Here is a 57,671-nt window from a genome sequence, read left to right as displayed (position 1 = left end):
GGCGACCCGCAGCATCTCCATCAGAAGTACCCCTCGCGCTTGCGGTCTTCCATCGCGGCCTCGCTGGCCCGGTCGTCGGCGCGCGTCGCTCCCCGCTCGGTGACCCGGGTGGCGGCCACCTCCTCGACGATGTCCTCGACGGTGCGCGCCGCGGACGCCACGGCGCCGGTGCAGGTGACGTCCCCGACGGTGCGGTAGCGCACCGTCGCCTCGAAGACGTCCTCGCCCTCCGCCGGGGTGACGTGCTCGTTCGGCCACAGCAGCATGCCGTCGCGGAGGAACAGCTCGCGGCGGTGGGCGAAGTAGATCGACGGGAGCTCGATGCCCTCCCTGCCGATGTACTGCCAGATGTCGAGCTCGGTCCAGTTCGACAGCGGGAACACCCGGATGTGCTCACCGCGGTGGTGGCGGCCGTTGTAGAGCGACCACAGCTCCGGCCGCTGGTTCTTCGGGTCCCACTGCCCGAACTCGTCGCGGAAGGAGAACACCCTCTCCTTGGCGCGGGCCTTCTCCTCGTCGCGGCGGGCGCCGCCGAAGGCGGCGTCGAATCCGTGTCGCTCGATCGCGTCGAGCAGGGTCACCGTCTGCAGCGGGTTGCGGCTGGCCCGGGGGCCCTTCTGCTCCCGCACCCGACCGGCGTCGATCGACTCCTGCACCGAGGCGACGACGAGGTGGACGCCGGCCTCGGCGACCCGGCGGTCGCGGTACTCGATGACCTCGGGGAAGTTGTGCCCGGTGTCGACGTGCATCACCGGGAAGGGGATGCGGGCCGGCCAGAACGCCTTCTCGGCCAGGTGCAGCATGACGATCGAGTCCTTGCCGCCGGAGAACAGCAGCACGGGGCGCTCGAACTCGGCGGCGACCTCCCGGAGGACGTGCACCGCCTCGGCCTCGAGCGCGTCGAGGTGGCTCAGCTCGTAGCGCGTGGTCATGCCCGATCCCCCTCGTCGGTGCGGGCCGGGCCCAGGTCCGCCAGGGCGCCGAGCAGCCGCTCGGTGAGCTCCGGGCGGCAGACCACCAGGTCCGGCAGGTACGGGTCGGCCTGGTTGTAGACCAGCGGCGAGCCGTCGAGCCGGCTCGTGTGCGCACCGGCGGCGCGGGCGACGGCGACCGGTGCCGCGGAGTCCCACTCGTACTGGCCCCCGCCGTGCACGTAGGCGTCGGCCCGACCGCGCACCACCGCCATCGCCTTGACCCCGGCCGAGCCCCTGGGCACCAGCTCGGCCCCGAGCGCGGCCGCCAGCTCCTGCACGAGCGCCGGCGGGCGGCTGCGGCTGACGGCCAGTCGCACCGGCCCCTCGGCGCGCGCCGGCAGCGTCGCGGGCGCGACCGTGCCGAGCGTGACGCCCTCGGCCGGCAGGGCGACCGCGCCGGCCACCAGCTCGCCGCGCTCCCAGAGCGCCACGTGCACCGCCCAGTCGGCGCGGTCCAGCTCGGCGAACTCACGGGTGCCGTCCAGCGGGTCGACGATCCAGACCCGCTCGGCGCCCGCCCGCGCGGGGTCGTCCGCGCCCTCCTCGGAGAGCACCGCATCCCCCGGGCGCGTCGCCTGCAGCCGGGTCACCAGGTGCGCGTGGGCGGCGGCGTCGCCGGCGTCCTTGAGCGCCTCCGTGCCGGGGTAGGAGCCGGCCCGGACGCGGAGGAGCACCTCGCCGGCCGAGGTGGCCAGGGCGTGTGCGAGGGCGTGGTCGGATTCTGAGTGCATATCTCTTCCGTTCACCGGCGGTCTCCCGATACTGGGCGTTCGGCCGCCACGGGAGCACCTGCCCTCATCCCTCCGGGGCAGGCGCCGCCATGCCACAGGGCTGGGGTACCGTGTCTCCCGTTGCCCGGCGAGGGAGACGGTCCACCCGTACTCCGTGATCGACGTGCGTGTGCCCCGTGGGGTGTGCTGCGCCCGGTCGCCGGACCGCAGACCGATCCACCACCCGAGGAGCACACCACCGTGGCTGACTTCCGTCTCGAGGCCGAGACCCGCACCGAGTTCGGCAAGGGCAGCGCCCGCCGCACCCGGCGCGCCGGCCGCGTCCCCGCCGTCCTCTACGGGCACGGCCAGGACGTCGTCCACCTCTCGCTGCCGGCGCGCGAGTTCGCCGCGGCGCTGCGCAACGGCGGCGGCAACGTCCTGCTGACCATCGTGCTGGATGGCAAGGAGCAGCTGGCGCTGACCAAGGCCGTGCAGCGCGACCCGCTGACCCGCGTGCACGAGCACGTCGACCTGCTGCTGGTCCGCCGCGGTGAGAAGACCACCGTCGACGTGCCGATCGTCGTCGTCGGCACCCCGGCGCCGGACGCCATCCCGAACCACCAGCTGAACACCGTCCAGATCGAGGCCGACGCCACGAGGCTGCCCGACAGCATCGAGGTCGACGTCACCGGCCGCGACGCCGGGCAGAACATCACCGCCGGTGACCTCGCGCTGCCGGCGGGCTCCACGCTGATCACCGACCCCGAGGCCCTCGTCATCGGCTTCCTCGGCGCGCCCACGGCCGAGGCCCTGGAGGCCGAGCTCGCCGAGGCCGAGGCCGAGGCCGGCATCGAGCGCGAGGAGTCCGACGAGGCGGCCGAGGGCGCCGGCGAGGGCGACGTCGTCCCCGAGCCCCTCGACCAGGGCAGCGGCGAGTCGATGGACGCCGCCGAGAACAGCAAGAACGACTGAGGCATCCGCTGACCGAGAGCACGGACCGCAGGGGCGCCGGCACTGCCGGCGCCCCTGCGGCGTCCCCGCCTCCCGAGGGCCCCTACCTGGTCGTCGGTCTGGGCAACCCCGGTCCGACCTACGCCGGCAACCGGCACAACGTCGGCGCGATGGTCCTCGAGGAGCTGGCCCGCCGGGCCGGCATCCGGCTCGCGGCGGGCAAGGGCGCGCGCGCCCGCGCGCTCTCCGGGGAGGGCCGGCTGGCGGGGCGGCGGGTCGTGCTCGCCGTGCCGTCGACCTACATGAACGAGTCGGGCGGACCGGTGCGGGGCCTGCTGGACTACCACAAGCTGCCGCCCGAGCAGCTGGTCGTGATCCACGACGAGCTGGACATCGACTTCGGCGTCGTGCGGCTCAAGCGCGGCGGTGGGGAGGGCGGCCACAACGGGCTCCGCTCGGTCACCCGCTCGACCGGGACCAGGGACTACCTGCGGGTGCGGGTCGGCATCGGCCGCCCGCCGGGCCGGCAGGACCCCGCCGACTACGTGCTCAAGGACTTCTCGGCGACCGAGCGCAAGGAGCTCGACCTGGTGCTGGTCGAGGCCGCCGACGCCACCGAGCTCCTCCTCACCTCCGGCCTGGAGGCCGCGCAGAACCAGGTGCACCCCCGCACCTGACGGCGCCCCCGCACGGCCCTATCGGGTAAAGCGTGACGGTGCGTGTTGACGCCTCGGTCGGGGCGCTGTGCGCTGCCGGAGCGGTCGACGACGCGGGCGTGCAGGGGGCGGGCGCGCGGCTGGTAGACACGCCTGAGGGTGCCACCTGAGTTGGGGCCCGTTACTCAGTGTCAACCTCATGGTGGGATGCGTGCGGTGGAGGATGCCACCCCCCTGACGGGTGAGCGAGGTTGGTCGCGGCGTACCCCGGTGCCAGCCTGCCCGCGTGCGACCCTCCGCCCGGCAGCTCTCGGCTGCCTTCTGCCTTCTGCTCGCTGTGCTACTCCTCGGTGTCTTCCTGGAGCTGCTGCCGGCCGTGCTGCCCGACGTCGTCGCCTCCCTCGTCGCTCGGAACAGCGAGGGGGTGCTCCTGGCGCTCCTCCTCGTGCTGTGGGTCCAGTACGCCCGGCCGCGACTCGCCCGGCACCGGCGGCAGTGGCCTCTGACCGCGCTCGCGGCCGTCGTCGGCGTGGCGATCGGCCTGGCTCTGCTCGCCAGCGACCTGCCGAGCCGGATGCGCACGCTCAACGAGGCCTTACTCGCCGCGGCCCTGCTGGTGCCCTACCTGCAGTTGCGGCGGCCGTTGCCGGCCCGGCTCGCGGGGTGGCTCTCGGCCGGAGCCTTAGTGCTCGTCGTGGCGTTCAACCACACGGGCGTCGTGACCGATCTGGCGGAGGCGCTCTGGGTGTTCATCCTGGCCCTGTTGGCCTTCGACGTCATCGATCACCGCATCCTCGACCCGGCCGGGCGAACCTCGGCCGTCCGGCGCGCCGCGTGGTACGGCGCCCTGGTGGTGACCCAGGTCCTCCTGACGGTCCTGCAGCAGGTCGGACTACCGGGCGTCACGGGCGAGGCGGTCTTGTCGGTCTGGTCGGACAAGGGGTCCTCGGCGCGGCAGTTCACGGCCCCGCAGGGCGTGACGGAGCGCAGCAACCTCGCCGGCGGGGGCCGGGGCGACGTGGCCACGCTGGTGGCCGACAGCGGCGCTCCCGTGCCGGCGGGTTCGGTGGGCGGGGTCACCGCGACCGTGCCCACGTCGAGCAGTCGCGCCACCATGCTGACGCTCCTGCTGCAGCCCGCGTCCGGCACGGCGAACCAGGCGCCGGCCGCGGTCATCTCCTCCTCGTGCGCCGAGCTCACCTGCTCGTTCGACGCCGCGGAGTCGACCGACCCGGACGGTGGACCGCTCTCCTACGCGTGGGACTTCGGGGACGGTGCCACCAGCACCGAGGCGGCGCCGGTGCACACCTACGCGGCGGCCGGTGAGTACACGGTGGCCCTGACGGTCACCGACGCCCAGGGTGCAGCCGATGGCGAGACGGCGACGGTCACGGTGACGGCTGCTCCGGTGGGCACCGGCATCGGCCTGCGCGGCTCGGCCGGTGTGGCGGCACGGCCGGTGACGGCGGCGTCGGTGGACGTCCCGGACTCCGTGCGCGCCGGCGACGGCCTGGTGCTGGTCCTCTCCACCAACTCCGCGGCGACCGGGACCGCGCCGGAGGGCTGGACGCCGGCCGGTGGCCAGGCCGCCGGCACCGCCATGACCACGCAGGTCTTCACCCGCGTGGCCACGGCGAGCGACGCCGGCTCCACCGTCGAGGTCTCGGTCGGCACCTGGTCGGCGCTCACGCTGCAGCTGATGGCGTACTCGGGCACCGCCGCCTCGGGGCCGGTGGCCTCGGTCACGGGTGCGGCCGACGGGGCGGGCCTCACGGCGCACACCACGCCGGTGGCCGAGGCGGCGGCGGGCAGCTGGGTGCTGTCGATCTGGTCGGACAAGGGGCCGGAGGGGCGGCAGTTCACGCCACCGGCGGAGCTCAGCGAGCGCAGCAACATCGCCGGTGCCGGCAACGGCGACGTCGCCACGCTGGTGGCCGACAGCGGCGCTCCGGTGGGCGGTGGGCCGGTCGGGGGGCTGACGGCCACCGTGTCGGCGCCCAGCAGCCGCGCGGTGATGCTGACGGTGGTGCTGGCGGCGGACGAGGTGGCTCCGCCCGCCGAGCCGGTCGACCCGGCCGACCCCGGCGATCCGGCCGAGCCGGTCGGGTCCGCGCCGGAGGCGGTGCTCACCTCCACGTGTGCCGGCTTGACGTGCGAGTTCGACGGGTCGGCGTCGTCGGACGCGGACGGGCCGGTGACCTCGTGGGCGTGGGACCTGGGTGACGGGACCACGGCGACCGGCCCGGTGGTGGAGCACGCGTACGCCGCGGCCGGGGACTACCTGGTGTCCTTGACGGTGACCGACGCCTCCGGGGGCATCGGTACGGCGGAGGCGACCGTGACGGTGGCCCCCGCCCCGGTCGGCGCCGGCATCGGCTTGCGTGGTTCGGCCGGTGTCGCGGCACGTCCGGTGACGGAGGTCGCGGTGGAGGTGCCTGCGGCGGTGCGGCCCGGCGACGGGCTGGTCCTGGTGCTGTCGACGAACTCGGCGGTGACGGGGACCCCTCCGGCCGGCTGGGCCCTGAGCGGTCAGCAGGCCGACGCCACCGCGATGACCACCCAGGTCTTCTCCCGGGTGGCGGCGGCAGGTGATGCCGGGTCCGTGGTGACGGTGGACCTGGGGGGAACGTCGTCGGCGGTCACGCTCCAGCTGCTGGCCTACTCGGGGACGGCCGCCACGGGCCCGGTGGCGTCGGTGACGGGCGCCGCCGGCGGGTGGTCGCCGGGGACGGCCCACACGACGCCGGTGGCCGAGGCGGCGGCGGGTAGCTGGGTGCTGTCGATCTGGTCGGACAAGGGGCCGGAGGGGCGGCAGTTCACGCCACCGGCGGAGCTGAGCGAGCGCAGCAACATCGCCGGTGCCGGCAACGGTGACGTCGCCACGCTGGTGGCCGACAGCGGCGCTCCGGTGGGCGGTGGGCCGGTCGGCGGCCTGACCGCCACCGTGTCGGCACCCAGCAGCCGGGCGGTGATGCTGACCGTGGTGCTCGCCCCCGTGGTCTGACGGGGCGGCGCGGCGCTCGGGCGGCCGGCCGGTGGGAATCGATCCCGCCGGCCGGCCGTTCGGCGTCTCCAGGGGTCACCGGCCGCGGGCCGGGACACATCCCTCGGCGGATTAGCCTGGTCGGTGGCGGACCGCTGTGCTGCACGCGGCCGACCTCCGTGATCGAAGGACCCCCGGGAGAACAGACGTGACCTTGCGCGGCGTGCTCGACGTCGTCCTCGCCGACCCGGGCGTGGCCCGCGTCGTGGCCGCGGCCGGGAACGCCGAGCTGGCGGTCACCGCACCGCCGCCCGTGCAGCCGCTGGTGGCCGCCGCGCTCGCCGCGCGTGGCGGCGCGGGGGTGCCCGTCCTCCTGGTGACGGCGGGGGAGCGCGACGCCGACGCGGCGGCCGACCTGCTCCGCTGCTTCCTGCCCGACCGCCGGGTCGAGACCTTCCCCGCCTGGGAGACGCTGCCGCACGAGCGGCTCAGCCCGCGGGCGGACACCGTCGGCCGGCGCCTCGCGATCCTGCGCGACCTCACCCACCCCGGTCAGAACGGCACGATCGACGTGCTGGTCGCCCCGGTGCGGAGCGTGCTGCAGCCGCTGGCGCCGAGGCTCGGCGACCTGGTGCCCGTCGAGCTGAAGCCCGGTGACTCCGCCGGGCTGGACGACATCGCCCAGGCGCTCTCCGACGCCGCCTACACCCGCGTCGAGCTGGTCGAGAAGCGCGGCGAGTTCGCCGTCCGCGGCGGGCTGCTCGACGTCTTCCCGCCGACCGAGCCGCACCCGGTGCGCGTGGAGTTCTGGGGTGACGAGGTCGACGAGCTGCGCTACTTCTCCGCCGCCGACCAGCGCTCGCTGGACGAGCGGCCGGACCGGCTGTGGGCGCCGCCGTGCCGCGAGCTGCTGCTCACCGGGGAGGTGCGGGCCCGCGCCGCTGCACTCGCCGTCGAGCACCCCGGCCTGATCGAGGTCCTGGGCAAGCTGGCCGAGGGCATCGCCGTCGAGGGCATGGAGTCGCTGACCCCGGCCCTCATCGGCGACGCCGCCATGCAGCTGCTCACCGACCTGGTGCCCGCGGGCACCCACGTCCTGGTCTGCGACCCCGAGCGGGTGCGCAGCCGAGCCGCCGACCTGGTGCGCACCGCGGACGAGTTCCTCGCCGCCTCGTGGGCGACCGCCGCGGAGGCGGGGGAGGCCCCGCTCGACCTCGGGGCGTCGTCGTTCCGCGACCTCGCCGACGTGGAGACCGCCGCCCGCACCCGCGGGCTGCCGTGGTGGACCACCGGGGTCTTCGCGCTCGGGGGTGGCGTGGGGGACGAGGACACGGCCGACGAGCGGCAGGTGACCCTCGACGCGACGCCCGTCGAGCGGTTCCACGGCGACCAGGGCGCCGCCGTCGAGCGCATGCGCGGCTGGCACCGCGACGGGTGGCGGGTGGTCGTCACCTTCGCCGGCCCCGGCCCCGCCGAGCGCGCGGCCGACCAGCTCACCGAGGCCGAGCTCGGCGTCCGGCTCGTGCCCGACCTCGCCGCCGCTCCCGACGCCGGGCTCACCCACGTCACCCAGGGCAACCTCGAGGCGGGGTTCGCCTTCCCGGGCGTCGGGCTGGCGCTGGTCACCGAGCACGACCTGACCGGCCAGCGCGGCACGACGATGCGCGACGCGGTGAAGATGCCCGCCCGCCGGCGCAACGCCGTCGACCTGGTGCAGCTGCAGCCCGGCGACCTGGTGGTGCACGAGCAGCACGGCGTCGGCCGCTACATCGAGATGATCAGCCGAACCGTCAACGGCGGGCAGCGGGACTACCTGATCGTCGAGTACGCGCCGTCGCGGCGGAACCAGCCGCCGGACCGGCTGTTCGTGCCCACCGACGCCCTCGACCAGCTCACCCGGTACGTCGGCGGGGAGGCCCCGGCGCTGTCCAAGCTCGGCGGCGCCGACTGGCAGAAGACGAAGAGCTCGGCCCGCAAGGCGGTCAAGCAGATCGCCGGTGAGCTCATCCGCCTGTACTCGGCGCGCATGGCCACCCAGGGCCACGCCTTCGGCCCCGACACCGTCTGGCAGCGCGAGCTGGAGGATGCCTTCCCGTTCCAGGAGACGCCCGACCAGCTGGCCGCGATCGACGAGGTCAAGGCCGACATGCAGCAGACCGTGCCGATGGACCGGATCATCTGCGGCGACGTCGGCTACGGGAAGACCGAGATCGCCATCCGGGCCGCGTTCAAGGCGGTCCAGGACGGCAAGCAGGTCGCCGTCCTGGTGCCGACGACGCTGCTGGCCAACCAGCACTTCAAGACCTTCTCCGAGCGGGTCGCGCAGTTCCCGGTGACGGTGAAGGTGCTCTCCCGGTTCCAGTCCGACCGCGAGACCACCGAGATCCTCCGGCAGCTCGCCGCCGGCGAGATCGACATCCTGGTGGGCACCCACCGGCTGCTGCAGCCGACCACGCGGTGGAAGGACCTCGGCCTGGTCGTCGTCGACGAGGAGCAGCGCTTCGGCGTCGAGCACAAGGAGTACCTGAAGACGATGCGGACGGCGGTCGACGTCCTGTCGATGTCGGCAACCCCGATCCCGCGCACCCTGGAGATGAGCCTCACCGGCATCCGCGAGATGTCGACGATCCTCACCCCGCCCGAGGAGCGGCACCCGGTGCTGACCTACGTGGGTGCGTGGAGCGACAAGCAGATGGCCGCGGCGATCCGCCGCGAGCTGCTGCGCGACGGCCAGGTGTTCGTCATCCACAACCGGGTGCAGTCGATCGACAAGGCCGCGGCGAAGATCCGCCACCTGGTGCCCGAGGCCCGCATCGCCGTCGGGCACGGCCAGATGAAGGAGCACGAGCTCGAGCGGATCATGGTCGGCTTCTGGGAGAAGGAGTACGACGTCCTGGTGGCGACGACGATCGTCGAGTCGGGCCTGGACATCCCGAACGCCAACACGCTGATCGTCGACCGCGCCGACACCTTCGGGCTCTCCCAGCTGCACCAGATCCGCGGCCGGGTCGGGCGTGGGCGGGAGCGGGCCTACGCGTACTTCACGTACGACCCCACCCGCACGCTCACCGAGACCTCGGTGGACCGGCTCACCACCATCGCGAACAACACCGACCTCGGCGCCGGCATGGCGGTGGCGATGAAGGACCTGGAGATCCGCGGCTCGGGCAACCTGCTCGGCGGCGAGCAGTCCGGGCACATCGCCGGCGTCGGCTTCGACCTGTACGTGCGGCTGGTCGGGGAGGCGGTGGCCGACTACCGGGCGCAGGTGACCGGCGAGGAGGCGCCCGCCGAGCCGGTGGAGGTGCGGGTGGACCTGCCGGTGGACGCACACCTGCCGCACGACTACGTGCCGGGCGAGCGGCTGCGCATGGAGGCCTACCGCAAGGTCGCCGCCATCCAGGACGAGGATCAGGCGCAGGCCGTGCTCGACGAGCTCACCGACCGGTACGGCGCCCCGCCGGCACCCGTCCTGAACCTGCTCGCGGTCGCCCGGTTCCGGGTCGCGATGCGGGCGCTGGGCATCACCGAGGTCTCGCTGCAGGGCCGCACCGTCCGGGTGGGCCCGGTCGACCTGCCGGAGTCCAAGCAGATGCGGCTGGCCCGGCTGGCCGACGGCGCCTCGTACAAGGCGGCCGTGCGGATGATCTCGCTCAAGGTGCCGGTCGGCCCCGACCGCCGGACCCCGCTGCGGGACGTCGCCCTGCTGGAGAACCTGCACTCGGTCCTGCGGGCCGTGCTCGAACAGCCTGTCGCCGCGTAGCCGGGCCGGGGCGGCCTGCGGTCCAGGTCACATGCGGTGTGGCACTCTCGCCGCGTGATGCAGCACCGCACCGCTCGTGCCGGCACCGCCGCGCTCCTGGCCGTCCTCGCCCTGGCCGGGTGCCGGTCGGCGCCGGACGTCGCGGCCTACGTGGGCGACGAGCAGATCACCGTCGACGAGCTGCAGGCCCAGGTCGACGACCGCCTCGAGGACCCCGAGATCGCCGCCGCCGTCGCGGGGCGGGAGGACGACTTCACCGTCCAGGTGCTCGGCCTGCTCCTCGAGGGCGAGGTGCACGACGCCGCGGCGCAGCGGTTCGACGCGCAGATCACCGACGCCGAGCTGACCCGCCGGATCGAGGAGCTTTTCGGCGACCCCGAGGCCGTCTACGCCCGGCTCGCCCCGCAGGGCATCTCCCCGGCCGACGTCCGCGAGAGCGTGCGCCAGCAGCTGGTGCGCCAGGAGATCGCCATCGGCGAGGGTGCGGCGGAACCCGTGGACGAGGCCGCGCTGCGCGCCCGCTACGAGGAGGTCCGGGAGCAGGTGGGCCAGGTCGAGTACGGCATCATCACCGTGCCCGACCAGGCGACGGCCGACGCGGTCAGCGCCGAGCTGGCGGCCGACCCGGCGAGCTACCCCGCGGTGGCCGCCAGGTTCCCCGGCCAGTTCACGCTGCCGGAGCTCACCCGCTCGGCGCCGGGCGAGCTGCCCGGCCCGCTCGCCGAGCCGCTCGCCGGGGCGGCACCGGGGACGGCGGTCGCGGTGCCGGTGCCCCAGGCCGGCGGGGTCGTCGTCGCCTTCCGCGCCGGCACGGTCTACCCGTCGTTCGAGGAGCTCCGGCCGCAGCTGGTCCAGGCGGCCGGCGAGGAGGTGGAGGCGGCGGCCGCACCGCTCCTCGAGGAGGTGCGGGCCGACCTCGACATCACGGTCAACCCCCGCTACGCGGTCTACGAGGACGGGCGGCTGCTGCCGGGCGGCACGGGGGTCGTCGAGATCCTCGAGGACGGGACGACCCCCGTCGAGTAGCCCCGGCGTCCGGCTCCCGGAGACTGGGCGGGTGCCCGTCGCCCTCGTCGTCACCGTCGACCCCCGTCTCCCCGCGCTGCTGGGCGCGGACGGCTGGACGGCGGTGACCGGCCCCCGGCCCGTCGTCGCGCTGCCCGGCGCCGCCGCGGAGGCCGCGATGCTGCGGGCCGCCGGCGTCGCGGTCGAGGAGCTGCCCGGTGCCGACGCCGCCACCGCCCGCGAGGACGACGTCGTCTGCCTGGCGTCGCCGGACGAGGCGGCCGCGCTCCCCGGGGTCCCCGCGGTGGCCGGGGCGCCGGCGCCGCCCGGCGCGCGGCTGCTGGACGTCGTCGCCGTCATGGACCGGCTGCGCTCGCCCGGCGGGTGTCCGTGGGACGCCGAGCAGACCCACGCCTCGTTGCGCGGCTACCTGCTGGAGGAGGCGCACGAGGCCTACGACGCGATCGTCGACGACGACTACCCGGCCATGCGGGAGGAGCTCGGCGACGTGCTGCTCCAGGTCGTCTTCCACGCCCGGGTGGCGCAGGAGGACGACGGGCGCGGCTTCGACGTCGACGACGTCGCCGGCGACCTGGTCGACAAGCTGGTGCGCCGGCACCCGCACGTGTTCGGGGACGCCGGGCCGCGCGATGTCGCGCAGGTCGAGGCCGGCTGGGAGGAGATCAAGAAGGCGGAGAAGCAGCGCCGCTCGCCCACCGAGGGCGTCTCCCGCTCGCAGCCCGCCGCCTCGTGGGGCGCGGCCCTCGTGCGCCGGGCCGGGCGGGTGGGTCTGCCCACGCCGGAGCCGGCCGAGCTGCCGGACACGAGCCCGGAGGCGCTCGGCGAGCGGCTGCTGGGCGTCGTCGCCGCCGCCGAGGCCCGGGGGTGGGACGTGGAGGACGCCCTGCGGGAGGCGGTGCGCCGGTACGCCGGGGAGCTGGACGCCGCCGCCGCGGACCGACCCGATGCGGGGACGCCGGACTGACGGAGGGTCCCCGGCTGGCTAGCGTGGTGCACCTGCGCCGTTGCCTCGAGAGGAGCCGGTCCGCTGCCCGCCACGCTGTCCGCCCCCGCGACCGACCCCGTCGGCCCCGACGAGGCCGTCGAGGGCGTGTCCGGCCTGCTGCCGTCGGAGACCTGGCAGGTCCTGCTGGTCCTCGCCGGCGCCGCGCTGGTGGCCTGGCTGCTCGGCGTCCTCATCGGCGTGGTGGTCCGGCGCGTGGGCCGCGGCTCGCCGGTGACCGCCGACCTCTCCCGCCGGGGCCGCACCCCGCTGCGTGCGCTGCTGGTGCTCGGCGCGGTGACCGTCGTGCTGGAGGCGGCGAACGAGCTGGGCGACTGGTCGGAGGTCGTCGTCCACGTGCTGGTGCTCGCGGTGATCGCGACCATCGGCTGGCTGGTCGCGGTCGCCGTCTTCGTCGCGGCCGACGCCTGGCTGGCCCGGTACGACGTCGACGTCGCGGACAACCGGCACGCCCGGCGGGTGCGTACGCAGATCTCGCTGCTGCGCCGGCTGGCCGCCGTCCTCGTCGCCGTGCTCACCGTCGCGGCGATGCTGCTGACCTTCCCCGGCGCCCGCGCCGCCGGGGCCAGCATCCTGGCCAGCGCGGGCGTCATCTCCATCGTCGCCGGCCTGGCCGCCCAGACCTCGCTGGCCAACGTCTTCGCCGGCCTGCAGCTGGCCTTCACCGACGCGATCCGGGTCGACGACGTCGTCGTCGTGGAGGACGAGTGGGGGCGGATCGAGGAGATCACCCTGACCTACGTCGTCGTGCACATCTGGGACGACCGGCGCCTGGTGCTGCCCTCGACGTACTTCACCACCACGCCGTTCGAGAACTGGACCCGCAAGGAGTCCGCCGTCCTCGGCGCCGTCGAGCTCGACGTGGACTGGACGACGCCGTTCGACCGGATGCGCGAGGAGCTCGACCGGCTGGTCGCCGACGACGAGAACTGGGACCAGCGGGTCAAGGTCCTGCAGGTGACCGACGCCGTCGGCTCGCTGGTGCGGGTGCGGGTGCTGGTCAGCGCACAGGACGCGGGGACGCTGTTCGACCTGCGCTGCGCCGTCCGCGAGGGGCTCGTCGGCTGGCTGCAGCGGGAGGCGCCGCACGCCCTGCCGCGGGTCCGCAACGAGGGCGCCGCCGGGTACGAGGCGCCGGAGCGGCGCGGACCGCGGCCGGCGCCCGACCCCCGCACCGCACCGCGGCCGGCGAGGCCGGCGGACCGGGGGCCGACCACCAACGAGGGGCTGTTCACCGGCAGCCTGGAGGCCCGGAAGCGCTCGCAAGCGTTCAGCGGGCCGAGCGAGGAGGACCAGGCCGAGCGCGCCCGCCACGACCGGGCGGCCGCCGACGGCGGCACCGCGGAGCAGCGGCCGGTACCGCCGGCGCGCTGATCCGGGGGCAACGACCTGTGCCGGGCGGCCCGACTGATCGCTGCTCGGTTCTCCATCCCTCGCTCCGGCTTACCCAGGACGGCGATCTCCAACGGAAGTCGGGAGCACCATCCCCAACCGGGGTCGAGATGGCCCTTACCGGGTCGGGGCGGTAACCGGCATACCGAGCGCGGAGGAGAGCTGGGCCTGGCTGATGTAGCCCTCGCTGACCGCCAGGTCGCCGAGTCGCGTCCACTCCTGGTCCATGGTCGCCTGCAGGTCCAGCAGGTCGCGCAGTTGCGCGTTGCTCAGCAGACCTCGGGCGACGAGGGCCTCGCCGATCCGCCGGTGCGGGAGAACCGGGCGCATTCGCGCGAACCGGGCGGCTTCGGCCGCGCGGGTGATGTACACGTGCGCCAGTGGGAGGGAGCAGAGAAGCGCGGTGATGCTCGCCCAGACGTAGAGCGCAGGGTAGTCGTGGTCGAGCAGGGCACCGCCGACCATCGCGCCAACCGCCACGGCCAGCCAGGCCAGATGCGGCCGGAAGGTTCGCCAGGTGTCACCGGTTGCGGCGCTGCCCTTGGGGGTGACCACGTAGCTCAGGGGACGGCCGGTCAGTTGCGCGGCCGCTGCCGCTACGAAGACGGGGGCGGTGATGAGGTCCAGCAGCATACCTGATAGCCCCCAGGACCTCCGTTCGTGTTCCACCAGGTTGAAGCGGCGCATGCAGAAGGCGAAAAACAGCCCGACCAGGAGGTTGGCGCCGAACAGGAGCGACCACTCCAGGACCGGCAGGTGGGTCACCGTCACGCCGCCCACCAGGTACAGGATCGAGAGGCTGACACCGCCGACCCAGGCGATCGCCGTCGTCGGGTAGTGGGTCTGAAGCGCGAAAAAGGACAACCGCTGCTGTCGGGTGCGCATGAGCGGGAAGATGCGCGGGGAGTGCTGGCGGGCAATCTCCCATATGCCGTACGCCCAGCGCTTCTGCTGGCTAAAGAAGTCCGAGTAGGTGGCCGGTCCCTCTCCGACGGCCACGATGTCTGGGGTGTAGACGCCCTTCCAATTCCCGCCGGTTGCCTCGTTGACCGCGCTGTAGACCACCATCGAGGTCAGATGGTCCTCGATGATGCAGTCCTGGTAGCCGCCGATCTGAGCGAACGCGGCCGGCCGGTACAGGTGATTAGTCCCGATCAGCAGCGGTGCGTCGTGGCCGTTCCCACCCCGCTGGATGATGCCGTGGAATAGGTAGGCCAGCTCGGCCGATCCCCGAGCGACGAAGGACTCCTGCAGGTTGCCGTAGACCTGAGGTGCGACGACGAAGGCGACATCGGGGTCCGAGAAGTACCCCAGGGTGCGCTCCAAGAAGTTTGGGAACGGGACGTGATCCGGGTCCATCTGGGCCACGACGTCGTACCTGTGCTCGTGCTGGCTGCGCCATGCGTTGTGATTGCCGTGCTTGGTCCTCGCGCGGAACGGCCCGCTCGGCTGGTTCCACTCGGGTCGGCCCTTGCGACTGAAGTGGAGCACGCCCAGCTCCCTGCACCGGCGTCGGACCTCCGGGTCGTCGCCCTCGTCCAGCAGCCAGACGTCGAGATGGCCCTCGTGGCGGATCCGGGTCATGGCCCGCAGGGTGGCCATCACGAGCTCCACCGGCTCCTTGCCCGGAACGATGGTCGTGAGGACGGCGACGCGCGTTCCCGGTCGCGGGCGCATGGGGATCGGGTCGCGCGCCCGCCCCGCGTGGTACGTGATCGTCCAGGTGCGCAGCCCGGCGATCAGTTGCAGCACGACCATCGTTGCCAGCCCAGCCACGGTCACGGTGTCGGCCACGAGCCCCGCCCCAAGACGCGGAAGATTTTCCGGCACCAGGAGGTAGCAGACCAGCGCGGCGGCGAGGACGACGTGGAACCAGCCCAGCGCCAGCACGCTCCGGCGCTGCCGCGAGGTCAGCGCGTCGCGATAGCGCACGCGGTCCTCGTCGTCGTGCAACCCGCCGGTCACCTCTGTCGCGGTCCGGCCGTACAGCCGTCCGCTCTGGCGACGCTCAGGGGTTCCGGGCGGCGGCTGGTGAATTTGCTCGTTCACGAGATGGATGTCGACCGGCCGGGACCGCCCCGCGAGCGATGTGCCGACGGCCCTACCCGGAGGGGTGGGGTCGGCGCCGCCAACTCCGGCGGCGCGACCGGATCCCCAGGAGTTCGAGGCGTGGCCACCCGGCTGCCGCGGTCTGCCGTCTCGCGGTCCAACTGCACTTCAGTCGGCGGAGGTTGTGGACGATAGATGCAGAGTGCCCATCCCCCCCCCGACGTGCCGACGTGCCCACACACGTCCCATCGGATGGCGCTGGCGGCCGGTGGTCGCCGCCACGGCGGTGCTGACCGCGGTGGCTGGCTACGTCGCATGGGCATCGCCCAGGGCAGAACCGGCGGGACCGTCCGAGGCCCCGCGTGCAGCAGAATCGACGGCGGCGCCGTGCTGCGTCGAACTCCCGATCGCCACTGTTCCCGACCTCGAGGTGCCACCGCCGATGCCCGATGAGCCCGTGCAACGCCCGGTGCTGGGAATCTCCGCCGGGTCGGTCGCGGACCTCGATCGGTTCGCCGCCTCCACCGGCACGTGGCCGGAGGTGTTCGACGTCTTCGAACAGTGGTCTCGCGACCGCCCAATGGATCGGGCGCTGGCCGAGGCTGTCTTGGCCCGGGGGGCGCGCCTGTCCATCACCTGGGAACCGTGGAACCCCGACGCCCCCCGTGCCGATCAGCAGGCCTACAGCCTCGAATCGATCGCCAACGGCGAGCACGACCGGTACATCGACATGTTCGGGGACTCCATCCGGGACCTCCCGACCACCGTCACCATCCGTCTGATGCACGAGATGAACGGCAACTGGTATCCGTGGGGGGTCGGTGCGAACGGCAACGAGGTGGGCCAGTTCGTCCTCGCGTGGAGGCACGTCCACGATCGGTTCGCCGCGCTCGGCGTCGCCAACGTCGAGTGGCTTTGGGCGCCGAATGCGCTCTACACCGGGTCCGCACCCCTGGCCCCGCTCTACCCGGGGGACTCCTACGTCGACGCGGTGGGGATCAGCAACTACAACTGGGGGGAGCACAGCCACGACGGCTTCGGTACGAGCTGGCGGACGTTCGGTTCCCTGTTCGACGCCAGCATCGCCGCGCTGCGGTCCCTCACCGACCGGCCGTTGTGGATCACCGAGGTCGGCAGCTCGGACCGGGGCGGCAGCAAGGCGGACTGGTTAGCCGCGATGATGGGCGAAGTGGTTCGCCGGCCTGAGGTGGTCGGCGTGGTCTGGTTCGACCACGTGGATCAGGGGACCGGCGTCGACTGGCGCATTGAGCCCGATCCCGCCGCAGCCGCCGCCTGGCGTGCCGGGTTCCTGGCCCGACCGACCACCGGGTAGCGGTCCGGAAGTCCAGCCGGGCGGACGTCGCCAACCGCATAATTCTGCGCGGGTCAGCACGGCCCGGCTCCCGCCTGGCTAGGCTGCTCCCCGTGCCGAGCATCGATGCCGTAGGCGCGCGGGAGATCCTCGACTCGCGCGGAAACCCCACCGTGGAGGTCGAGGTCGCCCTCGACGACGGGACGATCGCCCGGGCCGCCGTGCCCAGCGGCGCCTCCACGGGCGCCTTCGAGGCGGTCGAGCTGCGGGACGGGGGTGACCGCTACGGCGGGAAGGGCGTCACCAAGGCCGTCGACGGCGTCCTCGACGTCATCGGCCCCGAGCTCGTCGGCTACGAGGCCACCGAGCAGCGGCTGGTCGACCAGCGCCTGCTCGACCTCGACGGCACGCCGGACAAGTCGCGCCTGGGCGCCAACGCGATCCTCGGCGTGAGCCTCGCCGTCGCGCGGGCCGCCGCCGACTCCACCGGCCTGTCGCTGTTCCGCTACGTCGGCGGGCCCTCGGCGCACCTGCTGCCGGTGCCGATGATGAACATCCTCAACGGCGGCGCGCACGCCGACAGCAACGTCGACGTGCAGGAGTTCATGATCGCCCCCATCGGGGCGGCCACCTTCGCCGAGGCGCTGGCGATGGGCACCGAGACCTACCACGCGCTCAAGGCGGTGCTGAAGGGCCGCGGCCTCTCCACCGGGCTGGGCGACGAGGGCGGCTTCGCGCCCGACCTGCCGAGCAACCGCGACGCCCTGGATCTCATCGCCGAGGCCGTCGACAAGGCCGGCTACACCGTCGGCACCGACATCGCCTTCGCGCTCGACGTCGCCGCGACCGAGTTCCACACCGAGGGCGGCTACGACTTCGAGGGCCAGACCCGCTCGGCCGAGTACCTGGTCGACTACTACCGCGGCCTGGTCGACGCCTACCCCATCGTCTCCATCGAGGACCCGCTCGACGAGGAGGACTGGGACGGCTGGATCGCGATGACCGCCGCCCTCGGGGACCGCGTGCAGATCGTCGGCGACGACCTCTTCGTCACCAACCCGACGCGGCTGGCCGACGGCATCGCCCGCGGCGCGGCCAACGCCCTGCTCGTCAAGGTGAACCAGATCGGCACGCTGACCGAGACGCTCGACGCGGTCAACCTGGCCCACCGCAACGGCTACCGCTGCATGATGAGCCACCGCTCGGGCGAGACCGAGGACACCACGATCGCCGACCTCGCCGTCGCCACCGACTGCGGGCAGATCAAGACCGGTGCCCCGGCCCGCAGCGAGCGCGTGGCCAAGTACAACCAGCTGCTCCGCATCGAGGAGGAGCTCGACGACGCCGCCCGCTATGCCGGTGCGTCGGCCTTCCCGCGGCTGAACGGCTGAGCGGAGGGCGATGAGCAGCGTCCGCGGCCGGCGGGGCGGGAGCGAGGGGCGGCGCGCGACGGGCCGGGTGCCCCGCGTGCACCACTCGCGGCCGGTCCGCACCGGGCTGCGGCCGGGGGCGTCCAGCCGTCCCGCGCAGCGGCGGCCCAACCGCCGTCCGGAGCGACGGCCGGCCGCCGCGGCCCGGCGGCGCCCGCTGTTCACCGGCCGTGCGGTGGTGCTCGTCGGGCTGGTGCTGCTGCTGGCCCTCACCCTCGCCGGGCCGATCCGGCAGTACCTGGCCGGACAGGCCGAGCTCACCCGGCTGGCCGCGGAGGGCCGGCAGCTCGACGAGCGGGTCACCGCCCTGCAGGGGCAGCTCGAGCTGCAGGCCGACCCCGTCTACGCCCAGCGGCAGGCGCGCGAGCGGCTGTCCTACGTGCTGCCGGGTGACCGGCTGGTGCTGGTCGTCGACGGCGAGGCCGTGGAGGGCGACGCCGGCACGCTGGCGGCGGCCGCCGCGGAGCCGGGGGAGCTGTCCTGGTACGAGGGGCTGATGCGCTCGCTGGCCGACGCCGACGGCGGCGACGGCCCGCAGCACGACGACGGGACGGCGGAGTGAGATGAACGACCCCGCTACCCAGCGCTCGCACGCTCCGCCCGGGCCCCTGCGGCGCGGCCGTTCCAGCCCGGTCACCGAGGAGGACCGGGAGGTCGTCGCCCGGCAGCTCGGCCGCCCGCCCCGGGCGCTGGTCGGCGTCGCGCACCGGTGCCCCTGCGGCCAGCCGGACGTCGTCGAGACCTCGCCGCGGCTGGAGGACGGCACCCCGTTCCCGACGCTGTACTACCTCACCTGCCCGCGCGCCTCGGCCGCCGCGAGCCGGCTGGAGTCCACCGGGCGCATGCGGGAGTGGCAGGACGAGCTCGCCACCGACCCCCAGCTCGCCGCCCGGTACCGCGCCGCGCACGAGGCCTACCTCGCCACGCGCGACGCCGAGGACGTGCTGCCCACGCGCGCGACCGCCGGCGGCATGCCCGACCGCGTGAAGTGCCTGCACGCGCTGGCCGGCCACGCGCTGGCCGCCGGGCCGGGCGTCAACCCGATCGGGGACCGCGCGGTCGCCGAGATGGGGGAGTGGTGGGCCAAGGGGCCGTGCGCCCGGCCCGAGGACGACGCGTGACGCGGGTGGCCGCCATCGACTGCGGCACCAACTCCATCCGCCTGCTCGTCGCCGACGTCCCGGTGCAGGGCGGCCACGCCGACCTGCTGCGGCGGATGGAGGTGGTGCGGCTCGGCCAGGGGGTCGACGCCACCGGCCGGCTCGCCCCGGAGGCGATCGAGCGCACCCGCGTGGTGCTGGCCGAGTACGCCGCGCAGGCCCGGGACCTGGGCGCCACCGACGTCCGGATGGTCGCCACCAGCGCCACCCGGGACGCCGCCAACCGCGCCGACTTCGAGGGCATGGTGCGGGCCACCCTCGGCCGGACGCCCGACGTCGTGACCGGCCGCGAGGAGGCGGAGCTGTCCTTCCTCGGGGCGACCGGGTCGATCGCGGCGGCGGCCGCCGCCCACGGGCTGGACCCGGCGCCCGCCCCCTGGCTCGTCGTCGACATCGGCGGCGGCTCCACCGAGTTCGTGCTCGGCGACGACGACGGCGTGCTCGCCGCCCGGTCGGTCGACATCGGCTGCGTGCGGCTCACCGAGCGGCACCTGCACGACGACCCGCCCACCGCCGAGCAGGTCGCGCGGACCGAGCGCGACATCCGCGCCGCGCTGGCCTCCGTCACCGCCGAGGTGCCGGTGGAGAAGGCGGCGAGCCTGGTCGGGCTGGCCGGGTCGGTCACCACCGTGGCCGCGCTCGCGATGGGGCTGCCCGCCTACGACTCGACGGCGATCCACGGGTCGCGCATCCCGGTGGCCGACGTCCGGCGGGTCTCGGCGGACCTGCTGGCCGCGACGCGGGCGCGTCGTGCCACCGAGCCGGTCATGCACCCGGGCCGGGTCGACGTCATCGGCGCCGGGGCGCTCATCCTGCGCGTGCTCATGGACGAGTTCGGGCTGGCCGAGGTCACCGTCAGCGAGCACGACATCCTCGACGGCATCGCCCTGCGCCTCGCCCGCTGAAGGACCCCGGTGCCCCCCACGACTCGCACGCCCGCCGCGGGCGCCTGCACCGGGGCCGTTCCATGACCTCACGCGACGCCGGCGGGTTCCCCGTCACGCGGACGCCGGCGGGCGTGGTGCGCAGCGCGCGGGCCGCCCGCGAGCTGCCCGTCCTCGACGACCGCATCTCCGGTTGCTACGCCTGCCCGCGGCTGGTGGCGTGGCGGGAGGAGGTGGCCCGGGTCAAGCGCGCCTCCTTCCGCGACGAGGAGTACTGGGGCCGGCCGGTGCCGGGGCTGGGTCCGGCCGACGCGCGGATCGCCGTCGTCGGGCTCGCCCCGGCCGCCCACGGGGGCAACCGCACCGGCCGGGTCTTCACCGGCGACCGGAGCGGCGACTGGATCTTCGCCGCGCTCTGGCGCGCCGGGCTGGCGAACCAACCGACGTCGACGCACATCGGCGACGGGCTCGAGCTCACCGACGTGCGGGTGGCCGCCGCGGTGCGCTGCGCCCCACCGGCGAATGCGCCCACGCCCGAGGAGCGGGACACCTGCTCGCCGTGGCTGGCCCGCGAGCTGGAGCTCCTGCCCCGGCTGCGGGTGGTCGTGGTGCTGGGCGGCTTCGGCTGGACCGCGCTGTGGCCGGTGCTCGCCGCCGCGGGGTACGTGCTGCCCCGCCCGAGGCCGGCGTTCGGGCACGGCGTCGAGGTCGCGCTGACCGGCGCCCGCGGCCCGCTGACCCTGCTGGGCAGCTACCACGTCAGCCAGCAGAACACCTTCACCGGCAAGCTGACCGAGCCGATGCTGGACGCCGTCCTCACCCGGGCGACCGAGCTCGCCGGGAGCTGATCAGGGCACCTCGCCGGTCGCCGGCGTTGCCGGCACCAGCACCGCGGGCGGGTCATCAGGCGATCCGGGCCGGGATCGGCGGCGTGCGGCGCGGGAGCGGCGTCGGCAACGGGAACTCCGGTCCAGGGGGTGGCGCGGACACCGTACGGGCACCCGACCGGAGCGGACCCGGCCCGCTACCGTGCCTTCCGCGCCCCCGTAGCCCAACTGGCAGAGGCAGGCCCCTTAAAAGGGTCCCAGTGTCGGTTCGAACCCGACCGGGGGCACGAGGCCGGCTTACGCGGCCCGGGCCGCGTACAGCGGGGCCGGGTGCGGCAGGTGAGCGGCCGGTGCCTCAGGCCGCGGCGAGAGTCGCCCCGATCTGCACGAGGATGCCGAGGGCGACGGCGAACACCAGGTAGGCGAACCAGCGGCGCAGCCGGACGGTGTCGAGGCGGCTGCCGAGCCGGCCGGCGGTCAGTGCGGTGACGACGGCCGCGGCGGTGAACGCGACGGTGACCGGCACGTCGAGGGGCGCCTCTCCGGCGTGCGCAGCGAAACCGGCGGCGGAGTTGGCCGCGATGACGACCAGCGACGTGCCGATCGCGGTGGTCATCGGCAGGCCGAGCACGATGACCAGCACGGGGATGATCAGGAATCCGCCGCCGACGCCGAGCAGGCCGGTGAGGAACCCGACGACCAGCCCGCCGGCCAGGGTGCGCGGCAGGCAGCGGCGCCAGTTGACCCGGCCGCCGTCGACGGCGCAGGCCGCGCCGGTTGCCGGCTTCTCGGCCAGCATCCGCACGCCGGCGCCGATCATGAGGGCGGCGAACAGGCCGAGGACGACGTCGGCGGGCAGCAGCCGGTTGACCGCGGCGCCGGCGAAGGCGGTGGCCGCGCCGGCCGTGCCGAACAGCAGGGCGATCCGCCAGGCGATCTGGCCGGCGCGTAGGCGGGGCAGTAGTGCGACCAGCGAGGTGATGCCGACGACCAGCAGGGACGTGGCGACTGCCTGGGGGAGGTCCTGGCCGGCGGCGTAGACGAGGGCGGGGACGGCCAGGATGGAGCCGCCGCCGCCGAGCAGACCGACGAGTGCGCCGACGACCAGCCCGGCGACGACGGCGACGATCACGGACGCAGCGCTTCCCGCGCGTCGTCGAGGGTGACCGGGCGACCGGCGCGGTTGTACGGCAGCTTCGCCAGCGCCGCACCCATGGCGCAGGTGTCGGTGAGCGCGGCGGCGGTCAGGCCTGCGCCGACGCCGCCGGCGAGGAACCGTGCCTTCGGTAAGCGGAGGCTGGCCAGGATGCTGATCGCGACCAGGCCGCCGGCCACCAGGCGTACCTGGCGTTCCAGTCCCCAGCGGGGGCGGCCGTGCCGGACCGGCTGCCCGGCGGCGGTGTGCGCGGCGATGCCGCCGTCGAGGACGGCCAGCTGATGTGCGCCGGCCGCTGTCAGCGCGGCGTGCGCGGTGCGGGCGCGGCCGCCGGCGTGGCAGACGAGCACGACAGACCCGTCCAGGTCGTCGGCCAGCTGGTCGGCGTGGGCCTGCACCAGCGGCAGGGGGATGTTGATCGAGCCGGGGATGTGCGCGGTCTCGTACTCGGCCGGGGTGCGGACGTCGACCAGGGTGGGCACGGTGTCGGCGGCGAGCCGATCGGTCAGCTCGGCCGGGGTGATCAGGTCGGTCGTGCCGGAGTTCACGGGGTGCGGTGTCCTCTGGATCGGGGGCTGAGGTGGTGCAGGCAGGGTGCAGCCGTCGGCCACCGGGGACGGGGTCTCCCGGTGGCCGACGGGGCGTGAGGTGGGCCGGTCAGACGGTGGCGGACTGGGCATGCAGGCCGGCGGCGGCCGCGCCGGTGTCGGGATCGCCGTAGCCGCCGTCGACCAGCACCGGTCGGCGGCCGGCGCGGGCGAGCATCGAGGCGGCGATCGAGGCGCGGTAGCCCGAGCCGCAGTAGACCCACACGTCGCCGTCGGGGACCTCGTCCATCCGGTCGGCCAGGTCGTGGATCGGGATGTGCAGCGAGCCTCGGACCCCGCCACCGGCGCGCTCGTCTTCGCGGCGGGCGTCGAGCACGACCAGCGTCGGGTCCTCGGCCTGCGCAGCGGCCAGGCCGGCGAAGTCGCTGACCGGGTGAGTGGCCAGTTCTCGGCCGTAGGCCAGCGCCTGGGGGCTGCCGATCGCAGCACCCGCGAGCCGGTCGATGCCGATGCGGACCAGCTCGCGGCGGGCGTCGGCGACCTGCTCCTCGGTCTCCCCGATCACGGTGATCGGTGCACCCCACGGGATGAGCCAGCCGACGTAGGTGACGAAGTTGGCGATCGCCAGCTCGAAGTTCAGCGCCCCCGGCAGGTGGCCGGCGGCGAACGCGGTGCGGCTGCGCAGGTCGATCACCCACTCGCCGGCCGCCAGCCGGTCGGCGAGCTCGGCCGGGTCGACCGGCCGCGGCATCGACAGGTCCACCGGCGCCGGTCCGGCGGCGTTGCCCGGCCCCATGTGGGCGTACCAGGCCGGGATGGCGGTGAGGCCGGCGACGAGCTGATCGACGAACGTCTGCTCGTCCTGGGTGAGCGCCGGGTTGACCCGGGCCTGCTCGCCCACGGTCGAGGACTCGCCGCTGGTCGGGGTGGCCGCGCAGAACGAGCCGAAGCCGTGGCTGGGGAACACCGGGGTGCCGGCGGGCAGCTCGTCGACCAGGCGGCGGACCGAGTGGTACTGGGCGTGGGTCAGCTCGTCGGTGTGCTCGGGGCCGACCAGGTCGGTGCGGCCGGTCGCGCCGAAGAGCATCGAGCCGCCGGTGAACACCGCCTGCACCGCGCCGTCGGCGTCCGCGAGCACGTAGCTGACGTGGTGGTGGGTGTGCCCGGGGGTGTGCAGCACCCGCAGCCGCATCGGGCCGGCGGTGAGCACGTCGCCGTCGGCGACCGAGGTCCGCTCGAAAGCCACGGTGTCCCCGGCCGGGACGGCGTAGTCGGCCCCGACTGTTCGCGCCAGCTCCAGCCCGCCACTCAGGTAGTCGTTGTGGAGATGACTCTCGGCCACGAGAGCGATGTCGACGTTCCGCTTCTCGGCCAGGGCGAGCACCCGGTCGATGTCGCGCTGCGGGTCGATGACCACGCCGACGCCGTCGGCGCTGACCAGGTAGCTGCGGTCGCCGAGGCCAGTGGTCTCGATGATGTCGATCTGCACGAATGGTCTCCTGGATACGGTACCGGGCAGGGGTATCTGAACGGGAAATGTGGGGCGTTTCAGCGGGTGCTGACGGGCCGGCCCTCGGCAGTCCAGGCGGTCATGCCGCCGGCGAGGTCCGCGACGTCGTAGCCCTGGGCGGCCAGGAACGCCGCGGCTTGCGAGCTGCGGCCGCCGCTGCGGCAGACGGTGATGACCGGTCGGCGTCGGTCGAGCTCGAAGACGCGGGCGGTCAGCTGGCCCAGTGGGATGCGGGTGCTGCCGGCGATGCGCCCCTCGGTGACCTCGTCGGCTTCGCGGACGTCGAGCAGGACGGCCTCGGTGCGGTCGGCGGCCTGGGCGGGTGTGAGCTGGGGGATCTGCGGGTTCACGGCGTGCTCCGGATGTCGGTGGGTCAGGCCAGGCTGAGGAAGAGTCGCTCGAGCTCGCGCAGGTCGACCTCGCGGGTCTCGCCGTCCTCGTTGATCGAGCAGTAGCGCATCCCGGTGGAGATGACCGCGAACCCCGCCTTGCTGAGCGCCTTCGAGGCGGCAGCCAGCTGCGTGACCACGGCCGAGCAGTCACGGCCGTCCTCGATCATCTTCACGATGCCGCCGATCTGCCCCTCGATCCGGCGGAGGCGCTTGACGACGTCGGCGAGCTCGCCCTGGGGGATGTCCATGCACCCATCATGCATACCCCCGGGGGTATAGGCAACCCGGTGGTCCGTGAGGGCCGGCACAGTCGCTGCCCGCGGGCCGTTCGCCCGGGCCTACCCCGTCCTGTTCGCGACGGCCCTGCCCATGCGCGTCAACGCCTCGGTCAGCACGGCGGGGGAGGTGGCGAAGTTGATGCGCACGTGCCCGGCGCCCCCGGTGCCGAAGACGTGGCCCGAGCTCAGCGCCACCCGGGCGTGGTCCAGGAAGAACCGGGCCGGCCCCTCGAGGTCGCTGACGACGGCGGGGCCGCGGCTGGGCGGCTCGGGCGGGAGGCCCAACGGTCGGCAGTCCAGCCAGGCCAGGTAGGTCCCCTCCGGAATGCGCAGCGTCGTCGTCGGCAGGTGCTCGGCCACCAGCTGCTGCAGCAGCCGCCGGTTCTCGTCCAGGGCGGCGAGCAGCGCGTCCAGCCATCCGCCCCCCTCGCGGAAGGCCGTGGTGTGCGCGATGACGCCGAGGTGGCTGGCCCCGTGGCCCACCTCCTCGGGCAGGCGGGCCAGATCCCCGGCCGCCTCCGGCCCGGCTATCACCACGGCCGCCTTGAGACCGGCGAGGTTCCACGCCTTGGATGCCGACACCAGGGCGAAGCCGTCGTCGGAGACGCTGAGGTAGGGCACGAAGCGGGCGCCGGGGAGGACCAGCGGTGCGTGGATCTCGTCGGAGACGACGCGCACGCCGTGCCGCCGGGCGAGTGCGGCGACCGCCTCCAGCTCGGTGCGGGTGTGCACGGCGCCGGTCGGGTTGTGCGGGTTGCTCAGCAGGAACGCCGGACGCGTGCAGCGGGCGCGGGCTCCCGCGAAGGCGGCCTCCAGGGTCTCGAGGTCCAGGCGGCCGTCCGCATCCAGCGGGGCTTCGGCGACCGCGCGGCCCGCGCTCTCGACGAAGGCGTAGAAGGGTGCGTACACCGGCGGGGTCACCACCACGACGTCGCCGGGGTCGGTGACCAGGCGGAGGACCTCGACGACGCCCATCATCACGTCCGGTACGACGGCCGTGCGTGCCGGATCGACGCCGGTCCAGCCCCACCGGTCGGCCGCGAAGGCGGCGATCGCCTCCGGGTACTCCTGGCCCGCGTGGTAGCCGGTGTCGCCGGTCTCGACCGCGCGGTGCAGCACCTCCCGGACGGGGGGTGCGAGCCGGACGTCCATCTCGGCCACCCACAGCGGCAGCACGTCGGCCGGGTGGGTGCGCCACTTGCTGCTCGTCCTGCGGCGCAGGTCCTCGAGGGTGACCTGCAGGAACGGGTTGGCCGGTTGCTCCTCGCCCGCGGGGCGGGATGCGTCGGCGGTCATGGGGGCTCCGATCGGTGCTGCCGGTGGGCCGGGGCCAGGACAGCATCGACCAGCCCCGGCGGAGCCCGCTCGGCGAGCGGATCCGGCACGCACCCGCGGGGGTGATCCGGATTGCCCGGAGCTGTGGAACGCTATGGGCGTGTCGGGCGTTGACCCGACCGAGTGGAGTGCGCGATCAGGCTCCACGACCGACGAGTCACCTCGAGGAGATGACGATGGCCAGTAGGAACCCGGCGTTCAGCCGTGGGTTCGGCAACGCGGGCCCCGGCCAGCAGTACGCCGGTTGGGGCAACCAGCCCCAGTACGGGGCCCCGCAGTACGGCGCCCCGGCGCCGCAGCAGGACCCGTACGCCGCGCCGTCCCCGTACGGGACGAGCGAGGCCACGCGCTACATGACGATGGACGACGTCGTCCAGAAGACCGGCCTGGCCTTCCTGGTCACCGTCGTCTCGGCGGCGGTCACCTGGGCGGTGCTGCCGCAGGGGCTGGCGTGGGGCCTGGCCATCCCGGCCGTGCTCGTCGCGCTGGTGCTCGGCCTGGTGATCGCCTTCAAGCAGATCGCCAACCCGGTCGCCACGCTCACCTACGGCGGTCTGTACGGCATCGCCCTGGGGGCGATCAGCGAGGCGTTCAACGACCTCTACCCCGGCATCGTGGTGCAGGCGCTGATCGGCACCTTCGGCGTCTTCGCCGGCATGCTGGTCATCTACAAGACCGGTGCCATCCGGGTCACCCCGAAGCTCACCCGCTGGATCGTCGGCGCCCTCATCGGTGTCCTGGTCCTGGTGGTCGTGAACCTGGTCGCCGGCTTCTTCATCGAGGGCGGCCTGGGCCTGCGTGACGGTGGCCCGCTGGCCATCATCTTCAGCCTCGTCGTGATCGGTGTGGCGGCGTTCTCGCTGCTGCTCGACTTCGACATGGCCGACGAGGCCATCCGCCGCGGCGCCCCGGCGAAGTTAGCCTGGTACGTCGCCTTCGGCCTGCTGATCACGGTCATCTGGCTGTACCTCGAGATCCTGCGCCTGCTCTCCTACTTCCAGGACGAGTGAGCCGGTGCCCCGCCGCCGCAGGGCGGCGGGGCGCACACACGACAGCGGCCCGGTCCCCGTGAGGGGGCCGGGCCGCTGTCGTGTGCGCTGCCTCCCGCCGCGATCATGGCGTCGGGACCAGGTTCCCGGGGGCCGGGGTGGTCACCGCGCCGTGATCGCGGCGGAGGGGGCTACCTCAGGAGAGGCGCTCGAGCACCATCGCCATGCCCATGCCGCCACCGACGCACATGGTCTCCAGCCCGAACGTCTTGTCCTTGGTCTGGAGCCCGTTGATCAGCGTCCCGGTGATGCGGGCGCCGGTGCTGCCGAACGGGTGCCCGACGGCGATGGCACCACCGTGCACGTTCAGCTTCTCGATCGGGATGTCCAGGTCGCGGTAGCTCGGGATGACCTGTGCGGCGAACGCCTCGTTGATCTCGACGAGGTCGATGTCGTCGATGGTCATGCCGGCCCGCTGCAGGGCCAGGCGCGAGGCGTCGACCGGGCCGTAGCCCATGATCTCCGGCGAGAGCCCGGTGACCGCGGTGGAGACCACGCGGGCCAGCGGGGTGAGGCCGAGCTCGCGGGCCTTGGTGTCGCTCATGACCACCACGGCCGAGGCGCCGTCGTTGAGCGGGCAGGCGTTGCCCGCGGTGACCCGGCCGTCGGGGCGGAACACCGGCTTGAGGCCGGAGATGCCCTCGAGGGTGGTGCCCGGCCGCGGGCCGTCGTCCTTGCTGACGACGGTGCCGTCGGGGAGCGTGATCGGGACGATCTCGCGCTCCCAGAAGCCGTTGTTGATCGACTCCTCGGCGAGGTTCTGGCTGCGGACGGCGAACTCGTCCATCTCCTGGCGGGTGACGCCCTTGAGCAGCGCCAGGTTCTCCGCCGTCTGCCCCATGGCGATGTAGACGTCCGGGACGTCGCCGTTCTCCCGCGGGTCGGTCCACGAGTCGGCGCCGCTCTCGGCCACCTTGGCCACCCGGGCCTCGGCGTCGGCGAACACCGGGTTCTTGGTGTCGGGGATCGCGTCGCTGTTGCCCTTCACGAACCGGGACACCGTCTCGACACCGGCCGAGATGAAGACGTCGCCCTCGCCGGCCTTGATGGCGTGCATGGCCATGCGGGTGGTCTGCAGCGAGGAGGAGCAGTAGCGGGTGATGGTGGTGCCGGGCAGGTGGTCCATGCCGAGCAGAACGCTCACGACGCGACCCATGTTGAAGCCCTGCTCGCCGCCGGGGAGGCCGCAGCCCAGCATCAGGTCGTCGATGTCGCGCGGGTCGAGGGCGGGCACCTTGTCGAGCGCGGCCCGGATGACCGCGGCGGCGAGGTCGTCGGGCCGCATGTCCTTGAGCGACCCCTTGAACGCGCGCCCGATCGGCGAGCGCGCGGTCGAGACGATGACGGCTTCTGGCATGGTTCCTCCACGGTGAGGGCGGTCCGGGCGCAGTTCGCCGGACGTCGGTCATCTCGGAAACTACCCCCGCGCCGCGGCCGGATGGACGGGCCGCAGGTCAGGAGGACGCGGGTGTGGCGGGGGTCACCCCGAGCGGCCGGCGAGCGGGCTGCCCGCGTCGTCCCCGGCGTGCTCGGCCTCCTCGGGCGTGGGCATCTCCGTCGGCCGGCGCCGGCGCAGCAGCGCCCACGGGCCCCACGGGCCGGTCTCCGAGCCGCCCACCTCGGCCGGCTGGACCTCGGTCCCGGGACGGTTGACGGCCCGGGCTGCCGCCCGGGCGACGGGACGCGCGGTGTCGCGGCGCAGCGTGCGCAGCCCGCGGTCGGCCCTGGCCGGCCAGACGCCGAGGGCGTCGGCCACCGAGGGGAGCAGCACCGCCGCCGCCGCGGCGTAGCCGGCGGCGCTGGGGTGGAACTCGTCGGCGCTGAACATGCCGGCGTCGGAGGCGAACGCCGGGCCCAGCAGCGAGCCGAGGGAGACCGTACGGCCCCCGGCCTCGACGACGGCGATCGTCTGCGCCGCGGCCATCTGCCGGCTCCACCGCCGGGCCAGCGTGCGCAGCGGCTGGGCGATCGGGCGGATGGTGCCCAGATCGGGGCAGGTGCCGACGACGACCTCGCAGCCGGCCGCGGTGAGCCGGCGGACCGCGTCGGTGAGGTGACCGACGGAGACCGACGTCGCCGTCCGCGCCGTCACGTCGTTGGCGCCGATCATGATGACCGCGACCGTGGGGTGCTCGGCCAGCGCGCGGTCGACCTGCTCGTCGAGGTCGGCGGCGCGGGCGCCGGAGCGGGCCAGGCGCACCAGCCGGACGGGGCGCTCGGCGAGCTCGGCCAACCCGGCGGCGACCAGCACGCCGGGGGTCTCCGCGGCGCGCTGCACACCCAGGCCGACGGCGCTGGAGTCGCCCAGGACCGTCAGCACGATCGGCGTGCCGCCGCCCCGGCCGTAGACGCCGTCCCCCGACGGCGGGTCCTGCTTGAGGTTGCGGGCCTCGACCTTGCGGCGGGCCGACCGCGCCTCCTCGCGGAGCAGGGCGACCAGGGCGGCTCCGGCCAGACCGACGCCGCCGCCGCCGTAGACGGCACTCGTGGCCAGCCGTCGGGCCGTGTCCGTCCGGGTCATGGTCCCTCCGTCCCTGCTCGGTGCCTGCGTCGTCGGGGCACCACCGACGTTATCGGCCCCCTACGGTGCAACCTGTGCCCCCATCCCTCCCTGGTGTGACCGCGTCCCCCGGCTCCGAGGAGCGGACGCGGCAGATCGTCGACGTCCTCGTCGAGGCCTTCGGCGACCTCATGGATGCCGACGCCGAGGCCTTCCGCACCAAGTTCCGCAAGATGGCCGCCGACCCGTTCGCCTTCTACCGGGGCAGTGCGCCCCTGTTCTACGCGGACATGGCGACGGCCGAGGACCGCTGGTGTGACGAGAAGACGGCCCGGGTGTGGATCCACGGTGACCTGCACGCCGAGAACTTCGGCACCTACATGGACGCCAACGGCCGCATCGTCTTCGACGTGAACGACTTCGACGAGGCCTACCTGGGGCACGTCAGCTGGGACCTGCGCCGCTTCGTCGCCAGCTTCGCCCTCATGGCGTGGCGGAAGGCGTTCTCCGACGAGGTGATCGGCGAGCTCCTCACCGTCTACCTGCACGCCTGGCTGGACCAGGTGGCGGCCTTCACCCGCTCGGACGCCGACCGGGAGTTCGCGCTGGTCGCCGGCAACACCGGCGGCGCGGTGCGGGACCTGATCCGCCGGACGGCGACCCGCACCCGGCTGGGCCTGCTGCAGCGGATGACCGTGGTCGAGGACCACGAGCGCCGCTTCGCCGAGTCCTCGCGCAACCGGCGCCTGGGCGACGCCGAGCGGGAGGAGGTGCTCGCGGCGCTGGAGCGGTACAAGGCGACGCTCCCACCCCGGCCGTGGCGACGGGAGGTCGCCTACGACGTCAAGGACCTCATCGGCACCGGCGGCTTCGGGATCGGCAGCGCGGGGCTGCCGGCCTACAACGTGCTGCTGGAGGGGTACGACCAGGCGCTGGAGAACGACGTCGTCCTGTCGGTGAAGCAGGGCAACGTGCCGGCCCCGAGCCGCGTCGTCGACGACCCGGAGATCCGCGGGTACTTCGAGCACGAGGGCCACCGGACGGCGGTGAGCCGCCGCGCGCTGCAGTCGCACGCCTCCCAGTTCCTGGGCTACACCGACATCCGCGGCACCGGGTTCGTCGTCGCGGAGCTCTCGCCCTACGAGCTGGACCTGGAGTGGGAGGACCTCACCGAGCCCGCCGACATCCGCCCGGTGCTGGAGCAGCTCGGGCGGGCGACGGCGAAGCTGCACTGCGTGGGCGACGCCGACAGCGACCACACCCTCGTCCCGTTCCAGACGGAGGAGGCCATCACCGCCATGCTCGGCGGCCGCCGCGAGGAGTTCGTGGCCGACCTGGTCGCGTTCGCGCACGACTACGCGCACCGGACGCAGGAGGACCACCGGCTGTTCGTCAACGCCTTCCGGGCCGGGCGCATCCCGGGGATCAGCTCCAGCGGCTGACGCCGATCCCCGGGGGCCTCAGCGGACGCGTCGTCCCCGCCGGGTGCGCAGGTAGTCGGCCACGACGTACTCGCCCAGCCGGTCCGCGTCCGGCTCGAACACCCGCCCCCCGGCCCGCTGGGTCAGGTCGTGCACGAAGTGGACCAGCCCCGGGTCGGGGTCGAGGGCGAAGACGTTCACCGTGGCCCCCGACCGGGCGACGCGCTCCACCTCGGCGACGGTGCGGGCGATCGTCTCGGGCATCGGCGGCCAGCAGAAGAACGGCGTCCCGTCGTCCTCCAGGTGGGCGGTCGGCTCGCCGTCGGTGACCACCAGGACCACCGGCTCGGCGTCCCGGTGCCGGGCGAGGAACCGCCGCGCCAGCATGAGCCCGTGCTGCAGGTTGGTGCCCTGCAGGGTGTCGACGGAGAGCTCCGCGAGCGTCTCGGGCCGCAGCACCTGCGCGGTGGAGGAGAAGCCGATGATCTCGATGGCGTCCTGCGGGAACCGGGTGGTCACCAGCGAGTGCAGCGCCATCGCCGTCGACTTCGCCGCACCCCACGTGCCGCGCAGCGCCATGGAGTAGGAGAGGTCGACCAGCAGGGCGACCGCGGCGCCGGTCCGCCGCTCGGTCTCCACCACCTCGAAGTCCTCGACGGCGATGCGGACCCGGCGCTCGCCGCCGGGGCGGGGGACGCCCGCCGTCCGCAGCACGGCGTTGCGGACCGTGCGGACGACGTCCAGCGGCTGCTCGTCGCCGAAGCGCCAGTCCCGCGAGGCGCCGGTGAGCTCCCCGGCCGCCCCGGCGTCGGCGACGTCGTGCTCCCCGCGGCCGGTGGCGTCGAGCTTCGCGAACACCCGGCGCAGCGCGGTGGCGCCCAGCCGGCGGACCGCCTTCGGCGAGAGCTCCAGCGTGCCGCCGGACCGGTTGAGGTAGCCCTGCCGCTCCAGCTCCCGCTCCAGCTGGCGCATCGCGGCCAGGTCGTCGGCCGCCGAGCGGCCCAGCGCGCGCTCCAGCAGCTCCTCGTCGACGTCGGCCAGCGACGCCCCGGCGTACCCCTGCGAGAGCTGGTTGGACAGCGCCTCCAGGTCCGCCAGCTCCGCGACGGCGGTGGTGGCGTCGCCCATCCCGAGCGACTGCTCGCCGTCGGGCACCTGGCCGCGCTGGCCCCATGGCAGGTCGGGGCGGGCCTGGCGCAGCGCGTCGGAGAGGTGGGCCATCTCGCTGGCCAGACCCATGTCCTCCATCGTCTGGGCCATGAGGCCGGCGAGCTCGGCCCGCTGCTCGGGGGAGAGGCCGGCCATCATCCGCTGCTGCGCGGCGGCCCGGCGGGCCAGCGAGTCGATCAGCTCCTCGACCGACTCCGGGTTCTCGGGGAAGAACTGGCCGTGCTTCTCCATGAAGTCGGCGAACTGCTGGTCGGTGTCCTCGCCGCGGTTGTGCGCGTCGACCAGCCGGGAGAGGTCGGCGACCATGTCCTTGACCGCCTGCATGTCCTGCTCGGTGGCGTTCTCCAGCGCCTGCTTCATCGACGCGAAGGAGCTGTCGAGCACCTCGCGGCGGAGCAGGTCCTGGATCTGCTCGTAGGCCTGCCGGCCCTCCTCCGAGCGCCAGTCGTAGTCCTTGAGCGCGCGGACGGCGCCGGCGGTGTCCTCGGGCAGCGCGTCGAGCTCGGCCTCCTTGAGCCGGGCCATGTCGTCCGGGTCGGGGAACAGCTCCCGCCGCTCGGCCTGCACGGCGCGGTCGAGCAGCTCCCGCACCTCCTGCAGCGTGCCGTCCATCCGGCCGGCCGTGCGGGCCTGCCGGAGCCGGTCGCGCACCTGCCGGCGCAGTTCGTCGAGGCCGCGCCGGCCCTGGGTGCCGCGGCGCAGCAGCTCCCGCAGCGCCTCCCGGACGCCGCTGCCGTCGAGCACCGAGTCGCCGATCTCGTCGACGGCGTCGCCGAGGTCGTAGGGCGGGGCCAGCGGGTCGGGGCCGCCCCGCCACTCGCCGTACCGGTAGCCGCGGGGGCGGCGCGTGCCCACCTCAGGCCCCGTACACGGTGCGGCCGCCGTCGGTGTCCTTCGCCAGCCGGCGGGTCAGGTGCAGCCCCTCCAGGGCGAACTCCACGGCGGCCGCGGCCTGCTCGGCGGACTGGTCGCCCTCGGGAACCCCCAGCCGGCCGAGCAGCTCGGCCAGGCGCGGCACGGTCCCCAGCTGCCCCAGCAGGGCCGGGGCCGGGACGAGGTCGCCGGACTCGACGGTCTCCCCGCCGGTGAAGTGCTGCTGCAGGCCGGTGAGGTCCAGGCCCGCGCACCGCGCGCGGAAGGTCTGCGCGGTGGCCTGGCGCAGCAGGTGCTCGAGGATCTCCAGCTCGCGGTCGTCGTCCGGGTCGCTGCCCGCGTCGGCGAACTCGACCTTGCCGCGGCTGGCCGGGACGACGCTCGGCAGGTCGACGACCCGCGCCACCGGCCGGGTCTCCCCGGCGACGGCGGCCCGGCGGACGGCGGAGGCCGCGACCGTCTCCAGCCCGGCGATGGCGAAGCGCGCGCTGACGCCGGAGCGCTGGTCGACGTGGCTGGACTCGCGGACCAGCCGGGTGAACCGCGCGACGATCTCGACCAGGTGCGCCGGGACGACGGGCCGGGCGAGGTGGTCCGCGCCGAACGCCGTCGGCCAGCTGACCTCGGCCTCCTGCTCGAGCAGCCGGATCTCGTCGGCGAGCTCGACCGGGTAGTGGGTGCGGACCTCGGCGCCGAAGCGGTCCTTCAGCGGGGTGATGATCCGGCCGCGGTTCGTGTAGTCCTCGGGGTTGGCGCTGGCGACGAGCAGCAGGTCCAGCGGCAGCCGGACGCGGTAGCCGCGGATCTGGATGTCGCGCTCCTCCAGCACGTTGAGCAGCGCGACCTGGATGCGCTCGGCGAGGTCGGGCAGCTCGTTGACGCTGAAGATGCCGCGGTTGGTGCGGGGGACGAGGCCGTAGTGCACGGTCTCGGGGTCTCCCAGCGTGCGGCCCTCGGCGACCTTGATCGGGTCGACGTCGCCGATGAGGTCGCCGACGCTGGTGTCCGGCGTCGCCAGCTTCTCGCCGAACCGCTCGCTGCGGTGCAGCCAGCCGACCGGGGTGGCGTCACCGTGCTCGGCGATCTGCCGGTGCGCCCACACGCTGATCGGGTGCAGCGGGTGCTCGTTCAGCTCGCTGCCGACCAGCACCGGGGTCCACTCGTCGAGCAGGCCCACGAGCGTGCGGATCAGCCGGGTCTTGCCCTGGCCTCGCTCACCCAGCAGGACGAGGTCGTGCCCGGCGATGAGGGCCCGCTCCACCTCGGGCAGGACGGTGTCCTCGAAGCCGACCATTCCGGGCAGGGAGGGCTCGCCGGCGGCCAGGCGGGCGAGCAGGTTGGCGCGGATCTCGGCCTTGACGGGACGGGCGGTGACGCCGGTCGCCCGGAGCTCGCCGAGGGTCGTGGGTGCGGGGGAGGGGGATGCCGGTGCGGGGGTGTCCGTCACCTCAGCCACGGTACGACGACTGCGCACCTTGTCGTCCTCCGGACGACACCGCGATCAATTTCCGTTCCCCTGCTGCGCTGAGCCGTTTCGTCGTGCCTGCGCGGACCCCTCCGGGGCCCACTCGGCGCGACACCGCGGCCAGTTGCCGTCCCGACTTTCGCGGAGCCGCTCCGTCGCACCTCCGCGGCCCACTCGCCGTGACCTCGCCGAGTCCTGGCACTGCGATGATCTCGCCCATGTCGGTTCCCCTGGTCACCGCTGCCGACGTCGCGGCGGCGGCGGAGTTGCTCGCCGGCGTCGTCCGCCGCACCCCGCTGGAGCACTCGCGCGGCCTGGCCGACCTGGTGGGCGGCCCCGTCTGGCTGAAGTGCGAGAACCTCCAGCGCACCGGCTCGTTCAAGATCCGGGGCGCCTACACCCGGATCGCTCGGCTCACCGACGAGGAGCGGGCCCGCGGCGTCGTCGCCGCCAGCGCGGGCAACCACGCCCAGGGGGTGGCGCTGGCCGCCCGGCTGCTCGGCGCGCGGGCGACGGTGTACATGCCCGAGAGCGCGCCGCTGCCCAAGGTGGCGGCCACCCGCGCCTACGGCGCCCACATCGAGATGCTCGGGCAGTCGCTGGCCGAGCCGCTGCTCGCCGCCGCCCAGCACGCCGAGCGCACCGGCGCGGTCTTCATCCACCCCTTCGACCACCCGGACGTGATCGCCGGGCAGGGCACCGTCGGGCTCGAGGTCCTCGAGGAGTGCCCCGAGGCCGCGACCGTGCTGGTCTGCGCCGGCGGCGGCGGGCTGGTCTCCGGCGTCGCGGCCGTGGTCAAGGAGCGCCGCCCCGACGTCCGGGTGGTGGCCGTGCAGGCCGAGGAGGCCGCCGCCTTCCCGGGCTCGCTGGCCGCCGGCCGGCCGGTCGCGCTGGAGAGCATGTCCACGATGGCCGACGGGATCGCCGTCCCCCGCCCCACCGACCTGACCTTCGCCCACGTCCAGGGCCTGGTCGACGAGGTCTGCACGGTCAGCGAGGAGGACCTGTCGCGGGCCCTGCTGTTCTGCCTGGAGCGCGCGAAGATGGTCGTCGAGCCGGCCGGGGTGGCCGCGGTGGCCGCGGTGCTGGCCGACCCGCGGGCCTTCGAGCCGCCGCTGGTCGCCGTCGTCTCCGGCGGCAACATCGACCCGGTGCTGCTGCTCAAGGTCGTGCAGCACGGCATGGCGGCGGCCGGCCGGTACCTCTCGCTGCGGCTGCGCGTCCCCGACCGCCCGGGTTCGCTGGCCGCCGTCCTGGCCGAGCTCGCGGCGGCCGGCGCCAACGTGCAGGAGGTCGAGCACGAGCGGACCTCGACGCGGCTGGGCATCGGCGAGGTGGAGGTCTTCGTCGTCGTCGAGACCCGCGGGCCGGTGCACGCCGGCGAGGTGATCGCGGCCCTGCGCGGGGCCGGGTACGCCGTCACGCCGGAGTAGTCGCGGACCGATGAGTCCGCCGGGCGCCTCCGGTCCTACTCCTGACCTCGCACCGCGCGGGGCGCGCGAGCGAGGAGGAGCACGGGTGTGCATGCCATCGGGAAAACCGGTCGAGATCTGTCGGTGGGCGGGCCTAGCGTCCGCGCCATGACCGACGCGATCGTCGTCGAGGGGCTGGTCAAGCGCTTCGGCGCCACCACCGCGCTCGACGGAGTGGACCTGACCGTCGCCGAGGGGTCGGTGCTCGGGCTGCTCGGCCCGAACGGCGCGGGGAAGACGACGGTGGTGCGCATCCTGACCACGCTCCTCACCGCCGACGCGGGGCGGGCGGAGGTGGTGGGGCTCGACGTCGCGAGCGAGGCGGACCGGGTGCGGGCGGCGATCGGGCTGACCGGCCAGTACGCGGCGGTCGACGAGTACCTCACCGGCTTCGAGAACCTGGAGATGGTCGGGCGGCTGTACCGGCTCGGCAAGGCCGAGGCGCGCAAGCGGGCCGGTGAGCTGCTGGAGCGCTTCGACCTCTCGGGCGCGGCCAACCGTCCGGCGAAGACCTACTCCGGCGGCATGCGCCGCCGGCTGGACATCGCGGCCTCCCTGATCAACCGCCCGCCGGTGCTGTTCCTCGACGAGCCGACCACCGGTCTCGACCCGCGCAGCCGGCTGGCCATGTGGGAGTTCATCGCCGAGCTCGCCGACGGCGGGACGACGATCCTGCTCACCACGCAATACCTCGAGGAGGCCGACCGGCTGGCCGACCGGATGGTGGTGATCGACCACGGCCGGGTCATCGCCCGCGGCACCGCCGACGAGCTCAAGGCGCAGGTCGGCGGCCAGCGGCTGGAGTTCACCGTGACCGACGCCGCCGTGCTGCCCGGCATGGTGGAGCGGCTGCGCCCCCTCGCCGTCGACGCCCCGGTCGTCGACGTGCAGGCCCGGCGGCTCTCGCTGCCGGTCAGCGGCGGCGCGGAGGTCCTCGCCGAGGCGCTGCGCCGGTTGGACGGCGGCACCGCCGAGATCTTCGACGTCGGCCTGCGCCGGCCCGACCTGGACGACGTCTTCCTGGCCCTGACCGGGCGGGTCGCCGACGACGGCGGCGAGTCCGGCGAGGAAGCAGGAGCGCCCGCGGACGCGATCGTGGGGAGTGACCGATGAGCTCGCTGTCCGTCGCCGTCGAGGACGGCCTGACGATCACCCGCCGCAACCTGGTCAAGGTCCGGCGGGTCCCGGAACTGATCGTCTTCGCCACGCTGTCGCCGATCATGTTCGTGCTGCTGTTCCGCTACGTGTTCGGCAGCGCCATCCCCATCGAGGGCATCAGCTACGCCGAGTTCCTGCTGCCCGGGATCTTCGCGCAGACCATCGTCTTCGGGAGCACGATCACCGGCGCAAGCCTGGCCGAGGACCTGCAGAAGGGGCTGATCGACCGGTTCCGGTCCCTGCCGATGGCGCCGTCCGCGGTGCTGGTCGGCCGCACCGTCGCCGACCTCGCGCTCAACGCGCTGTCCATCGTCGTCATGGGCGTCACGGGGCTGGTCGTGGGGTGGCGGATCCGGTCGTCGATCGGCGAGGCGCTGGCCGGGTTCGCGCTGCTGCTGCTGTTCGCCTACGCCATGAGCTGGCTGATGGCGACCGTCGGCTTGCTGGTTCGGACCCCGGAGGTGGTGCAGCAGGCCAGCTTCATCGTGATCTTCCCGCTCACCTTCATCGCCAACACCTTCGTCCCGACGAACAACTTCCCGACGGTGCTGAAGTGGATCGCCGACTGGAACCCGGTGTCGGCGGTCGTGCAGGCGGCACGGGAGCTGTTCGGCAACACGGCGCCGGTGCTGGAGGCATCCGGTGCCTGGTCGCTGCAGCACCCTGTGCTCTACACGCTCATCTGGTCGGCGGTCCTGCTCGCTGCGTTCATCCCGATATCGGTCAGCATCTACAAGCGGACCGCCAGCCGCTGAGGAACCGGGTCCGCGGCCACCCGACGGCGGCACGCACGCGGTCGCCCCGGCGGCGGGACGGGGCGGGGGTGGAGACTGGCGACCGATGAGCGCCGAGCCCACCCCCGCCCTGTCCACCGACAACCCGCTCGCCGCGCCGTCGGAGCTGCCGTTCCGGCTGCCGCCCTTCGCCGACCTGACCCTCGAGCACTGCCGGGAGGCGCTGCTGGCGGGGATGGCCGAGCAGCGCCGGGAGGTGGCGGCGCTGCTGGCCTCGGCCGAGGAGCCGACCTTCGAGAACACCGTCGTGACCCTGGAGCGCTCCGGGGCGCTGCTGGACCGCGCCTGGTCGGTGTTCGGCAACCTCTCCTCCTCGGTCGCGACGCCCCGGCTGCGGGAGATCGAGCGGGAGATCGCCCCGCTCGCCGCTGCCCACGACGACGCGCTCCGGCTGGATCCGGCGCTCTTCGCCCGCATCGACGCCGTGCACGGCGCGCGGGAGACCGCCGGCCTCGATGCGGAGTCGGTGCGGCTCGTGGAGCGGTACCACCTCGACTTCGTGCTCGCCGGTGCCCGCCTGGACGAGGCGGGCCGGGCGCGGCTCGGGGAGCTCAACCAGCAGCTCTCCGGGCTGTCGACGACGTTCGGGCAGAACCTGCAGCTGGCCACCGAGGCGGCGGCGGTGCGGGTGGCGGACGCCGCCGAGCTCGACGGGCTGAGCGAGGAGGAGGTCGCCGCCGCGGCGCGTGCGGCCACCGATCGCGGCCTCGACGGCTACCTGCTGACCCTCGTGCTGCCGACCGGGCAGCCGGTACTGGCCAAGCTGCGGAACCGGGAGCTGCGGCGCCGGGTGTTCGAGGCCTCGGTCGGCCGGGCGTCGGCGGGCGAGCACGACAACCGGCCGGTCGCCGAGCGCATCGCCCGGCTGCGCGCCGAGCGGGCCCGGCTGCTCGGCTTCGACACCCACGCCGACCTGGTGCTCGCCGACTCCACCGCGCGCACCACCGCGGCGGTCGACGGGATGCTCGCCTCCATGGTCCCGGCGTCGGTGGCCAACGCCGGGGCCGAGGCCGAGGTGCTGCGCGAGCTGGCCGGTCGTGACGGGGTCGAGCTCGCCGCCTGGGACTGGGCGTTCTACAGCGAGCGGGTGCGCGCCGAGCGGTACGCCGTCGACACCACCGCGCTGCGGCCGTGGTTCGAGCTGGACCGGGTGCTGGTCGACGGCGTCTTCCGGGCGGCCGAGCTGCTGTACGGGTACCGGTTCAGCCCGCGGCCGGACCTCGCCGGCTACCACCCCGACGTCCGCGTCTGGGAGGTCAGTGACGCCGACGGCGCCGAGGTGGGGCTCTACCTGGGTGACTTCTTCGCCCGCGAGGGCAAGCGCGGCGGGGCGTGGATGAGCTCCTTCGTGCGCCAGTCGGGGCTGCTGGGCACCCGCCCGGTCGTCGTCAACAACCTCAACGTCACCCGGGCGCCGGCCGGCCGCCCGACGCTGCTGACCCTGGACGAGGTCAACACGCTCTTCCACGAGTTCGGCCACGCCCTGCACGGGTTGAGCTCGGCCGTCACCTACCCGCGCTTCGCCGGCACCGCGGTGCCGCGGGACTTCGTCGAGTTCCCCAGCCAGGTCAACGAGATGTGGGCGCTCTGGCCCGAGGTGCTCGCCCACTACGCCAGGCACGTCGACACCGGCGAGCCGCTGCCGGCGTCCGTCGTCGAGGCGATCGACGCCGCCCGGCTGTGGGGCGAGGGCTTCGCGACCCTCGAGTACCTGGCCGCCACCCTCCTGGACCAGGCCTGGCACCGCCTCACCCCGGAGACCGAGGTGGGTGATCCGGTCGAGTTCGAGCAGGCTGCCCTGGCGGCGGCCGGCGTCGCATCAGAGCTCGTGCCCCCGCGCTACCGGACCACCTACTTCCAGCACGTCTTCGCCGGCGGCTACTCGGCCGGCTACTACTCCTACATCTGGTCGGAGGTCCTCGACGCCGACACGGTCGAGTGGTTCAAGGAGAACGGCGGCCTGCGCCGGGAGAACGGCGACGCCTTCCGGCAGCGGCTGCTCGCGGTCGGCGGCTCGGTGGACCCGCTGGACGCGTTCCGCGCCGTCCGGGGCCGGGACGCCGACCCGGCGCCACTGCTGCGCCGGCGCGGGCTGGCCCCGGTGGGCTGATCGCTGTGCGGGGGACGGCGGCGCGCCCGGCGCCGTCGTCCACGACGTCGTGCCGGGCCGTGGTCTGCGCCAGACTGCTGCCGCCGGGGCCCCGGCCCGTCCCTGGAGGTACCCGATGGAGCTCTTCCCGCCGATCCCCTACGCCGGGTGGTCGGACACCCTGGCGACGGTGCACCGGTTCGCCCAGGTGGTCGGCCGGGTCCGGCTGCTGGCGAGCCCGCGGCGCAACCACTGGTGGCACGTCCCTTTCCACCTCGCCGGCCGCGGGATCACGACGCGGCCGATGGGGCTCGACCCGACCTTCACCGTCGACCTCGACCTGCTCGACCACCGCGTCGACGTCACCACGGTCGAGGGGCGGCGGGCATCCTTCGGCATGGCCGGGCGCTCGGTGGCGTCCTTCCACCGGGAGCTGCAGGACGCCCTCGCCGCCGTCGGGGTGCGCGGCGTCGACATCGCCGAGGCCCGTCCGTTCGACCTGCCGGACTCCGACCGGCCCTTCGCCCAGGACACCGAGCACGCGAGCTACGACCCGGCCGCCGTGACCCGGTACTGGCAGGTCCTCGGCCAGGTGAACCTCGTCCTCGAGGAGTTCGCCGGCCGGTTCTCCGGCAAGACCAGCCCGGTGCACCACTTCTGGCACACGTTCGACATCGCCGTCACCCGGTTCTCCGACCGCGTCGTCACACCGGCCGACGGCACCGACCCGGTCACCCGGGAGGCGTACTCCCGCGAGGTGGTCAGCTCCGGGTTCTGGTTCGGCGACCCGACCTTCCCGGAGCCGGCGTTCTACTCCTACACCGCGCCCGAGCCCGCCGGGCTGGCCGAGGCCGAGCTGCCCGGGACCGCCTACTGGCTCGAGCGCAACGGCAGCCACCTGGCCGTGCTGCCCTACGCCGCCGCGCGCTCGGCCGACGACCCGAAGGCGGCGGTGCTGGCGTTCCTCGAGGCGGCGTACCGGGCCGGCGCGACCCGCGCGGGGTGGGACGTCGAGGGCCTCGCCTGCCGGAACGGGATCACCGACCCCCTCCTCGCCGGCTGAACGCTCACAGCCAGGGCAGCGAGAGGACCAGGTCCAGGTCGTCGGGGGCCGCGCCGTCGCGCACGAGCCGGTTGGGCTGGCGGTGGCCGCACGCCGTGCAGCGGTGCACCACCTGCCAGCCCTTGCCCGACTTCTCCACCAGCCCGATGGGCTCCATGGGCTGCCGGCACTCGCTCGCCCGGTCGCCGGGCAGGTCGTCGACGTGCAGCGACCACAGGCAGTACGGGCAGTGGTTGCGGTAGTGCCCGTCGGTGTTGGCCGGCACCGGCGCGCTGCAGTGCACGCACGGGAAGCCGGTGTTCTCCGCCCGCCGGGAGCGGGCGCGCGGCGTGCTCACCGGTCGGTCAGGGGACGAACGGCTCGACCGCGACGACCTCGACGGTGATGTCCTTGCCGTTCGGCGTCTGGTAGGTCACCGACGTGCCGGGGGCCGCGCCCATGATCGCCGAGCCCAGTGCCGACTCGGGGGAGTAGACGGTGAGCTCCGTGGTGCCGGCGATCTCCCGCGAGCCCAGCAGGAACTTCTCGGTGTCGTCGTCGCCGGCGAAGCGGATGGTGATGACCGTGCCCAGGGCGGCGTTCGTCGCCGTCTTCGGGGCGTCCCCGACGCGGGCCTTGCGCAGCAGGTCGGTGAGCTGGCGGATCCGGCCCTCCTGCTTGCCCTGCTCCTCCTTGGCGGCGTGGTAGCCGCCGTTCTCCTTGAGGTCGCCCTCCTCGCGGCGGGCGTTGATCTCGGCGGACATCGCCGGGCGGTTCGCCACCAGCTGGTCGAGCTCGGCCTTGAGCCGGTCGTGGGCCTCCTGGGTCAGCCAGATGCCCTGGTCCTGCTCGTCAGTGGGGGTGGACACGTGAGGTACTCCTGAAAAACTCGGGAGGCCGCCCCCGTGTGGGAGCGGCCGCTGGTCGAACGGCCAAGCTAACACCGCGGCGCAGGCCGGTGCACCGCTGCGGCGGTCGTGGCTGGTGCGGAACGGTAACCGACCGGGGCGTGACGGACGACACGTTCCGCGCGGACGGGTGGCTGACCTGCGAGTCGTCGGCCACACCCGGGTGGGCGTCCGCCACCACCGCCGCCGGGCGAGGGACACTGTGCGCGTGACCGAACCCGACCAGTTGCGGCTGCTCGCCGTGCACGCCCACCCGGACGACGAGTCGAGCAAGGGCGCCGCCACGATGGCGAAGTACGTCGCCGAGGGCGTCCGCGTGATGGTGGCGACGGCCACCGGTGGCGAACGCGGCTCGGTGCTCAACCCGGCGATGGACCGGCCCGAGGTGTGGGAGCGGCTCCCGCAGATCCGGGTCGAGGAGATGGCGCGGGCCCGCGAGATCCTCGGGATCGAGCAGGAGTTCCTGGGCTTCGTCGACTCCGGGCTGCCCGAGGGCGACCCGCTGCCCCCGCTGCCCGAGGGCTGCTTCGCCCTCGTGCCGGTGGAGGAGGCCGCGGCCCCGCTGGTCGCGCTCATCCGGCGGTTCAAGCCGCAGGTGATGACCACCTACGACGAGCGCGGCGGCTACCCGCACCCCGACCACATCAAGACCCACGAGATCTCGGTGCACGCCTTCGAGGCCGCCGGTGACCCCGACCGCTACCCCGAGCTGGGCGAGCCCTGGCAGGTGAGCAAGCTCTACTACCACATGAGCTTCACCCTGCCGCGCACGAAGGCGTTGCACGAGGCCATCGTGGCGACCGGCTCGGAGTCGCCGTACGCCGAGTGGCTGGCGAAGTGGGACCCGGCACACGACATCTCCCACCGGGTCACCACCCGCGTCCCGTGCGGTGAGTACTTCCCGGTGCGCGACGCGGCGCTGATCGCGCACGCCACCCAGATCGACCCGCTGGGGCGCTGGTTCGCGTGCCCGGTGGAGACCCAGCAGCAGGTGTGGCCCACCGAGGACTACGAACTGGCCCGCTCGCTGGTCGACACGCCCACCCCGGAGGACGATCTGTTCGCCGGTATCCGCAGCGAGGTGACCGCCCGATGACCGCGATGACCCTGAGCGTGCTCGCCGCCGCCCAGCAGCAGGCTCCCCAGGACGTCGGCAAGGCCGGCCCGTTCGGTCTGCTGCTGCTGGTGCTGCTGCTGATCGCGTCGGCCCTGCTGGTGAAGTCGATGACCGGCCACCTCAAGCGCCTGCCGCGCAGCTTCGACGAGGCCGACCGCGTCGTCGTCCCCGACTCGCCCGCCGGGCTGGACGAGGACCGCGAGCCGGGGCAGGAGCTCCTGGACACGCTGCGCCGCGCGCCGCTGGCGATCGAGCCGCCCCGGCGCGAGGACGGCGACCGGCGCTGACCCGTCGGCCCGTCCGGGGTGGTGGAACGTGCACCCCGGACGGGCCGTTGACGCAGGATGTGACCCCCGCCCTGCGCCGGCTGCTCCTGGCGCCCCTCGCCGTCCTCGTCCTGGCCGGCTGCGCCGCTCCGGCGTCCCCCGGCACCGAGGTGCGCGCGGCGGAGGAGGTGTTCGTCGAGGCGCCGGTCGTGGTTCCCGACCCGTCCGGCACGTCGGCGACCCTGGAGGTGTCGACGACGCTCGACATGGCCTGCGCGGTGGTGTTCGGGCGTGACGAGTCGCTCGGCGACGGGATCGCCACGGACACCGACATGGGCGGTGGCGCCCACGCCGACCACCGGGCGGTCATGCGCGGCCTCGAGCCCGGCACCGAGTACTTCTACCGGGTCCAGGGCTCCGGCGCCGACGGCAACCTCTACCGCAGCGACCTGATGAGCTTCCGGACGCCGTCCGCGGAGGTCGCCGCCGCGCCCGGCGCGAACGCCGCGCTCGGCGCCGAGGTCGTCGACGTGAGCTCCGAGTTCTCCGAGGCCTTCGCCGCGGCCAACGCCGTCGACGGCGACCTCGCCACCGAGTGGTCCAGCGAGGGCGACGGCGACGACGCCTCCCTCACCCTGGACCTGGGACGGCCGGTCGACGTCGTGGGGCTGGCCCTGCGCAGTCGCTCGATGAGCGACGGCACCGCGGTCGTCGAGACGTTCACCGTCACCGTCGACGACGGGCGCACCTACGGGCCCTTCGAGGCCGGCACCGCCGTCGTCGTGAACGACACCGCCTTCACCGGGCAGGTCCTCCGGATCGACGCCGGGACGACCAGCGGGGGCAACACCGGTGCGGCGGAGATCGAGGTCTACGAGGCTCCCTGACCCGCACGCGCGGACGCCCCGGCCCCCGCGAGGGGGGCCGGGGCGTCCGGCGGGGCGGATCAGGCGTGCAGGTCGAAGCGGTCGAGCTCCATGACCTTCACCCACGCGGCGACGAAGTCCTGCACGAACTTCTCCTGCGCGTCGTCGGCCGAGTAGACCTCGACGATCCCGCGCAGGATCGAGTTCGAGTTGAATACCAGGTCGGCGGCGGTGGCGGTGCGCACCACGTTGCCGTCGGCGTCGAGACCTTCGTAGACGCCCTCGGTGTCGACCGACGTCCGCCACTGGATGCCCAGGTCGAGCAGGTTGCGGAAGAAGTCCTGCGACAGCACGCCCGGCCGGTCGGTGAAGACGCCGTGCCCGACGCCGCCGGTGGTGGCGCCGAGGACCCGGAGGCCACCGACGAGCAGGGTCATCTCCTTGGCGGTCAGCTCGAGCATGTACGCCCGGTCGACCAGGAGCGTCTCCGGCTGCAGCTTGCTGCCCGGTGCGATCCAGTTGCGGAAGCCGTCGGCCCGCGGCTCGAGCCAGCGGAAGTTGTCGACGTCCGTCTGCTCCTGCGAGGCGTCGGTGCGACCCGGGTGGAAGGGCACCGTCACCTGCACGCCGGCGTCCGCGGCGGCCTTCTCCACGGCGGCGCTGCCGCCGAGGACGATGAGGTCGGCGAGCGAGACCTTCCTGCCCGTCTGCTGCTCGAAGTCGGCCTTGACCTGCTCGAGCACCGGGAGGACGTCGCGGACGCCCTCGTTGACCGCCCAGCCGATCTGGGGCTCGAGCCGCAGCCGGGCGCCGTTGGCGCCGCCGCGCTTGTCCGTGCCCCGGTAGGAGGCGGCCGCGGACCAGGCGGTGTGCACCAGCTGCGACACGGTCAGCCCGGAGGAGAGCAGGCGCTGCTTGAGGTCGGCGATCTCGGCCTCACCCACCAGCTCGTGGTCGACCGCGGGCACCGGGTCCTGCCAGATGAGGTCCTCGGCGGGCACGTCAGGGCCGAGGTAGCGGGTCTTGGGGCCCAGGTCGCGGTGCAGCAGCTTGAACCAGGCGCGGGCGTACTGGTCGGCGAAGTACTCGGGGTCGCGGTAGAAGCGCTCCGAGATCTCGCGGAAGGCGGGGTCCTTGATGAGGGCGATGTCGGTGGTCGCCATCATCGGCGGGTTCTTCTTGCCCTCGATGTGCGCGTCGGGGACGAGCTCCTGCGCCTCGGGGTTCGACGGCTGCCACTGCTTGGCGCCCGCCGGGCTCTCGGTGAGCTCCCAGTCGTAGCTGAAGAGCATCTCGAAGTAGGTGTTGTCCCACGTGGTCGGCGTCGGGGTCCAGGCGCCCTCGAGACCGCTGGTGATGGTGTCGGCGCCCTTGCCGGTGCCGTGCTGGCTGATCCAGCCCAGGCCGTTGCCGTGCACCGGGCACCCCTCCGGCTCCGGGCCGATGAGCTCCGGGTTGCCGGCGCCGTGGGTCTTGCCGAACGTGTGGCCGCCGGCGATGAGCGCGACGGTCTCCTCGTCGGTCATGCCCATGCGGTTGAAGGTCACGCGGATGTCGTGCGCGGAGGCGACCGGGTCGGGCTGGCCCTTCGGCCCCTCCGGGTTGACGTAGATCAGCCCCATGGTGACGGCGGCGAGGTGGCCCTCGTCGAGGTCGAGGGGGGCGTTGTCGGCGTAGCGCTCGTCGCCCAGCCAGGTGTCCTCCGGGCCCCAGAAGACCTCCTGCGGCTGCCAGCTGTCCTCGCGGCCGAAGGCGAAGCCGAAGGTCTTCAGGCCCATGTCGTCGTGGGCCACGTTGCCGGCCAGGACCAGCAGGTCGGCCCAGGAGAGCTTTCGGCCGTACTTCTGCTTGATCGGCAGCAGCAGGCGGCGGGCCTTGTCCAAGTTGGCGTTGTCCGGCCAGCTGTTGAGCGGGGCGAACCGCTGCGCGCCCTGGCCGCCACCGCCGCGGCCGTCGGCGATGCGGTAGGTGCCGGCCGCGTGCCACGACATGCGGATGAACAGCGGCCCGTAGTGGCCCCAGTCCGCCGGCCACCAGTCCTGCGACGTGCGCATGACCTGGGCGACGTCGCGCTTGAGCTCCTCGACGTCGAGCGTGGCGAAGGCGGCCTGGTAGTCGAAGTCCTCGCCCAGCGGGTCGGAGTCCTTCGAGGGCTTGTTCAGCACCGACAGGTCGACCTGGTTGGGCCACCAGTCCCGGTTGCTCTGCGGACGGCGGTTGGTGACCTGCGTCGGCGAGGGGATCGCCGGGTTCTCGCTCTCGCTGGTGCTGTCGGTGACGACCTTGTTGGTCTCGTCCTTCACGGTGTGCCTTCCTGGGGGTGGGCGGAACGGGGAGCGGGTCGGGCGGTGGTGCAGGCGGGGCAGCGGCCCCAGAAGACGACCTCGGCCTCGTCGATGACGAAACCGGCGTCGTCGGACGGGGTCAGGCACGGGGCGGCGCCGACGGTGCAGTCGACGTCGACGATCGCGCCGCAGTCGCGGCAGACCAGGTGGTGGTGGTTGTCGCCCACGCGGGCCTCGTACCGGGCGAGCGACCCCTGCGGCTGGATCCGCCGCACGAGGCCGCTGTCGGTCAGGGCCCGCAGGACGTCGTAGACCGCCTGGTGCGAGACGGCCCCCAGCCGGGCGCGGGCCGCGGCGATCAGCGCGTCGGTGTCGAGGTGCGGGTGCGCGTGGACGGCGTCCAGGACCGCCAGCCGCGGACGGGTCACCCGCAGACCCACGGCCCGGAGGTCGTGCGCGAGTTCCACCGAGTCGGGCACCGGGTCATCCTGTCGGCTTTCCTTGATCCGATCCAGTCTTCCGGACGTGATCTCGGACGGGTGTCGACGGGGGCGCGCGGTGTCCGCTGACGGCGCAACGCGGGCCCTACCGGCGCACGACGACCCGACTTACCGTGTAACGGTGTAATCAACGCGCACCGGGAGGTCGCCATGCACGGACACCGTTTCGCCGACGCACCGCTGGGTCCCGGCTTCGGCCGTGGCCGGGGTCGCGGGCCCCGCGGGCGGGGCCAGGACGTCCCACCTCCGGTGGACCGGACGGAGGTCGCCGGCTGGTTCGCCGGACGGCTGCCCGACGACTGGTTCACCGGCCCCGTCGAGCTGACCGTGGACCGCGACGAGATCACCGTCGTCGGCACGCTGGAGGAGCCGGCGGCCGGGGAGGGTGACGCCGGCGCCGCCCGCGCAGGACGGATCGAGCGCTTCCGCGAGGAGACGCGGGGCCGCCGGATGGCGATCGCCGACGCCGCGCAGGAGCGCTACGGCCGCTCGGTCGCCTGGGGAGCGGTGTGCGGGGACACCCGGCAGCTGTTCACCCACGCGTCCGTGCCGGTCATGACCCGCCTCCGGCAGCCCGAGCGGCTGGTGCTCGACACGCTCGTCGACGCCGGGGTCGCCCGGTCGCGCTCGGAGGCGCTGGCGTGGGCGGTCCGCCTCGTGGGCCGGCACGCCGACGACTGGCTGACCGAGCTCCGCGACGCGATGGCCTCGGTCGAGGAGGTCCGCCGCCGGGGGCCCCAGTAGCTCGGGGACACTGGGCCCCGTGCCCGTCGACGCCCTGCCCGCAGCCACCGACGTCCTCGTGGTGGGAGCGGGCCCGGCCGGCTCCGCGGCCGCCGCCTGGGCGGCGCGGGCCGATCGTGACGTCGTCCTCGCGGACGCCGCCGTCTTCCCGCGGGACAAGACCTGCGGTGACGGGCTGACCCCGCGGGCGATCGCCGAGCTGGACCACCTGGGCCTGGGGATCTGGGCGCGGTCGAAGGCGCGCAACCGCGGCCTGCGGGCCGCCGGTTTCGGCCGGGAGTGGGAGCTGCCCTGGCCCGGGGGCGCGTTCCCCGACCACGGCAGCGCCGTGCCCCGCACCGAGCTGGACGCGCGCATCCGCCAGGTCGCGGTCGACGCCGGGGCCCTCCCGGTGGACGACGCCCGGGCCGTGGACGTCGAGCGCGACGGCGACCGGGTGCGCGCGGTGGTGCTCGAGGGCGCCGACGGCGAGACGCGGACGATCGGCTGCCGGCGGCTGGTCGTGGCCGACGGCGTCCGCTCGCCGCTGGGCCGGATGCTGGGCCGGGAGTGGCACCGCGACACCGCGTACGGGGTGGCGGCGCGCAGCTACGTGCGCTCCGGTCGCAGCGACGACGAGTGGATCAGCTCCCACCTGGAGCTGCGCGGCACCGAGGGGGAGCTGCTGTCGGGCTACGGGTGGGTCTTCCCCCTGGGCCGGGAGGCGGGCGAGGTCAACCTGGGCGTGGGCACGCTCGCGACCGCCCGCCGGCCCGCGGGGGTGCAGCTCAAGGCGCTGCTGGAGTTCTACGCGGAGTCGCGGCGCGCGGAGTGGCAGCTGGACGGGCCGGTCCGGGAGGTGACCTCCGCGCTGCTGCCCATGGGTGGTGCCGTGTCGGGTGTGGCCGGCCGGAACTGGGCGCTCGTGGGGGATGCGGCCGGCTGCGTGAACCCGCTCAACGGCGAGGGGATCGACTACGGGCTGGAGACCGGCCGGACGCTGGCGGGGCTGCTGGACGAGGACGACTGGGCATCGGCGTGGCCGGCGACCCTGCGCCGGCACTACGGCGAGGCGTTCTCCATCGCGCGGCGCCTGGCGGGGCTGCTCACCGTGCCGCGGTTCCTGCCCCTGGCGGGCCCGGTCGGCATGCGTTCGCGGCCGCTGATGACGGTGGCGCTGCGGGTCATGGGCAACCTCGTCACCGAGGATGACCGCGACATCGTCGCCCGCCTCTGGCGAACCGCAGGGAAGCTCTCCGTCCGCCTGGACGACCGCAAGCCCTTCTCCTGATCGCCCGGCCGAGCGGGGCCCGGAGGGCTCCCGAGGGCGGGTGAGGCTCGTCGGTCGTCAGGAGCGGGGGGCCGGAGGCTCCCCCCGAGTGGCGACGGGACGCGCTCAGTGCGACGGGGGAACGGCACGTGGTCGCGGTGCGGTCCGGAGGAGCGCGATGTCATGGCCGAACCGGATCTTGGCCGCGGTGTCTGACGGAGTCAGACAAAGGGACTCGAGTACACCGCGAAGTACACCGCGATGTAGTGGCAGAGCGCCGCGACGACGGTCATCGCGTGGAAGACCTCGTGGTAGCCGAACGTCTCCGGCCACGGGTTGGGCTTCTTGATGCCGTAGGCGATGCCACCCAGGGTGTAGAGCACGCCGCCGACGGCGAGCAGCACCATCGAGGCGACCCCGGCGATGTGCAGGATGTCGGTGAGCACGAACACCGCGACCCAGCCCAGGCCGATGTAGAGCGGCACGCCCACCCAGCGCGGCGCCGTCGGCCAGGTCATCTTGAGCGTGACACCGGCCAGCGCCCCGGCCCACACGAGGCCGAGCACCCAGAAGCCGGTGGGCTGGTCGACGGCCAGCAGCGCGAACGGCGTGTAGGTGCCGGCGATGAAGAGGAAGATCATCGAGTGGTCGAGCCGCTTCATGATCTTCCAGCCGCGCGGTGACCAGCGCCGGCGGTGGTAGAGCGCGCTGATGCCGAACAGCCCGCAGATGGTCAGGCAGTAGACCGCCACCGACCACCCCGCGCGGGCGCCCTGGGCGGAGGCCAGCGGGACGAGCACCGCGCCGGCCACGATGGCGCCGAAGAACGAGAACAGGTGGATCCAGCCGCGTGCGCGGGGACGGGTGTCGGGGTGCTCCCAGTCGGCGTCGGCGAAGTGGCTGGCGTCCCAGGTCTGCTCGACCTGTTCGCCCTCGGCGACGACGGTCGCGACCGCCTGCCCGGCGGGAGCCTCGAGCTCCGCACCGTCGGCCTCCACCCGTACAGCTCGTCGATCGGAGGGAGGGACAGTCATGCTCCGAGGCTACGGACGCGCGGCGGTGGCGGCATCCGCTGGGGCTGTGACGTGCACGTCCTCGTCCCGAGGCTCGCCGCGACCTGCGCGTGGCGAGCAGGACGCGCTCCGTTAACTAGGGTGACCGTCGTGGGGGTGCGCCGGCGGGTCCGTGACGCGCTCATCCAGGTGTACGAGCGGCGGCTGGCGCGGGCGTTGGTCGGCGCGGACGTGCCGCGGCACGTGGGCGTGATCATGGACGGCAACCGGCGGTGGGCGCGGGCCATCGGGCTCGAGGACGTCGCGCACGGGCACCGCCGGGGCGCCGACAAGATCGCCGACCTGCTCGGCTGGTGCGACGACGCCGGCGTCCAGGTGGTCACCCTGTTCATGCTCTCCACCGACAACCTGCGCCGGCCCGCGTCCGAGCTCGACGCGCTCCTGGCGATCATCGAGGACGTCGCCGTGGACCTGTCGCGGCCGGGCCGGCGTTGGCGGATCCGCAGCATGGGCGCGCGCGAGGTGCTGCCGGCGCGCACCGTCGCCGTCCTCGAGCAGGCCGAGCGCGACACCTGCCACCGCCCGGGGGCGACGGTCAACCTGGCCGTCGGCTACGGCGGGCGGCGGGAGATCGCCGACGCCGTCCGCTCGCTGCTGAGCGAGCACGCCACCCGCGGCACCTCGCTGGAGGAGCTGGTCGAGGTGCTGGACGTCGAGCACATCGCCGAGCACCTCTACACGCGCGGCCAGCCCGACCCCGACCTGGTGATCCGCACCAGCGGTGAGCAGCGCATGTCGGGCTTCCTGCTGTGGCAGACGGCGAACGCCGAGTTCCACTTCACCGACGTCTACTGGCCGGACTTCCGCCGGGTGGACTTCCTGCGCGCGCTGCGCGACTACTCGGCCCGGCACCGCCGCTTCGGCGGGTGACGGCGGCTGCGAGACTGGCCGCCATGACCGCGGGAGCCCTCGACGTCGCCCTGGAGTACGTGCGGCTCGGGCTGCGCTTCGACCGCCTGGAGGCCGGCTTCGTCGACGCCTACACCGGTGACCCGCGCATCCGGGCGCAGGTCCAGGACGAGCCGGCGCCGACCCCGCGGCAGCTGCGTGACCGCGCCCGGGAGCTGCTGCGCGAGCTCGACGCGGCCGCCCTCCCCGAGGAGCGCGCCGCCTTCCTGCGCGGCCAGCTGACCGGCCTGGAGTGCAGCGCGCGGAAGATGAGCGGCGAGCCGGTCGGCTTCGTCGAGGAGGTGCGCGCCTACTTCCAGGTCGACGTCGAGCTGGGTGACGAGGCCGCCTACGCCGCCGCCCACGCGGAGCTGGACCGCCTGCTGCCCGGCGACGGCACCCTGGCCGAGCGGTACGCCGCCCACCGCCGCCGCGAGGAGTGCCCGCCGGACCGGCTCGAGCGCGCGGTGCAGGCGCTGTCGAGCGCCCTCCGTGACCGGGTGCGCGGGCAGTACGGGCTCCCCGAGGTCGAGACCGTCCGGTACGAGGTGGTCACCGACAAGCCGTGGTCGGGCTTCAACTACTACGAGGGCGGCTACCGCTCCCGGGTCGCCATCAACGCCGACCTGCCGCACCGGCTCTCGCAGCTCGCCCACCTGGTCGCCCACGAGTCCTACCCGGGGCACCACACCGAGCACTGCCGCAAGGAGCAGGGGCTCGTCGAGCGGTCCGGTCACACCGAGCACACCGTGTTCCTGGTCAACACCCCCGAGTGCCTCATGGCCGAGGGGCTGGCCGACCTCGGCGTCCCGGCGGCGATCGGCGAGGGCTGGGGGGTGTGGTCGGAGGAGATCCTCGGGGACCTCGGCCTGCGGTTCGACGGTGCGCTGGCCGAGCGGATCGCTGTCGCCGCCGCGCCGCTCAACCGGGTCCGGCAGGACGCCGCGGTGCTCCTGCACGACCGGGGCGCCGATGCCGACGAGGTGGCGGCCTACCTGCAGCGCTGGGCGCTGGTGAGCCCGGAACGCGCCCGGCAGCAGATCCGCTTCCTCACCGATCCGCTGTGGCGGGCCTACATCTCCACCTACGTCGAGGGCTTCGACCTCCTCACGCGCTGGCTCGACGCCCGCCCGGCCGGGCAGCCGGTCGCCGACCGCTTCGTCCGCCTGCTCGACGAGCCGCTCACCCCGCAGCGGATCGCCGCCGAGATCCCGGCCGCCTGACCCGTGGCCGCCCGCTCGCCGTCGCAGGCCCGGTTCCTCGGGCTCTGGACCGCGGGCTGGCTCGCCCTGCTCCTGGTGCTGGGCATGGTGCGGTTCGGCGACCCCGCGGTGCAGTGGCCGGTGCTGGTCGTCCCGGTCCTCTGGGCGCTGGTGGCGCTGCGGCCCCGCCGCGGCGGGCGGGCCGGGCGGCGGGCGGCGGCCGAGTGGCCGGAGGAGGGGCGGGCCGACGACCGCTGGCCCGAGCACGACAGGTGGGCCGACGACCGCTGGTCCGGACAGGACGGGTGGCCCGAGGACGACGGCTGGGCGCAGGAGCGGCGGCGCCGGCAGGACCCGCGGCACCGGCCGCCGCCGGGGGAGCGGACCGACACCGTCGAGCGCCCGGCCCTGCGCCGGCGGCCCGAGGGCACCGACCACCGGTGGTGACCGGCCGGCGCTGACGCCCTCGGTGAAACCGGTGGAAGCCGTCGGTGGACCGGTGGATGCTGTCGCGCGTGATCCACGCCCGCGGCCTCGCCCGCACCTTCCGCAAGCGGAAGCAGGAGGTCCGCGCCGTCGTCGGTGTCGACCTCGACGTCGCCCCCGGTGAGATCGTCGGCTTCCTCGGTCCCAACGGCGCCGGCAAGACGACGACGCTGCGCATGCTCACCACGCTGCTCGAGCCCACGGCCGGGACGGCGACGGTGGCCGGCTGCGACCTGCGCACCGACCCGGTCGGGGTGCGCCGCCGCATCGGGTACGTCTCGCAGAGCGGCGCCACCGCCCCGGAGGCGCGGGCGGGCGAGGAGGTGGTCGACCACGCTCGGCTCTACGGCATGAGCACCGCCGAGGCCACCGAGCGCGGGCGCCGGCTCTTCGCCGAGCTCGACCTCGACGGCCTGTGGGAGCGGCAGCCCAAGTCGATGTCGGGGGGCCAGCGCCGCCGCCTCGACATCGCGGTGGGGCTCGTCCACGTACCGGAGCTGGTCTTCCTCGACGAGCCGACCACGGGGCTGGACCCGCAGGCGCGGGCCAACCTGTGGGAGCACATCCGGAGCCTGCGCGAGGACCGCGGGACGACCGTTTTCCTCACCACCCACTACCTCGACGAGGCCGACGCGCTGTGCGACCGGATCCTGGTCATCGACCACGGCGCGATCGTCGCCGAGGGCACCCCCGACCAGCTGAAGTCGCAGGTCGGCGGGGACGTGCTGACCGTGACGGCGGAGCGCCCGGACCAGCTGGCCCAGGTGGCCCGCCTGGTGGGCGCGCTCCCCGGCGCCGAGCCGCCGCAGCTGCTGCCCGACCGGGTCGTGGGCCGGGTGCCCAACGGGGGCTGCGCGCTGGTCGAGCTGGTGCGCGCGCTGGACGCCGCCGACGTCGTCGTCAGCGGGATCGAGAGCCGCCGGCCCAGCCTGGACGACGTCTTCCTCGGCCTGACCGGCCGGTCCCTGCGCGAGTCCGGCGGCGCACCGGCCGAGGTCCCGGCGGCGGCGCGATGAGGACCCTGCTGCGCGACACCGGCACCGTCTTCGTCCGCGCCATGCGCATGTCGCTGCGCAACCCGACCTGGCTGGTGATCAGCCTGATGCAGCCGATCCTCTACATCGTGCTGTTCGGGCCGCTGCTGGAGCCGCTGGCCGAGCAGCTCGGCCCGGGGAACGCCTACCAGATCTTCGTGCCCGGCATCCTGGTGCAGCTGGGCATGTTCGGGGCGCTGTTCGTCGGCTTCGGGCTGATCGCGGAGTGGCGGGCCGGGGTCATCGAGAGCCAGCGGGTCACCCCGGCCAGCCGCACGGCGCTGCTGCTGGGACGGGTGCTGCGCGACGTCGTCGTCCTGCTGACGCAGGGGGTGCTGCTCGTGCTGGTCGCGATCCCGCTCGGGCTGCGGGCACCGGTGGCCGGCGTCGCCCTGACCCTCGTGGTGGTGGCGCTGCTCGGCGCCGCGCTCGCCGCGGTGTCCTACGCCCTGGCCCTGACGCTCAAGAGCGAGGACGCGTTCGCGCCGCTCCTGAACGCGTGGTGTTCCCGGTCGTGCTGCTCTCGGGCATCCTGCTGCCGATGTCGCTGGCCCCGGGCTGGCTGCAGACCCTCAGCGACGTCAACCCGTTCAAGCACATCGTCGAGGCCGCCCGGGAGTTCTTCGTCGGCGGCTACGGCACGGCGACCGCCTGGTGGGGCGTCGTGCTCACCGTGGTGCTGGCGGTCCTCGGCTGGCTGTTCGGGGTGCGCCGGTTCCGCCGCGAGTCCAGCTGAACGTGCGCGCGGGACGGCTGGTGCCAGTGGTACTTCCGGGTGACATCGCCCCCTCCTCGTGGGGTGTACGTCACGCGGATGTCACTGGCCGGGCCTAGCGTCCGCAGTGGACGGCGAGCTGCCCTCGCCGTCCACGGGAGGCCCGGTTGGCGCGAGAGCGTTCGTCGTCCAGAGGGGCCGGTACCCGGCCTCTGCGCCGGGGCCCGGTCACCTTCGAGCCGGGGTGCGCCTGCCACCGCAGGTGGCGCCCCACGGGAGCCGACTCGTGAACAGTCGCCGCACGTTCGTCCTCGACACCTCGGTCCTGCTCTCCGACCCCGCTGCGCTGCTGCGTTTCGGGGACGCCGACGTGGTGCTGCCGCTCGTCGTCATCGGGGAGCTGGAGGACAAGCGCAACCACCCGGAGCTGGGCTGGTTCGCCCGCCAGACGCTGCGCATCCTGGACGACCTCAGGGTCACCCACGGCCGGCTCGACGCTCCCGTTCCCGTGGGGGAGCAGGGCGGCACGCTGCACGTCGAGCTGAACCACAGCGACCCGTCCGCCCTCCCGGCCGGCTTCCGCAACGACACCAACGACAGCCGCATCATGGTCGTCGCGCTGAACCTGCGGGCCGAGGGTCGGGACGTCTGCCTGGTCACCAAGGACGTCCCGCTGCGGGTCAAGGCCGCGGCGGTCGGGCTGGAGACCGACGAGTACCGCGTGCTCGACGCCGTGGACGCCGGCTGGACCGGCATGACCGAGCTCAGCCTCGACGACGCCGACCTCGACGAGCTCTACGAGACCGGCGAGGCGTTCCTGCCGGCGGCGGCCGAGCTCCCGACCCACACCGGCCTGGTGCTGCTGTCCTCCCGCGGGTCGGCTCTGGGCCGGGTGCTGCCCGACAAGAAGGTGCGGCTGGTGCGCGGCGACCGGGAGGCCTTCGGCCTGCACGGCCGCTCGGCCGAGCAGCGGGTCGCGCTGGACCTGCTGCTGGACCCGGAGATCGGCATCGTCTCCCTCGGCGGGCGCGCGGGCACCGGCAAGTCGGCGCTGGCGCTGTGCGCGGGGCTGGAGTCGGTGATGGAGCGGCGGGCGCACAAGAAGGTGGTCATCTTCCGGCCGCTGTACGCCGTGGGCGGGCAGGAGCTCGGGTACCTGCCGGGCAGCGAGGGCGAGAAGATGTCGCCCTGGGCGCAGGCGGTCTACGACACCCTCGGCGCGCTGGTGTCGAAGGAGGTGCTCGAGGAGATCGCCGCGCGCGACCTCATCGAGGTGCTGCCGCTGACCCACATCCGCGGGCGCTCGCTGCACGACTCCTTCGTGATCGTCGACGAGGCCCAGTCGCTGGAGCGAGGCGTGCTCCTGACCGTGCTCTCCCGGCTGGGCAGCAACTCGCGGGTGGTGCTCACCCATGACGTCGCCCAGCGCGACAACCTGCGCGTCGGCCGGCACGACGGCGTCACGGCGGTGATCGAGAAGCTCAAGGGGCACGTGCTGTTCGCGCACGTGACGCTCACCCGCTCCGAGCGCTCGCCGATCGCCGCGCTGGTGACCGAGATGCTGGAGGACCTGCCGCTCTGAACCCGGGGGCCGCTCCGGGGGCTTCGGCCCCCGGAGCGGTCAGCTCGCGTCGGCCGGCTCGTCCACCGGCTGCGGCCGGGCAGCGGGCCGGCGTCGTTCCTTGGGGGCGGGCTTGGGCGGGGCGGCGACGGCGCGTACGAGCACCACGACCACCCAGCCGGCGAGCAGGCACCACGGCAGCCGGCCGATCATCTCCTCGGTGGTGAAGTCACCGCGCAACCCGAGGGCCAGCACGGGGACGGCCAGCACGAACCCGACGAGCAGGACGTCCCAGCGGAACGGACTCATGCCTGCGGGCTGTCCAGGCGTTCGCAGAGCAACGAGGCCCAGCGGTGCGGGGTCGCCCGGACGCCGTCGAGGAGGGCCACGGGCACGGTCAGCCGCTGCAGAACCGCGGCGGGGTCGGCGCTGAGGTCGGTGTCCTGGACGACGAGGGCGTCGACGCGGGCGAGGCCGTCGAGCCAGAGCTCGAGATCCTCGGGCTTGCGGGTCGCCTCCACGACGGCCCACACAGCGACCGGCGACCAGATCGCCAGCATCTGCGACATCCAGTAGACGTCGCTGCGCAGCGGCGCGTCGACGGCGACGACGGTGAGCGTGCCGGCGTCGGCGGCCTCCTGCCGGCGGTCGACGGCGGCGTCGATGGTGGTCATGCGGCTGCCCTTCGGCGCGAGGCCGGCCAGGTCGCCGCGCGTCGCCCACTGCACGCGGTCGGGGTCCAGCCGCAGGGAGGCGGCCAGCGCGCGGGCGGCGCGGAGCGTCTCGACGCCCGGGCCGACCACGAAGAGCACCTCACCGGCGCCGGTGGGCAGCCGGGGCGCCTCGGGCAGCCGGGCGGCGAGCGCGTGGGTGAGCGCGGCGTAGGTGCCGTCGGCCTCGATCCGGTCGGCGATGTCCCCGCCGAGCAGCTCCACGGGCACGCCCAGCTCGGTCAGCCGGGCGACGACCTCGCGCGGGGTGCCGGGACGCCCGGTCCGGGGCGCGGGGGCGTCGGCGGCCGGCTCGGCGACGCGGTTCTCGAGCTCGGAGATCTCGGGGTGGTCGTCCCCGGCCATCAGCGGGCCGACCGGCAGCCGCGTGACCGTTGCGAGGGCGCGGCCGGCGGGGGTGGCCGGCGCAGCGCCCACCTCGGGAGCCGTGGGGGCGACGTCGTCGCGCGGGCCCGGGGCGCCCGTCCGCGACGGCGGGACCGCCGGGCGGCCCGACGACGACGGCGGCACGGGCGGCAGCCCGCGGCCCCGCGCGCCGGGCATCGGCGGCAGGAGGGAGATCCTGGGCATGACGGTGGTGGCGTCCAGCGACATGGCGAGCGGGGCGGGGTCGCTGGCGGTGCGGGCCAGCAGCGGAGCGGCCTCCGCCAGCAGGATGCCCGGCTCCTCGA

At 74.1% G+C, this 57,671-nt stretch carries 52 protein-coding genes, 1 tRNA gene and 1 pseudogene (2 of these 54 running past the window's edge); 33 read left to right on the top strand and 21 right to left on the bottom strand.

The window, feature by feature from the left end; all coding sequences use genetic code 11:
• The 3 genes in view from ACI79P_RS02115 to ACI79P_RS02105 are tightly spaced (each overlapping or abutting the next) and all read right to left on the bottom strand, a layout consistent with a single transcriptional unit that may run on beyond the window.
• Positions 1-21: the 5' portion of a sulfate adenylyltransferase subunit 1 gene (locus ACI79P_RS02115; RefSeq protein WP_456579390.1), read on the bottom strand. The gene continues 1,221 nt to the left of window position 1, outside the view; the window shows 21 of its 1,242 coding nt (coding positions 1-21); the start codon lies at positions 19-21; its stop codon lies off the left edge, out of view.
• Positions 21-932, bottom strand: coding sequence for a sulfate adenylyltransferase subunit CysD (gene cysD / locus ACI79P_RS02110; protein WP_456579389.1), 912 nt, complete (start codon positions 930-932; stop codon positions 21-23). The genes ACI79P_RS02115 and cysD overlap by 1 nt, the downstream gene beginning before the upstream one ends.
• Complete coding sequence (locus ACI79P_RS02105) at positions 929-1,705, bottom strand: 3'(2'),5'-bisphosphate nucleotidase CysQ (RefSeq protein ID WP_456579388.1); 777 nt, start codon at positions 1,703-1,705, stop codon at positions 929-931. The genes cysD and ACI79P_RS02105 overlap by 4 nt, the downstream gene beginning before the upstream one ends.
• Before the next feature lie 240 nt (positions 1,706-1,945).
• Here ACI79P_RS02105 and ACI79P_RS02100 point away from each other — a divergent pair, with 240 nt between their 5' ends.
• The 7 genes from ACI79P_RS02100 to ACI79P_RS02070 all read left to right on the top strand — a co-directional run bounded on the left by ACI79P_RS02100 (position 1,946) and on the right by ACI79P_RS02070 (position 13,443).
• A complete protein-coding gene (locus ACI79P_RS02100) occupies positions 1,946-2,659 on the top strand; it encodes a 50S ribosomal protein L25/general stress protein Ctc (protein ID WP_456579387.1) in 714 nt (237 codons plus the stop codon).
• An 86-nt stretch (positions 2,660-2,745) separates the two neighbouring features.
• The gene (gene pth / locus ACI79P_RS02095) at positions 2,746-3,315 is read left to right on the top strand and encodes an aminoacyl-tRNA hydrolase (RefSeq protein ID WP_456579565.1); all 570 of its coding nucleotides are present in this window, start codon (positions 2,746-2,748) and stop codon (positions 3,313-3,315) included.
• A gap of 265 nt (positions 3,316-3,580) precedes the next feature.
• Positions 3,581-6,298: a PKD domain-containing protein gene (locus ACI79P_RS02090; RefSeq protein ID WP_456579386.1), complete on the top strand. Its 2,718-nt coding sequence runs from the start codon at positions 3,581-3,583 to the stop codon at positions 6,296-6,298.
• Between the two features lie 187 nt (positions 6,299-6,485).
• The gene (gene mfd / locus ACI79P_RS02085) at positions 6,486-10,040 is read left to right on the top strand and encodes a transcription-repair coupling factor (RefSeq protein ID WP_456579385.1); all 3,555 of its coding nucleotides are present in this window, start codon (positions 6,486-6,488) and stop codon (positions 10,038-10,040) included.
• 57 nt (positions 10,041-10,097) lie between these two features.
• Positions 10,098-11,066 carry a peptidylprolyl isomerase gene (locus ACI79P_RS02080; RefSeq protein ID WP_456579564.1) on the top strand — a complete coding sequence of 323 codons (969 nt, stop codon included), beginning with the start codon at positions 10,098-10,100 and terminating at the stop codon, positions 11,064-11,066.
• Between the two features lie 31 nt (positions 11,067-11,097).
• A complete protein-coding gene (locus ACI79P_RS02075; protein ID WP_456579384.1) occupies positions 11,098-12,030 on the top strand; it encodes a MazG family protein in 933 nt (310 codons plus the stop codon).
• 126 nt (positions 12,031-12,156) lie between these two features.
• Complete coding sequence (locus ACI79P_RS02070) at positions 12,157-13,443, top strand: mechanosensitive ion channel family protein (RefSeq protein WP_456579383.1); 1,287 nt, start codon at positions 12,157-12,159, stop codon at positions 13,441-13,443.
• Positions 13,444-13,578: 135 nt separating this feature from the next.
• Here the strand turns inward: ACI79P_RS02070 and ACI79P_RS02065 are convergent, their stop codons facing one another.
• Positions 13,579-15,510 carry a glycosyltransferase family 2 protein gene (locus tag ACI79P_RS02065; protein ID WP_456579382.1) on the bottom strand — a complete coding sequence of 644 codons (1,932 nt, stop codon included), beginning with the start codon at positions 15,508-15,510 and terminating at the stop codon, positions 13,579-13,581.
• A 268-nt stretch (positions 15,511-15,778) separates the two neighbouring features.
• Here ACI79P_RS02065 and ACI79P_RS02060 point away from each other — a divergent pair, with 268 nt between their 5' ends.
• From ACI79P_RS02060 to ACI79P_RS02030, 7 genes are all read left to right on the top strand, one after another.
• Positions 15,779-16,843: a glycoside hydrolase family 26 protein gene (locus ACI79P_RS02060; RefSeq protein ID WP_456579381.1), complete on the top strand. Its 1,065-nt coding sequence runs from the start codon at positions 15,779-15,781 to the stop codon at positions 16,841-16,843.
• Between the two features lie 92 nt (positions 16,844-16,935).
• Positions 16,936-18,213, top strand: a complete 1,278-nt coding sequence (gene eno / locus ACI79P_RS02055; RefSeq protein WP_456579380.1) for a phosphopyruvate hydratase — start codon at positions 16,936-16,938, stop codon at positions 18,211-18,213.
• Between the two features lie 10 nt (positions 18,214-18,223).
• Complete coding sequence (locus ACI79P_RS02050; protein ID WP_456579379.1) at positions 18,224-18,814, top strand: septum formation initiator family protein; 591 nt, start codon at positions 18,224-18,226, stop codon at positions 18,812-18,814.
• Between the two features lies 1 nt (position 18,815).
• Positions 18,816-19,373, top strand: a complete 558-nt coding sequence (locus tag ACI79P_RS02045; protein ID WP_456579378.1) for a DUF501 domain-containing protein — start codon at positions 18,816-18,818, stop codon at positions 19,371-19,373.
• Positions 19,370-20,317, top strand: a complete 948-nt coding sequence (locus tag ACI79P_RS02040; protein WP_456579377.1) for a Ppx/GppA phosphatase family protein — start codon at positions 19,370-19,372, stop codon at positions 20,315-20,317. The genes ACI79P_RS02045 and ACI79P_RS02040 overlap by 4 nt, the downstream gene beginning before the upstream one ends.
• A gap of 62 nt (positions 20,318-20,379) precedes the next feature.
• Positions 20,380-21,144 (top strand): uracil-DNA glycosylase, encoded by a 765-nt coding sequence (locus tag ACI79P_RS02035; RefSeq protein ID WP_456579376.1) that lies wholly within the window; start codon positions 20,380-20,382, stop codon positions 21,142-21,144.
• Positions 21,145-21,336: 192 nt separating this feature from the next.
• Positions 21,337-21,410, top strand: a tRNA-Leu gene (locus ACI79P_RS02030).
• Positions 21,411-21,478: 68 nt separating this feature from the next.
• On the opposite strand, the gene ACI79P_RS02025 is transcribed toward ACI79P_RS02030, so the two are convergent.
• From ACI79P_RS02025 to ACI79P_RS02000, 6 genes are all read right to left on the bottom strand, one after another.
• Positions 21,479-22,255: a sulfite exporter TauE/SafE family protein gene (locus ACI79P_RS02025; RefSeq protein WP_456579375.1), complete on the bottom strand. Its 777-nt coding sequence runs from the start codon at positions 22,253-22,255 to the stop codon at positions 21,479-21,481.
• Positions 22,252-22,827: a rhodanese-like domain-containing protein gene (locus tag ACI79P_RS02020; protein ID WP_456579374.1), complete on the bottom strand. Its 576-nt coding sequence runs from the start codon at positions 22,825-22,827 to the stop codon at positions 22,252-22,254. The genes ACI79P_RS02025 and ACI79P_RS02020 overlap by 4 nt, the downstream gene beginning before the upstream one ends.
• Positions 22,828-22,936: 109 nt before the next feature.
• On the bottom strand, positions 22,937-24,316 hold the full coding sequence (locus ACI79P_RS02015) for an MBL fold metallo-hydrolase (protein WP_456579373.1): 1,380 nt from the start codon (positions 24,314-24,316) through the stop codon (positions 22,937-22,939).
• Positions 24,317-24,375: 59 nt separating this feature from the next.
• Complete coding sequence (locus tag ACI79P_RS02010) at positions 24,376-24,687, bottom strand: rhodanese-like domain-containing protein (RefSeq protein WP_456579372.1); 312 nt, start codon at positions 24,685-24,687, stop codon at positions 24,376-24,378.
• Positions 24,688-24,710: 23 nt separating this feature from the next.
• The gene (locus ACI79P_RS02005; protein WP_456579371.1) at positions 24,711-24,977 is read right to left on the bottom strand and encodes a metal-sensitive transcriptional regulator; all 267 of its coding nucleotides are present in this window, start codon (positions 24,975-24,977) and stop codon (positions 24,711-24,713) included.
• Positions 24,978-25,067: 90 nt separating this feature from the next.
• Complete coding sequence (locus tag ACI79P_RS02000) at positions 25,068-26,303, bottom strand: MalY/PatB family protein (protein ID WP_456579370.1); 1,236 nt, start codon at positions 26,301-26,303, stop codon at positions 25,068-25,070.
• 215 nt (positions 26,304-26,518) lie between these two features.
• Here ACI79P_RS02000 and ACI79P_RS01995 point away from each other — a divergent pair, with 215 nt between their 5' ends.
• The gene (locus tag ACI79P_RS01995) at positions 26,519-27,352 is read left to right on the top strand and encodes a Bax inhibitor-1/YccA family protein (RefSeq protein ID WP_456579369.1); all 834 of its coding nucleotides are present in this window, start codon (positions 26,519-26,521) and stop codon (positions 27,350-27,352) included.
• 175 nt (positions 27,353-27,527) lie between these two features.
• Here ACI79P_RS01995 and ACI79P_RS01990 read toward each other — a convergent pair whose 3' ends face one another.
• Entirely contained in the window at positions 27,528-28,748 is a 1,221-nt protein-coding gene (locus ACI79P_RS01990) for an acetyl-CoA C-acetyltransferase (RefSeq protein ID WP_456579368.1), read from the bottom strand.
• A 123-nt stretch (positions 28,749-28,871) separates the two neighbouring features.
• Complete coding sequence (locus ACI79P_RS01985) at positions 28,872-29,912, bottom strand: SGNH/GDSL hydrolase family protein (protein ID WP_456579367.1); 1,041 nt, start codon at positions 29,910-29,912, stop codon at positions 28,872-28,874.
• A gap of 20 nt (positions 29,913-29,932) precedes the next feature.
• Here ACI79P_RS01985 and ACI79P_RS01980 point away from each other — a divergent pair, with 20 nt between their 5' ends.
• Positions 29,933-31,333, top strand: a complete 1,401-nt coding sequence (locus ACI79P_RS01980) for a DUF2252 domain-containing protein (protein ID WP_456579366.1) — start codon at positions 29,933-29,935, stop codon at positions 31,331-31,333.
• Between the two features lie 18 nt (positions 31,334-31,351).
• Here ACI79P_RS01980 and ACI79P_RS01975 read toward each other — a convergent pair whose 3' ends face one another.
• Together ACI79P_RS01975 and ACI79P_RS01970 are read right to left on the bottom strand one after the other, a co-directional pair.
• Positions 31,352-33,337 carry a VWA domain-containing protein gene (locus ACI79P_RS01975; RefSeq protein WP_456579365.1) on the bottom strand — a complete coding sequence of 662 codons (1,986 nt, stop codon included), beginning with the start codon at positions 33,335-33,337 and terminating at the stop codon, positions 31,352-31,354.
• A 1-nt stretch (position 33,338) separates the two neighbouring features.
• Positions 33,339-34,802 (bottom strand): sigma 54-interacting transcriptional regulator, encoded by a 1,464-nt coding sequence (locus ACI79P_RS01970; RefSeq protein WP_456579364.1) that lies wholly within the window; start codon positions 34,800-34,802, stop codon positions 33,339-33,341.
• A 236-nt stretch (positions 34,803-35,038) separates the two neighbouring features.
• On the opposite strand from ACI79P_RS01970, the gene ilvA reads away from it, so the two are divergent.
• From ilvA to ACI79P_RS01945, 5 genes are all read left to right on the top strand, one after another.
• The gene (gene ilvA, locus ACI79P_RS01965; protein ID WP_456579363.1) at positions 35,039-36,253 is read left to right on the top strand and encodes a threonine ammonia-lyase; all 1,215 of its coding nucleotides are present in this window, start codon (positions 35,039-35,041) and stop codon (positions 36,251-36,253) included.
• A gap of 147 nt (positions 36,254-36,400) precedes the next feature.
• Positions 36,401-37,405, top strand: coding sequence for an ATP-binding cassette domain-containing protein (locus ACI79P_RS01960; RefSeq protein ID WP_456579362.1), 1,005 nt, complete (start codon positions 36,401-36,403; stop codon positions 37,403-37,405).
• On the top strand, positions 37,402-38,205 hold the full coding sequence (locus tag ACI79P_RS01955) for an ABC transporter permease (RefSeq protein ID WP_456579361.1): 804 nt from the start codon (positions 37,402-37,404) through the stop codon (positions 38,203-38,205). The genes ACI79P_RS01960 and ACI79P_RS01955 overlap by 4 nt, the downstream gene beginning before the upstream one ends.
• 85 nt (positions 38,206-38,290) lie before the next feature.
• A complete protein-coding gene (locus tag ACI79P_RS01950) occupies positions 38,291-40,354 on the top strand; it encodes a M3 family metallopeptidase (protein WP_456579360.1) in 2,064 nt (687 codons plus the stop codon).
• 115 nt (positions 40,355-40,469) lie between these two features.
• Positions 40,470-41,396 (top strand): DUF5996 family protein, encoded by a 927-nt coding sequence (locus ACI79P_RS01945; RefSeq protein WP_456579359.1) that lies wholly within the window; start codon positions 40,470-40,472, stop codon positions 41,394-41,396.
• A 4-nt stretch (positions 41,397-41,400) separates the two neighbouring features.
• Here the strand turns inward: ACI79P_RS01945 and ACI79P_RS01940 are convergent, their stop codons facing one another.
• Together ACI79P_RS01940 and greA are read right to left on the bottom strand one after the other, a co-directional pair.
• Entirely contained in the window at positions 41,401-41,733 is a 333-nt protein-coding gene (locus ACI79P_RS01940) for an RNHCP domain-containing protein (protein WP_456579358.1), read from the bottom strand.
• 7 nt (positions 41,734-41,740) lie between these two features.
• Positions 41,741-42,244: a transcription elongation factor GreA gene (greA, locus tag ACI79P_RS01935; protein WP_456579357.1), complete on the bottom strand. Its 504-nt coding sequence runs from the start codon at positions 42,242-42,244 to the stop codon at positions 41,741-41,743.
• A gap of 247 nt (positions 42,245-42,491) precedes the next feature.
• On the opposite strand from greA, the gene mca reads away from it, so the two are divergent.
• The 3 genes from mca to ACI79P_RS01920 are packed head-to-tail and all read left to right on the top strand — an operon-like array spanning position 42,492 to position 44,553.
• Positions 42,492-43,379: a mycothiol conjugate amidase Mca gene (gene mca / locus ACI79P_RS01930; RefSeq protein ID WP_456579356.1), complete on the top strand. Its 888-nt coding sequence runs from the start codon at positions 42,492-42,494 to the stop codon at positions 43,377-43,379.
• On the top strand, positions 43,376-43,687 hold the full coding sequence (locus tag ACI79P_RS01925; protein ID WP_456579355.1) for a hypothetical protein: 312 nt from the start codon (positions 43,376-43,378) through the stop codon (positions 43,685-43,687). The genes mca and ACI79P_RS01925 overlap by 4 nt, the downstream gene beginning before the upstream one ends.
• A gap of 47 nt (positions 43,688-43,734) precedes the next feature.
• Positions 43,735-44,553, top strand: coding sequence for a discoidin domain-containing protein (locus ACI79P_RS01920; protein ID WP_456579354.1), 819 nt, complete (start codon positions 43,735-43,737; stop codon positions 44,551-44,553).
• Positions 44,554-44,612: 59 nt separating this feature from the next.
• On the opposite strand, the gene katG is transcribed toward ACI79P_RS01920, so the two are convergent.
• Positions 44,613-46,835 (bottom strand): catalase/peroxidase HPI, encoded by a 2,223-nt coding sequence (gene katG, locus ACI79P_RS01915; protein WP_456579353.1) that lies wholly within the window; start codon positions 46,833-46,835, stop codon positions 44,613-44,615.
• The gene (locus ACI79P_RS01910) at positions 46,832-47,296 is read right to left on the bottom strand and encodes a Fur family transcriptional regulator (protein WP_456579352.1); all 465 of its coding nucleotides are present in this window, start codon (positions 47,294-47,296) and stop codon (positions 46,832-46,834) included. Before ACI79P_RS01910 ends, katG begins: the two co-directional genes overlap by 4 nt.
• A 270-nt stretch (positions 47,297-47,566) precedes the next feature.
• Here ACI79P_RS01910 and ACI79P_RS01905 point away from each other — a divergent pair, with 270 nt between their 5' ends.
• Together ACI79P_RS01905 and ACI79P_RS01900 are read left to right on the top strand one after the other, a co-directional pair.
• Entirely contained in the window at positions 47,567-48,061 is a 495-nt protein-coding gene (locus tag ACI79P_RS01905; protein ID WP_456579351.1) for a hypothetical protein, read from the top strand.
• A 19-nt stretch (positions 48,062-48,080) separates the two neighbouring features.
• The gene (locus ACI79P_RS01900; RefSeq protein ID WP_456579350.1) at positions 48,081-49,331 is read left to right on the top strand and encodes a geranylgeranyl reductase family protein; all 1,251 of its coding nucleotides are present in this window, start codon (positions 48,081-48,083) and stop codon (positions 49,329-49,331) included.
• 200 nt (positions 49,332-49,531) lie between these two features.
• Here ACI79P_RS01900 and trhA read toward each other — a convergent pair whose 3' ends face one another.
• The gene (gene trhA, locus ACI79P_RS01895) at positions 49,532-50,344 is read right to left on the bottom strand and encodes a PAQR family membrane homeostasis protein TrhA (RefSeq protein WP_456579349.1); all 813 of its coding nucleotides are present in this window, start codon (positions 50,342-50,344) and stop codon (positions 49,532-49,534) included.
• 120 nt (positions 50,345-50,464) lie between these two features.
• Between trhA and ACI79P_RS01890 the strand changes: the two genes are divergently transcribed.
• From ACI79P_RS01890 to ACI79P_RS01860, 7 genes and pseudogenes are all read left to right on the top strand, one after another.
• Positions 50,465-51,253 (top strand): isoprenyl transferase, encoded by a 789-nt coding sequence (locus ACI79P_RS01890; protein WP_456579348.1) that lies wholly within the window; start codon positions 50,465-50,467, stop codon positions 51,251-51,253.
• Positions 51,254-51,276: 23 nt separating this feature from the next.
• On the top strand, positions 51,277-52,494 hold the full coding sequence (locus ACI79P_RS01885; protein ID WP_456579347.1) for a DUF885 domain-containing protein: 1,218 nt from the start codon (positions 51,277-51,279) through the stop codon (positions 52,492-52,494).
• 3 nt (positions 52,495-52,497) lie between these two features.
• A complete protein-coding gene (locus ACI79P_RS01880) occupies positions 52,498-52,920 on the top strand; it encodes a hypothetical protein (RefSeq protein ID WP_456579346.1) in 423 nt (140 codons plus the stop codon).
• A gap of 68 nt (positions 52,921-52,988) precedes the next feature.
• Positions 52,989-53,975, top strand: coding sequence for an ATP-binding cassette domain-containing protein (locus ACI79P_RS01875; RefSeq protein ID WP_456579345.1), 987 nt, complete (start codon positions 52,989-52,991; stop codon positions 53,973-53,975).
• A pseudogene (locus ACI79P_RS01870) lies at positions 53,972-54,427 on the top strand (ABC transporter permease); the annotation flags it as partial. The gene ACI79P_RS01875 and the pseudogene ACI79P_RS01870, both read left to right, overlap by 4 nt.
• A 65-nt stretch (positions 54,428-54,492) precedes the next feature.
• On the top strand, positions 54,493-54,729 hold the full coding sequence (locus ACI79P_RS01865; RefSeq protein ID WP_456579344.1) for an ABC transporter permease: 237 nt from the start codon (positions 54,493-54,495) through the stop codon (positions 54,727-54,729).
• A gap of 265 nt (positions 54,730-54,994) precedes the next feature.
• Positions 54,995-56,290 (top strand): PhoH family protein, encoded by a 1,296-nt coding sequence (locus tag ACI79P_RS01860; protein WP_456579343.1) that lies wholly within the window; start codon positions 54,995-54,997, stop codon positions 56,288-56,290.
• A 39-nt stretch (positions 56,291-56,329) separates the two neighbouring features.
• Here the strand turns inward: ACI79P_RS01860 and ACI79P_RS01855 are convergent, their stop codons facing one another.
• Both ACI79P_RS01855 and ACI79P_RS01850 read right to left on the bottom strand, forming a co-directional pair.
• The gene (locus tag ACI79P_RS01855; protein WP_456579342.1) at positions 56,330-56,578 is read right to left on the bottom strand and encodes a hypothetical protein; all 249 of its coding nucleotides are present in this window, start codon (positions 56,576-56,578) and stop codon (positions 56,330-56,332) included.
• A protein-coding gene (locus tag ACI79P_RS01850; RefSeq protein WP_456579341.1) for a hypothetical protein crosses the window boundary here: on the bottom strand, positions 56,575-57,671 show its end. 1,618 nt of this gene lie beyond the right edge of the window; 1,097 of the gene's 2,715 nt are visible here — the last part of the coding sequence; the start codon falls outside the window, past its right edge — the gene reads right to left on this strand; the stop codon is at positions 56,575-56,577. The genes ACI79P_RS01855 and ACI79P_RS01850 overlap by 4 nt, the downstream gene beginning before the upstream one ends.

The sequence above is a fragment of the Blastococcus sp. SYSU DS0510 genome (assembly GCF_054050835.1).
This window is presented reverse-complemented; position numbering and strand designations above follow the sequence as displayed.

Coding starts and splice junctions, on each gene's coding strand:
- ACI79P_RS02000 (WP_456579370.1), bottom strand. CDS start 26,303: ATGACCGCCGACGCATCCCGCCCCGCGGGCGAGGAGCAACCGGCCAAC.
- trhA (WP_456579349.1), bottom strand. CDS start 50,344: ATGACTGTCCCTCCCTCCGATCGACGAGCTGTACGGGTGGAGGCCGAC.
- ACI79P_RS01990 (WP_456579368.1), bottom strand. CDS start 28,748: ATGCCAGAAGCCGTCATCGTCTCGACCGCGCGCTCGCCGATCGGGCGC.
- ACI79P_RS02105 (WP_456579388.1), bottom strand. CDS start 1,705: ATGCACTCAGAATCCGACCACGCCCTCGCACACGCCCTGGCCACCTCG.
- ACI79P_RS01950 (WP_456579360.1), top strand. CDS start 38,291: ATGAGCGCCGAGCCCACCCCCGCCCTGTCCACCGACAACCCGCTCGCC.
- ACI79P_RS01925 (WP_456579355.1), top strand. CDS start 43,376: ATGACCGCGATGACCCTGAGCGTGCTCGCCGCCGCCCAGCAGCAGGCT.
- ACI79P_RS01995 (WP_456579369.1), top strand. CDS start 26,519: ATGGCCAGTAGGAACCCGGCGTTCAGCCGTGGGTTCGGCAACGCGGGC.
- ACI79P_RS01945 (WP_456579359.1), top strand. CDS start 40,470: ATGGAGCTCTTCCCGCCGATCCCCTACGCCGGGTGGTCGGACACCCTG.
- ACI79P_RS01985 (WP_456579367.1), bottom strand. CDS start 29,912: ATGACCCGGACGGACACGGCCCGACGGCTGGCCACGAGTGCCGTCTAC.
- ACI79P_RS02050 (WP_456579379.1), top strand. CDS start 18,224: ATGAGCAGCGTCCGCGGCCGGCGGGGCGGGAGCGAGGGGCGGCGCGCG.
- ACI79P_RS02005 (WP_456579371.1), bottom strand. CDS start 24,977: ATGGACATCCCCCAGGGCGAGCTCGCCGACGTCGTCAAGCGCCTCCGC.
- ACI79P_RS01960 (WP_456579362.1), top strand. CDS start 36,401: ATGACCGACGCGATCGTCGTCGAGGGGCTGGTCAAGCGCTTCGGCGCC.
- ilvA (WP_456579363.1), top strand. CDS start 35,039: ATGTCGGTTCCCCTGGTCACCGCTGCCGACGTCGCGGCGGCGGCGGAG.
- ACI79P_RS01855 (WP_456579342.1), bottom strand. CDS start 56,578: ATGAGTCCGTTCCGCTGGGACGTCCTGCTCGTCGGGTTCGTGCTGGCC.
- ACI79P_RS01885 (WP_456579347.1), top strand. CDS start 51,277: ATGACCGCGGGAGCCCTCGACGTCGCCCTGGAGTACGTGCGGCTCGGG.
- ACI79P_RS02080 (WP_456579564.1), top strand. CDS start 10,098: ATGCAGCACCGCACCGCTCGTGCCGGCACCGCCGCGCTCCTGGCCGTC.
- ACI79P_RS02045 (WP_456579378.1), top strand. CDS start 18,816: ATGAACGACCCCGCTACCCAGCGCTCGCACGCTCCGCCCGGGCCCCTG.
- cysD (WP_456579389.1), bottom strand. CDS start 932: ATGACCACGCGCTACGAGCTGAGCCACCTCGACGCGCTCGAGGCCGAG.
- ACI79P_RS02035 (WP_456579376.1), top strand. CDS start 20,380: ATGACCTCACGCGACGCCGGCGGGTTCCCCGTCACGCGGACGCCGGCG.
- ACI79P_RS01955 (WP_456579361.1), top strand. CDS start 37,402: ATGAGCTCGCTGTCCGTCGCCGTCGAGGACGGCCTGACGATCACCCGC.